Source organism: Streptomyces griseiscabiei (genome assembly GCF_020010925.1).
GTDB lineage: Bacteria > Actinomycetota > Actinomycetes > Streptomycetales > Streptomycetaceae > Streptomyces > Streptomyces griseiscabiei.
On the sequence record NZ_JAGJBZ010000001.1, the window covers coordinates 1 to 57671 of the forward strand.

Below are 57671 nucleotides of genomic sequence, written 5' to 3' on the forward strand. Positions count from 1 at the left end.
CTCGCAGAGCCGAAGCCACGAACCGGACAAGCTTCGAGCGCCAGACTTCGACAGAGTCCTTGACGCCGTCTCAGCGGCTTCCTACGCTCCCGTGGGAGCGTTCCCATGCCCGCCAGAGTGAACGATCACCTTCTTGCGTCGACACCGCCCCGTTCACTCGGCACCCCCACGCATCGGAGTTCACCTTGACCAATACACATAGGCACCCCGCTCTCACGGCGTACCTGTGGAGAGCGCCGAGCCGCTCAACAGGCCCGTTGCTCTGCGGCATGCACACCGCCGCCGGCGCGTTGGGCTTCTCCGCATTCGCCGGACTGCCACAAGCGGCCGACATCGCGACCTGGCGGCAGGCGGAACGACTCGACCACGGACTCACCCGTACCCACGACGGCAGGGAAGCCGTCTCGCCCACCACGGACAGCCGAGCCTTCGCATCTACGGCACACCGCACGAGACCGAAACGTACATCTCCATGCTCCGCCACGACACGCAGTACAGCACCGCGCTGACCTGTCGGAGCACCACGCACACCCATTGGCCTCGCCCTGCCGTCCATACCCCCTGAACACGCAGCGACCTGACAGTGGCGGGCGGACGAAGCGGCCTGCACCGCGCCGGCCCCGACTCGTCCGCCGACACCGGTGGCACGGATCCGGCACTGCGGCGACACCTGCCGGACGCGCCCGCGACCGGTCACCGGCCGCACCCACATCTCCGAACGGCACCGCGCTCATGCAGGAAGGGAACTCATGCGCAGAACCTCGCACCCACCACTGTTCCGGATCCTCCTGACCGCGCTCCTGCTCGCGCTCGGCACGGCCCTCGCGCCGTCGGCCACCGCCGCCCCTGCCGCGGCCCCCGTGCGCATCATGCCGCTGGGTGACTCGATCACCGGCTCGCCGGGGTGCTGGCGGGCCGTGCTCTGGAACCGTCTTCAGAACACCGGTTACAGGAACATCGATTTCGTCGGCACCCTCAAGCAGCAGGGCTGCCCGCAGGCGCTGGACGGCGACAACGAAGGCCACGGTGGCGAGCTCGTCACCAACGTGGCGAACCAGAAACTGCTGCCGGGCAGGCTTGCCGCCACGCATCCAGACATCGTTGTCATGCACTTCGGCACCAACGACGTGTGGAGCAGCATCTCCCCCGACACCATCCTCGCCGCGTACACGAAGCTGGTGCAGCAGATGCGGGCGTCGAATCCGGACATGAAGATCCTCGTCGCCCAGCTGATACCGATGAACCCCTCGGGTTGCGCCGATTGCGGCCGGCGCGTGGTCGCCCTCAACACGCGGATCCCCGGCTGGGCCCGGGCAACCAGCACGAGCCGTTCCCCGGTGACCGTCGTCGACCAGTGGACCGGTTTCAACACCTCCTCCGACACCTACGACGGCGTGCACCCGTCCGCTTCCGGCAACGAGAAGATCGCCGCGCGCTGGTATCCCGCCCTCACCGCCGCCCTCGACAAGAGCGTGCCAGGAAGCCCGGGCGGCGACCCCGCCTGTGCGGCGAGCTTCCGCGCCGTCTCCTCCTGGCAGGACAGCTACCAGGGCGAGGTGACGGTGACCAACGCCTCGGCATCCCGTGTCACCGGCTGGACCGCGACCGTCGTACCGGCCGGGGGTGCACACCTCACCCAGGTGTGGAACGGCAGCCTCGGCACCACCACCGCCGACGGCAGGACCAGCGTCGGCAATACGACCTGGAACGGCGCGCTCGCCCCGGGCGCCAGTACCACCTTCGGTTTCACCGCCGGCCCACTGACTGCGGCCGGTACCCCCTCGGCCGCCGTCAGTTGCACGGCACAAGCCGCTCTGTCCTGAACACCCCGACCCCGTCCCCGTCGCAAGGGAGTCCTCCATGAAATCCCCCACCCGCGCCTCGCCTCGCGTGGCCGTCGTCATAGCCGCCCTCCTAGGCCTGCTCGCCCCCCTCCTCGCTCTCGGCACTCCGGCGAGCGCCGCGCCCACCGGCTTCCGGGTCCAGAACGGCCGGCTGCTGGAGGCCAACGGCCGCGATTTCGTCATGCGGGGCGTCAACCACGCCCACACCTGGTACCCGAGCCAGATCAGCTCCATCGCCAACATCAAGGCCAAGCGCGCCAACACCGTCCGCGTCGTCCTCGCCAACGGCGACCGCTGGACCCGTAACAGCGCGGCCGACGTGACGAACATCGTCTCCCAGTGCAAGCGCAACCGGCTCATCTGCGTCCTGGAGGTCCACGACACCACGGGCTACGGCGACCAGAGCGGGGCGACCACCCTCGCCCGCGCCGCCGACTACTGGATCAGCGTCAAGAGCGCGCTGGTCGGCCAGGAGAGCTACGTCATCGTCAACATCGGCAACGAGCCGATCGGCAACAACAACGCCTCGCGGTGGACCGCCGACACCAAGGCGGCCATCCAGAAGCTGCGGGGCGCCGGGTTCAACCACACCCTCATGGTGGACGCGCCGAACTGGGGCCAGGACTGGTCCAACATCATGCGGGACAACGCCGCGTCGGTCTTCGCCGCCGACCAGGACCGCAACACCGTCTTCTCGGTCCACATGTACGGCGTCTACAACACCGCCGCGAAGGTCAACGACTACCTGAACCGCTTCGTCGCGGCAAAACTACCCCTCGTCGTAGGGGAGTTCGGCTCCAACCACAGCGACGGCAACCCCGACGAGGACGCCATCATGGCCGCGGCCCAGCGCCTCGGCATCGGCTACATCGGCTGGTCATGGAGCGGCAACGGCGGCGATGTGCAGTACCTCGACATGGTGACCGGCTTCGACCCCAACCGGCTCAGCAGCTGGGGTCAGCGCTTCTTCAACGGCGCGAACGGTATCGCCGCCACCTCCAAGGAGGCCACGGTCTACGCGGGCGCCGCGCGCGGCACCTCCCCCGCCTCCGCACGGACCGCGCACTGATCCGTGCCCTGTACGGCAATGGCCTGTCATGCGCGCGCCATCCATGACCCATTCGCCGACCCCACTCCCCCAGTCACGACCAGTCCATGGAGGAAGACAACGATGCATCCCAGTGTCTCCACCGCCCCTGTGCCCAAGGGCACCCGGGCCGGCAGGACCAGACTCCGAGGGACCGGCAGGACGGTCAGGTTGCGGGCAGCCGTGGTCGGGGCCGTGACCGGTCTGATTGCCGCACTGATCGCGATCCAGCCGGCCTCGGCCCGGCCGGCGGCCGCGCAGGACAGCCCCTACCAGCGCGGTCCGGACCCCACCGTGAGCAGCGTCGCGGCCCAGCGGGGCACCTTCGCCACCGCTGAGCTGACGGTGCCGCCCGGCAACGGCTTCAACGGCGGCAAGATCTACTACCCGACCGACACCAGCCAGGGCACCTGGGCCGCCGTGGCCGCCGTACCCGGTTACACCGCCAAGTGGGCGGCCGAGGGCGCCTGGATGGGGCCCTGGCTGGCCTCCTTCGGGTTCGTCGTCATCGGCATCGACACCAACAGCCCCAACGACTACGACACCGCCCGCGGGACCCAGTTGCTGGCGGCCCTGGACTACCTCACGCAGAAGAGCACGGTGCGCGACCGCGTCGACCCCAACCGGCTGGGCGTGATCGGACACTCCATGGGTGGCGGCGGCGCCATCAGCGCGGCCGAACGGCGTCCCTCGCTGAAGGCCGCGCTGCCGCTCGCGCCCTTCTCCCCGTCGCAGAACCTCTCCACGCTTCGGGTCCCGACGATGATCATGGGAGCCCGGGACGACGGCACGGTCACCCCGTCCTACCTCAACGGCCTCTACGGCGGCATGCCGACCGCCACACCGAGTGCCTACATCGAACTCACCAGCGGCAACCACGGCTTCCCCACCTGGGGCAACTCCAACGTGACCCGCCGTACGATCCCCTGGCTCAAGATCTTCCTCGACAACGACACCCGGTACACGCAGTTCCTGTGCCCGTCACTGCCGGACCGTACCGGCATCTCGCGCTCCCAGGTGAAGTGCGGGTCCGTACCCAGCGGCGGCGGCACGACCCCGCCGCCGGCGACCGGCGGCCAGGTCGTCGGTGCCGCCTCCGGCCGCTGCCTGGAGGTGCCCAACTCGTCCCAGACCAACGGCACCCAGCTCCAGCTGTGGGACTGCCAGGACCGGGCGAGCCAGAAGTGGGCACGCACGGACGCCGGGGAACTGCGCGTCTACGGCAACAAGTGCCTGGACGCCGAGGCCTCCGGCAGCTCCGCCGGCACCCGGGCCATCATCTGGGACTGCCACGGCGGACAGAACCAGCGCTGGAACGTCGGCGCCAACGGCACCATCAGCAGTGCCCAGTCCGGCCTGTGCCTCGACGCGAACAACGCCGGAACGGCCAACGGCACCCAGGCCATCCTGTGGACCTGCAACGGCGGCAACAACCAGCGATGGACCCTGCGATGACGAAGTCCTGAACCCGAGGCCCGAAAAACGTGGACCCGAAGTGCCGGCGAAGCCCGGCACTTCGGCCGTTGTGGCCCCACATCCCGGCGCCCCTCCCGGCGCCCCGGCAGGCAGCTGCCTCCTACCGCCGACGGCGGCGAACATCGTCAGGGCTCCGACGCCCCACAGGCGGTCAGCTCGATGGCTGGCGCCCGCGGTGGCGAACGAGACGTCGGCCGACCGGTTGGGCCGGCCGGCACCGCAGATGGTGCCGCCGCTGGCCAGGACGCCCGGCGGCCATGGCGTCTCCGGTGGCCTGGCCCGGTCGAGGACCCTCAGCAGGGGCACGTCCTCCCGGGTTCTCCCGCGCAGGCAGCCCTGGCGGCAGTCGGCCGATGGGGGCGAAGCCGAACCTCCCGTGACGCGAGGACACACTGAGCTGGACCGGGTCAGCCAGGCATGGTCTAGTGCCGGGGTGGCGCCGTCCGGCCATGCAGAACGGTGCCGCCGCCGAGGGACCGCTCCACAGGGAGCGATTCCCTCAGCGAGGGCACCGTTGGTGTGTACGACGTGACCGTCGAGGCCGACCGTCAGCCGGTCCGCACCAACTCGAAGTCGTCGGCGTACGCCCAGTTGCCGGGATTCGCGTCGGAGGCCAATCCGATCTGGATCGACCCGTTGGTCACGGTGATGCCGGAGATGCTGACCTTCGTCCAGTTGCCGATCGACTGGTTGATCGCGCGGTTCATCTCACCCGCGCCGAAGTTCTTGGCGAAGATGCTCGCCGACCTCTGCCCTCCACTGCTCCTCACCCAGGCCGCCACCGTGTACGTCCCGTTCGGCACGGTGATGTTCTGGTACATGGCGGCCTTGTAGGCGGAGGAGGACGACTGCGACAGCGCCCAGCGCCCGGTGTGTCCGCCAAGGCGGTTGCCGTTCGGATCGCTGCTGATGTTCGACGAGTTCGTCCAGCCAGCCAGCGTCTTCTGGGCTACCCGGTCGGCCTCCGCGCTGGGGTTAACGACGTAGTTGTTGCCACTCCCGACGGACCACGTGCCCGAGGCGGCGTCGACGTTCCACTGGTTCAGTGAGTGGAAGACCGGCGTCGTCCCGTCGAACGTCACCGGGACCCATTGGTTGTAGCCGATGCCGTTGCCCGCGAAGTCGCTCCAGCGATCGCCTCCGAACATGACGAACGATCCCGACGAACCGGTCACCTCGAACGCCAGGCCGGTCTGCGTCACATGCGAGAAGTCGGCCTCCGTGCCCTTCAGCACGAACTCCGAGGAATATCCGCTGTTGATCTTCGTCGACTTGATGCAGTACGTGTGGGACGCGTTCCAGCCGTGCAGATCGGAGGAACAGAAGTAGTACGTCCCGGCATGCTTGAACATCATGTTGCCCTCACGTCCGCCCGAGGAGCTGCTGTAGATCCGCGTGGCGTTGTCGACGTGCAGGTAGTCGGAGGAGCGCAGCGGGGCGACGTACAGGTTCGACCGGCCACTCTTGTTGCTGAAGATCAGGTAGGCCCGTCCGTCGTCATCGGTGAAGACCGACTGGTCGCCGGACATGCCGGTGCTGACGTTCCCGATGGTCGACTGCGTGCCCGCGCGGGTGAAATGGCCGGCCGGGGTGTTGCTCGTGCCGAACACGAGCCCGCTGTCGAGTTGCGAGACCAGGACGTATTTGCCGGTGTTGGCGTTGTGCGCGACTCCCACGCGGCCGACCCAGGAGGATCCACCGATGTCCGAGGAGGTCATCACGTTTCCCTCGAATTTCCAGTTCACCAGGTCGGTCGAGGAGTAGCAGGTGATCGCGTTGAACGAGGTGTTGCTGTTCTTTCCGCCGGCCGGGTTGTTGTAGTAGCTGACGGCTCCGTTGTATTTCACGCCGTACCAGTAGTACGTGTTGCCGACTTTCAGTACGCCTCCTCCCTGAGAATAGATCGGGTTCCCGGACGTGTCCTTCCAGAAGACGTCGTTCTGGAGAGCCGGGGCGGCGGCGCTCACCTGCTTCTGGGGCAGCGGAGAAGCGGTGCTCGTTTCCACGAAGTTGCCGAAGAAGGCGAGGGCGACCACGAGCGGGAACAGCAGTGCGGTGATCGTCCTCCGTAAGAGTTTTCGCTGCATTTCGGATCCTCCGCTTCGGTTATTCTCCACTCCGTTCGTTCAGCCTTCCTAGAGCGCGGGCGGCGCCGGCCCGGTACTCGAAGGCCCCGATGTCCGGCAGCCGGTTGTAGACCGCGGCCCCGGAGTAGTCGACGCCGCCGTTGTCGCTCACACTGATACCGGCGTCGACGGCCGGTGAGCCCGCGGCGACCCTCAGCGGCAGTGCCGCGTTCAGCGCCGGTCCCGAGGTGGCGTTGCCATAGGGGCCCGTGATGGTGCCGAGGAACCTCGGGTCGCCCCTGACCGCGCGGCGGTCGGAGGACGGGACGGGCAGGGTGGCGCCGCCGTAGAGGTTCGCGGTGTACTCGATGGTCGGGCTGGTGGTCAGGGAAGCGCCCGCCCTCGTGGAGTACAGGACGTTGTTCCACAGGTGGTAGGACGCCGACAGGTTGGCGCCGTAGCCGTAGATCAGGTAGTTGCTGCGGCTGTTGTGGATGGTGTTGTTGTAGACGTAGGCGGTGGTACCGCGGTTGGAGTGCAGGTAGATCTGGTACCGGCTGTTCCCCGAGATCACGTTGTACCGGACCCGCACGTCGCCGAAGTTGCGCCCGCACTGGCACAGCAGGATGCCGTCGCCGTTGTCGTGCACGAAGTTGCCCTGCACGACGATCTTCGTCGTGGCGTTGTCCGCGTCGATGCCGTTGGAGTCGGCGCCGCCGGCCTTCTTCTCGGTGCCGTAGACCTCGTTGTGCTGGATGGTGACGTCGTCGGCGTAGTTGGCCTCGATGCCGGAGGTGCCGGCCCGCTGGATCACATTGCGCTCGACCACACCGCCCCGGGTGTCGGTGATGTACACGCCGTTGGCGGCGTAGGCGGAGTCACCCTGGTAGATGTAGTTGTCGCGGATCACCACCTGGGTGTGCGGCGCGAACGCGGTGTCGGTGGCGCTGGTGCGTTCCCCCCACCCGGTGTGCACGGCGCCCGCGTTGGAGCCGGTGTACTGCTTGACGGTGATTCCGCCGAACGACGTGTTCCTGATGGTCGAGTTCGCCACCAGGACGTCGTGCAGGATGGTCGGCCGGCCGGGGCTCGCCGGATTGGCGGCCAGCCCGCGGAACACGATGCCGCCGGTGTTCTTGGAGCGGTCCCAGCCGGTCTTGAAGGTGATCCCCGGCTTGTTGTTGGCCGTGTCGCCGCTGATCCAGTTGTCCTCGCCAGTCACATCGCGCACATCCACCCCGTCGACGTGGAGGTGGTTGAGCTGACCGCCCGTGTCGCCGCTGATGCCGATGCCCCGCAGGTCACGCAGATTGGTGCCCGGCTGGCCACCGGCCAGCGGTCTGACGTTGGTCACCTGCAGGTTCTTTATGTCCCAGTACTGCTGGTTGTGCAGGCGCACCGCGTCGGCGACCTGTCCCGCGCCGTCGATCTGCGGCTTCGCGCCGGAGCCGTAGGCGTCGATCGTGATCGGCAGGCCGTCCGTACCCGAGCCCTTGGGCCACAACTGGCCGGTCCACTTCTGCCCGGCGTGCAGCAGGATCCGGTCGCCCGGACCGAACTTGGTCGCGTCGACCTTGGCGAGCGTGCGCCAGGCCGTGGCGGTCGTGGACCCGGCGGCGCTGTCATTGCCGTTCGCGGCGTCGACGTAGTACGTCGTCCCCGTGTCCGCCGCCGTCGCGGCGACCGGCGCGGCACCCAGCACGCCTCCCGCCAGCAGCAGTACGGCACTTGCCCCGAGCAGACGTTTCATGGCACACCACATCCCATAGGAGAGTTGATCGGAAGGCTTCTTCCGCTGTGCAGGAACAGGCAGGGTCTTTCCTTCGCATGCGCGAGGACGGCGTGTCGGCGGCGGTCCGGGAGCCGGTCCCACGCCGCGCCGACAGTCGTGAGGGACGCCAGGCAGGAGCCGCCGGACGTTCAACCACCCGTCGTACGACGGGTGGTCAACGACTCCTCGACGTCCCACCGGTGGTGCCGTCCGACCACGCACCGGGTGGTGGCGTGTAGGGGCACTTGCTGCGGTAGATCGAGATGCCCCTGGGGTCGGCCAGTTTCGGGCAGAGGAACTGGGTGTAGCGGGTGTTGTCGTCCAGGAAGATCTTCAGCCAGGGGATCACGACGCGCATCTCGTTGCTGTTGGGATGCGTGTAGTAGAGGTGATCGGCCCCGGCGATCTGCACGAAGTCGCTCGTGGTCAAGGCAGGCATGGTGGCGTACAGGCCGTTGAGGTAGGACGGTGTGACGGTGGGGTCCCCTCTGCCCGCCCATGACCATGGTGGGGACCTTGTCGGTGGACATGTTCTGTGAGGGCGAGAAGGGTGCCAGGGCCACCGCGGCCTTGAGCGAGGGCCTGTGCTCGGTGGCCCAGACCACGCCTCCGCCGCCCATGGAGTGACCGATCACGCCCAGCGGACCGGGATCGACACGGTCCCGTACGGGGCTCTTCTGGGTCAGGTAGTCCAGCGCCGCCAGCAACTGGGTGCCGCGGGCGGTGTCGAAGTCGTTGGGGCTGTTGGTGTCGATACCGATCACGGCGAAGCCGAACGAGGCCAGCCAGGGCCCCATCCAGGCTTCTTCCTTGGAGAACTTCGCCGTGTACCCGGGCACGATGGCCACCGCGCCCCACGTACCCAGGCTGGTGTCGGTGGGGTAGTAGATCGTCGCGTTCTTGAAGCCGTGGCCGGATCCCACGCTGAGCTGGGAGGTGGCGAACGGTCCGCGGCTTGCCGCGACGCTGGCCAGGGTCGGGGCGGGCCCGCGCTGGTAGGGACCGCCGGCGGCGGACGCGGACGCCGGTGGCAGCGTCAGCGCGGCCGCGACCAGCCCTGCCACCGCTGTCAGCGCCACCTTGACCATCGTCACCGGCCGCCGGACACGTAGGTCTCGCCGGTGGCTCTTTCCGGCGCTCTCCGGCGTCTGTGAAGGCATGACCGGTTGCCGCATCAGGCTTCTCCTTGCTTCTTGTACGGGGGCATCCAGGTGGGACATGGGAAGAGGAGCCGTCCGGCAGCGCGATCCCGGTGGGGGCGGGCGGGATGGCCGGGAGGCCTGTTTCAGGGTGTACAGAGGTCGGTTGGGTGCGGTCGGCACATCGTTCCCGGCGAGGAAGCTGGGACGCGGAGGCTGGGTTGCAGCCCGTGTCCTGCCGGCTGATGCCCTCGTGGCGCGGACGTCGTGATCAGCGGGACGATCCGTACTCTGACGCCGTCAGGAGTGCAGCAGATGCCCCATTGCTGGTTGCGGCGCAAAGCTGGACGACTTTCTCGCGTCAGCCGCCGAGCGGGTCGGCGGACAGCAAGGGTGCGCAGACATACTTCTGTTCGCGCGGACGCCACAGCCGGTCAGCGGACGTCGTTGTCGTTTGAGGCGCCTTACCTGTCGCGACGGGGTGTGTCGTAGGGCCGGCACACCTGGACGTCTCCCTCCCACCCAAGGACGGGGAGGTCGACGGACGAAGGCCTGCGGCAGAGCTGTCGCCCATGGGTGCTGTTCACCCCGACGACGTTGTCGTGCACGCAGGGACACCGGTGCGACAGAATCTGCCGGGTGCAGGTCGCCGCGACCATAGCGGAGTACTCGGCGGTGGTTTCGCCGATCTGAAACCCCTCCACTCCAGGCGCGGAACAAGCAGGTCGCCGGGGTATCCGGCGCACGGGTGCCCCTGGTCGGAGTTCCGAAGGCCGCGGTCGTTGCCGGCCACGGCAGGGCACTGTGGATGAACGCGTTTCTGCCGTCGCTGTCGCTGTCCGCGTAGGTAACGGCGACGGCGACGGCGACGGCTGAGTAATCGTCGCTCTGAGCGGCCAGTGCTCGAACGGCTGGTGCCACAGCGGCGGCGCTGCCGCTGATCATCTGACCGCACGACAAGGGCCGTGTTCGCCATCGGCGCGGCACGGTGCGGGGCTTCCCGCGTGAGTCGGTCACGGTGACCTCCGATGTGGGGATGAGTGAACGTGACGCAGGGCGGGAAAGCGAAAGTGATCGTTCACTCTGGAGGTGTGGGTACGCTCCCACATCGAGCGAGAGTAGGAATGCTCCGACCTATCGTCAAGGTTTTTGCCCAACCCAGCTGTTCGTTCATGTTCGATTGCGTCGGGTCGCGGTACCCCTCAGAACCGGCTCGCCCCCTCGTCCGAGCTCTCATATGCGTATCTGACCTGCATCCATGCCCCAAGTCCAGGCGGTCGAGCTGAGCCCGGTGCGCTCCTGCACCACGGGCGGTCCGAGACAGCCGAACAGCCAATTGACGAGTACCTGTTGACAGGTGGGCACCCGATAGGGAAGCTGCGTGATGCACCTCACGCTCACGGAGCAAGGGCTCTGACCTGCCGTCAGGTCTCCTGTGATCGTTCACAGTTCGTGGTCGACTTGGGGTCAGCGGTGTCCAGTTCGGTCGGCAGGGCGGCCAGACCGAAGTGTTTGGACCGCTGACGCCGCAGGGAAGCCGACAGCGCTGTGTCGCCACCTCAAATCCCTGGGGCCAGGACAGCTCTCCTCGCATGCGCGTCGTTCGCGAGCGCTGTCGCGCCCACCCTTGTCACATCGATGGAGGTTTGTCGCCACGACAGAGAGGTGGTTCGAGTCTGCGATGTGTCCGTGACAGCCGGCCCGCTGCGGCAGTGGGACTCTCATCGCGCGCTGAGGTGTGCGTTCACCGAGGTCGTCGGCCGCGCTCTCGGCCGGCGGTGAATCGGACGACCGGTCCCCGCTCACCGACGGAACGGCCTCGCGGCAGAACGGTGCCCGTCACCGCCTGCCGTCCCCCTGCTCCCCCGACCGTCCGCCCCACCCGCCTTACACCGAGAAAGCCTTCTCCCCGACCGCCCGTCGGCAGCCACGCCGCCTCTCGCGCAGTCGGCCGAATAGAAAGGACGTCCCGAGTATGTCCATGCCTTCCCCCCACGCTGCGGCCTCCTCCTGCATCAGTCGCCGGACCCTGCTCAGGGCCACCACCGCGACCGCCGGCGCGATCGCCACTGCCACCGCGTTCGCCGAACTGGAGACGCCCGCAGCGGCCGCGGCCGGTTTCGTCAAGGGCGTCGACATCAGCTGGGCGCCGCAGATGGAGGCGCGCGGCTACTCCTGGAAGAACGCGAGCGGGCAGACCCAGGACCTGCTGACGATCCTCAAGGGCTACGGCATCACCGGCGTGCGGTTGCGCACCTTCGTCAACCCGTCCAGCAGCCCGACCGACGGACACTGCGGCATCAACGAGGTCGCCGCCTTCGCCAAGCGGGTCAAGGCCGCCGGCATGTCGATCATGCTCGATTACATGTTCGGAGACACCTGGAACTCCGTCGGTGTGCAGAACCCGCCGGCCGCCTGGCGGAACATGAGCTACAGCCAGATGCGCACCGCGATGAGCACGTACGTGAACCAGACGATGACCGTCATGAGGAACAACGACGTCCTGCCCGCCTGGGTCCAGATCGGCAACGAGATCAACAGCGGGATCTGCCGCCCGGTCGGCACCGTCTCCAACGGCGCGCAGATGACGGGGCTGCTCAACGCGGCTTACACGGAGGTCAAAGCGGTGTCCCCGAACTCGACCGTGTGCATCCACCTGGCCCAGCCGCAGAAGTACGACGTGATGACGACGTTCTTCAGCCGCTTCGCCGCGAGCGGCGGCAAGTGGGACATGTCGGTGTTCTCGTCCTACGGCAGCGCCGACCTCGCCCCCGGGATCGTGGCGAACATGAAGAGGATCTCCGATGCCTACGGCAAACCGTTCCTGCAGAGCGAGTTCGGCGGCCGGGTGGACCGGGTCTCCGCCACCCAGGCCTCGATGGTCGCCTACATCAAGGCGCTCAAGGCCAACGGCGGACAGGGCATCTTCTACTGGGAGCCGGAGTGCATGTCCCCGTTCACCGGCTACAACATGGGCGCCTGGGACTCCTCCAGCAAGCGGCCCACCACGATCATGAACGGCTTCACCCAGGCCTGAGCGACCCCGTCGCTCCGCGGCCGGGGCGACTTCGGCACGCGGCGCGTCAGACCTCGCTCCGCCACGACCACGCCCACGAACTGCGACCAAGGACTGAGATGGTGTTGAACACGGCAGGACTCACCTCCGGTGGACATCGAGCCCGGCTGGGAACAGCGGGCCTGCTCGCCCTCGCGGCACTGGTCGGTACCGGTGCCGGACAGGCCGGTGCCGCCACACCGCGGGCGCTGCCCGCCAGCTGTTCCGGCACGTCGACCATCACGTGTCACTACGCGGTCGCGCCGGGCACCTACGACGTGACCGTCTCCATCGGCGGCGCCTCCGCCGGCCAGACCGCGATGTCGGTGGAGGCACGACGCGTGATGCTTCCGGCGACGAACACCGGGGCGGGGACCAGCACCTCCTACAGCTTCACGGTCGACGTACGCCAGCCCGAGGGCCAGCCGACCGGGCAGGGAGGCACCGGGAACCCCGGCCTGGACATCCGGTTCACGGGAACCCACCCCCTGGTCTCCGCGGTCTCGGTGCGACCGGCGACCCGCCCCCTGGTGGCCTATCTGGCCGGCGACTCGACCGTCTGCGACCAGCCGGTGGCCCCGTACACCGGATGGGGGCAGATGATCACGACCGCGGTGGGCCCTGGTGCGGTCATCGCCAACTACGCCGACTCCGGAGAGAGTTCCGGCAGCTTCCTGGCCAACCGCGCGCTCTTCCCGACGATGCTGTCCAAGGTCAAGACAGGCGACCTGGTCTTCATCCAGTTCGGACACAACGACAAGCAGACCACCGCCTCCGCCTACCGCAACAACCTCACCTCCATGATCACGCAGGTACGCGGCAAAGGCGGCGTGCCGGTCCTGGTGACCCCGCCCGTGCGCCGTCTGTTCAGCGGCGACAAGCTCACGGCGACGGCTCTGCACGTCAACGGCGTCGGCGCGAACCTGCCCGCCGAGATGCGCGCGGTGGGCACCTCGCAGCGGGTGCCGGTGATCGACCTGACCACCAAGAGCAAGGCGCTGGTGGAGTCCCTCGGTCCGTCCGCGTCCGCACAGTTGTACCTGCGCGCCGCCGCCGACGGCGTCACGGACAACACCCACTTCTCGCAGTACGGCGCGACCAGGATGGCCGGGCTGGTCCTCCAGGGCATTCAGGAGCAGCGGCTGCCCCTGACCGCCTACCTTCGCTGACGCGCGCACCGAGCCCGCTCCCGGAGAGGCCCTCATGAAGAGACTTCGCACCCTCCTCACGACCGCTCTCGTGATCACTTTGTCGGCGTTCGGCGTCCACGCCGCCTCGGCGGCCGAAAGCGTCGCGGCGCCCTGCACCGGCGCCTCGCGTGCCGCGGATCCGGCGGGGCGGGCCGCGGCCCAGCCGGTCACCATGTGGCTGGCCGGTGATTCCACCATGTCCAATCCCAGCGGGCGTTGCCCGGTCGGCTGGGGCAGCCAGTTCGACACGCTGTTCGACAGCGACGTCACCGTCAGGAACCAGGCGGTGGCGGGCCGCAGCATCCAGACCTGGCTGTACGAGTCGAACGTGAGCGGCACCAAGGGCACCGACGGCGAGTGCCGGCTCAGGTCCAACGCGTACTCGGCACGCTGGCAGGCGATGCTGAACGCCACCACCGGGATGAAGTCCGGCGACTACCTCTTCATCCAGTTCGGCATCAACGACACCGACCCTGCCTGCCCGAGGCACGTCGGCCGGCCCCGGTTCCAGCAGTTGCTGACCACGATGGCGCAGGCCGCCCTGGCCCGGGGAGCACACCCGGTCCTGCTCACCTCGGTCGCCGCCATCACCTGTTCCGGTGGGACGGCCACCAGGAACCGGGCCTTCGTCCCCCAGACACTCGCGGCCGGAGCAGCCACCGGGGCACCCGTCATCGACCTGGAAACGCTGAGCGTGACGCTCTACAACAGCCTGCGCTTCTGCCCGAACAACGGTGACTACGGGTCAGGCCCGTTGGGTGCCTTCTTCTGCAACGACCACACCCACTTCGAGACCTACGGCGCGCAGCAGATCGCCCGTCTCGTCGCCGACGACATACGGCGGAAGAGCCTCCCGCTCGCCGCGCACCTCACGTAGCCGTCTCCGCGGCAGCAACCCCCTTGGCTGTCTCCGTGGCCCCGCGACAGCGGTACCGGCCTTCGGAGCCGAACAGGGCCACCCCCCTCTCGTATGCACGGCCTGGTGAAGTGGAGTAATCAAGTGAAACGTTCCCAGCACGGGAGGCTCGCTCTCCCGCTCACCGTGGTCATGGCGGTCACCGCCATGATGGTCGTCGGGTCGGCGGCATCCGGCAACGCGGCGGCGGCCGCGCGGGTCTTCTACGTCTCCCCCACCGGCAGCGACAGCGCCGCCGGAACCGAGGCGGCGCCCTGGAAGACGTTCGCCCACGCCCAGTCCGTCGCGCAGCCAGGTGACACGGTCTACTTCCGCGGCGGCACGTACGCCTACTCCCGGGCGAACGCCGGGTGCAGGAGCCAGACCGACAGAGTCGACGCCATCACGCTGAACAAGAGCGGCAGTTCGGGCAACCTCATCAACTACGTGGCCTATCCGGGAGATAAGCCGGTCTTCGACTTCTCGCAGATGAAGGACGACTGCCGGATCAAGGGCTTCGACGTCACCGGCAACTGGATCCGTCTCAAGGGACTGACGGTCACCGGCGTACCGCAGAACAACAACCGCAACCACGAGTCCTGGGGAATCTGGATCTCCGGAAGCAACAACACCTTCGACCAGCTGGATCTGCACCACAACATGGGTCCGGGCCTGTTCATCCAGGACGGCGGCGGCAACCTCGTCCTCAACTCCGACTCCCACCACAACTACGACCCGCGCACCTCCAACGGGGCCGGCGAGAGCGCCGACGGATTCGGCGCCCACATCTCGGCGGGCAACCCCGGCAACGTCTTCCGGGGCGACCGCGCATGGTGGAACTCCGACGACGGCTTCGACCTCATCAACGCGTTCTCGTCCGTCACCATCGAGAACTCCTGGGCATGGCTCAACGGTTACCTGCCGGGCACCACCACCGCCATCGGCAACGGCAACGGCTTCAAAGCCGGAGGCTACGGCGGCAGGTACGTCTCCAACGGTGCCAAGCACACCGTTCGCAACTCGGTGGCGTTCAACAACCGGGCTTCAGGCTTCTACGCCAACCACCACACCGTCGCGGACGACTTCTTCAACAACACGAGCTTCAACAACCATCCGGACTACAACATGCTCGGCATCTCCCGGACCGGTGCCGCCATCGGCCTGGGGAACCTGCGCAACAACATCGCCTATGCCGGCAACCTGCTCTCGAACATGAGCGGGACCAACGCCGCGAACAACTCCTGGAACCTGAACGTCGCGTTGTCCGACGCGCAGTTCCAGAGCGTGTCGACGTCGGGCTGGGACGCGCCCCGCCAGTCCGACGGCAGCCTGCCCGTACTGCCTCATCTCCGTCTCGCGTCGAACAGCACCCTGATCAACAAGGGCGTCGATGTCGGCCTGCCCTACCGCGGATCGGCCCCGGACCTGGGCGCCTTCGAGCGCTGACCGTTGTCAACCGCGATCCGGTCCGCTCCTGGCGCTGACGGCGGGTCGGCCACTGCGCGACCCGGGAGCGTGTCCCGTGGGGTAGCCGACGCACGCCCTACCGGAACGTGTCGAGCAGGGTCGCTCCCCCCGCGAAGCGGGACACGACCTGGCACCTCGGCACATTCCTGTGCGTCGGTCGCCTGCTGCCGCCCGTCCCCGGTCTGCTGTGCCGCGGCTAGTGTCCTGCGCCAGTAGTTGATCGTTAGTAGTTCTGTGACTTCTGCTGCTGGTGCGTCAGTTCCTCGTCGGGGCCCGAAGCTGGAGCCGTTGCTGCTGTCTGCTGAGGAGCGGGCGGAGTTGGAGCGGTGGACGCGTCGGGCGACATCGGCCCAGGCTTTGGCCTTGCGGGCGCGGATCGTGTTGGCCTGTGCGGGGCCGGACGTACCGCCGATCGTCGCGGTCGCCCGGGATCTTCAGGTGACTGCGGACACCGTCCGCAAGTGGCGGCGGCGCTTCCTGGCCGAGCGGCTGGACGGGCTGGCCGACGAGCCGAGGCCCGGCCGGCCACCCACGATCAGCGTCGACCAGGTGGAGGCGGTGGTGGTCACCACGCTGGAACAGCTGCCGAAGAACACCACCCACTGGTCGCGGAAGTCGATGGCCGAGCACAGTGGCCTGTCGAAGTCGACCGTCGGCCGGATCTGGCGGCAGTTCCAGCTCAAGCCGCATCTGGCCGACACCTTCAAGCTGTCGACCGACCCGTTGTTCGTGGAGAAGGTCTACGACGTGGTCGGTCTGTACTTCAACCCGCCCGAGGGGGCGGTGGTGCTGTCGGTGGACGAGAAGTCGCAGATCCAGGCCCTGGACCGGTCCCAGCCGGTGCTGCCGATAATGCCGGGCATGCCCGAGCGGCGCACCCATGACTACGTCCGCAACGGCCTGACCACCTTGTTCGCTGCCTTCGACGTCGCCACGGGCGAGGTCATCACCGCCCTGCACCGCCGGCACCGGGCGGTGGAGTTCAAGAAGTTCCTGATCCGAATCGACAAGACGGTGCCTGCCCACCTGCAGGTCCATTTGATCGTGGACAACTACGGCACCCACAAGACACCCGCGATCAAGACCTGGCTCGCCAAACACCCCAGGTTTGAACTGCACTTCACCCCGACCGGCAGCTCGTGGATCAACCAGGTCGAGCGGTGGTTCGGCTACCTGGCCCACCAGATGATCCGCCGCGGCGCACACAAGACCATCCATGCCCTGGAAGCCGACATCCGGGCCTGGGTCAAAGACTGGAACGAAAACCCCAAGCCGTTCATCTGGACCAAGACCGCCGAAGAGATCCTCGACTCCCTCGCCCGCCTCTGCCGACGAATCTCTGGCGCAGGACACTAGCGCGGCCTCGGCCTTCTTGCGGTACGCGGCCAGCTTCTCGGCGGGAGCGACGATCTGGCGGCTGCGCGACTTGACGGAGACATCGTGCTCCCCGGCGGCCTTGCGTAGAGCGCCCACGGTGGCCCGTTCGCGCGCGATGTGGGCAAACGGGTCGAAGGAGTACCAGCGCATCGCGTTCTCGTGCGTCATCTTGTTGATCTCGTGGTCCGGCACGGAGTTCGCGGTCAGCACCTCCTGGAGTTCCTCCGGGGCGTTGGGCCACATCGAGTCGCTGTGCGGGTAGTCGGCCTCCCAGCAGATGTTGTCGATCCCGATCTCGTGGCGGAGCTTCACACCGATCGGGTCGCTGATGAAGCACGTGAGGAAGTGCTCACGGAAGACCTCGGACGGCTTCCTGCCGCCGAAGTCCTGGAGCGTCCAGGTGGCGTGCATCTCGTAGGTGCGGTCCAGGCGGTCCAGGAAGTAGGGGATCCAGCCGGTGCCGCCCTCCGACAGCCCGATCCTGATGCTCGGGTACTCCTTGAGGACGCGCGACCACATCAGGTCGGCCGCCGCCTGAACGAGGTTGATGGGCTGCAGGGTGATCATCACGTCCGGCGGGGCGTCGGGCGCGGTGATGGCGAGGCGGCCGGAGGAGCCTATGTGCAGGTTCATCACGGTGCCGCAGTCGGTCAGCGCCCGCCATACCGGGGCCCAGTAGTCGGAGTGGAAGCTGGGGTAGCCGAGCGGGACGGGGTTCTCCGGGAACGTCAGGGCGTGGCAGCCCTTCTCGGCGACCCGCCGGATCTCCTGTGCGCACAGTTCGGCGTCCCAGATCGCCGGGAGGGCCATGGGGATGAAGCGGCCGGGGTGGGCGGCGCACCACTCGTCGATGTGCCAGTCGTTGTAGGCCCGCACCAGGGCCATGGAGAAGTCGGAGTCCTCGGTGGCGAACAGGCGGGCGGAGAAGCCCGGGAAGGAGGGAAAGTCCAGCTGGGCGAGTTCGGCCTTCCGGTCCGCGCCGAGCACGTCGGGGGCCGCGGCCGGCTCGTACTCGACGAGATCGGCGCCGGAGACCTGGCGCAGGCGGTTCAGCTCCGCCTCGTGCGATCCGGTCGCGGTGGTGGCCGCCACCGCCTCGGCCTCTGCCGGCTCCGGTTCGCTGGAGTACCGCTCGTTGAGGGTGAGCGGCCACACCGGGCCCTCCGTGCGGGGCGTACTGCCACACGGTGCCGTGCGCGTCGCGTACCCGGTCGCCGGACTCCAGTGCCGGGTACGGCCGGTGGATCAGCTCCACGGTCATGGGGGCGGCGGCCCACGGCCGCAGGATCCACCGCTGGTCGGCGCCCTCGCGCATGGTCTCATCACTCTCGCTGACCCCGTACGGGAACACGGCGACGTTCATGTGGGAGTCGGCGGGCGGGCGGCCGGCGTCGCGGTCGTCGGCGAGCCACACGTCGCTGGTGTAGGCGACGTGCACGACCGTCGGGGGGAGGTCGACGGTGAGGATGTCGCCCTCGCGCACGCCCCGGGCGAGGGGGGTGTGGCGAAACGGTGCGGAGAACCGCGCGGGGCCGCTTGGCGGGAGGTCCACCGCGAAGTCGTTCGGCTCGTCGGCGCCCTGCTCCTGCCACGGCCACCGGATCAGCGCCACGGCGTTGTCGCCCCAGGTCTCGACCACCCGGGCCTGTCCGGCCGGGCAGGAGATGCGCAGGACGTCCCCGCGGCGGAGGGGGCACTCGGGGAACCCGGTCTCGTCACGGGGGACGGCGTCGCCGGGAGCCACAGGCGCCCGGCCGACGGCGGGGGTGTCGTGGCGTACGGCGTCGACGGCCTGGCGGTGGGTCCGGTCGGCACCTCGCGCGCCTCGCGCGGCTTCCTTGCGGGCGTGATTGCGGACCATGCTCGAACTCCCGGTCTCGGCGCGCGCCCGTGAGCTGTCGCGCCGGTCAGAGTGAGCATGCGGCGGCTTCAATCGCGGTGATGCGCTGCACCTGGGGCCGTGGGCACTCCGTGCCGGTCACGGGCCGGGTCGGAGCTGGGGCCGGGCCGCCGCGATCGGCGGCCATCACCGCCCACCGTACCCGGCGGGACCCTGTCCAAGTCGTCTCCGGGGTCACCCTCCGGGGCCCCGCTCTGCGCGCGGTCCGTGCCTTCCCTCAGCTCGTCGCGGGCAGGTTGCTGTGCGGGGCCCCGGAGAGTGCTCAGGTCACCGTCCTCGGCGGACGCACCCCTTGAGCAGGGCCAGAGCAGCCACCCCGGCGAGCATCGCCCCTGCGGCCGGCCCCTCGGGGATGAGCCCCGCAAGGTCTGCCGCCAGTACCAGAGTCAGGGTGGAGATGGCGGCCAAGCCGGGTGAAGGCCTACGGACCCGGAACAGGTCCGGCTCCTCGGGGGTGGAACGATCTGACACGATGGAGTCTCCGTAGTTGTCGGCTGATTGCTCGGACGAGATGCGGAGTGCAAGGGGTCGTCCCGGTCCAGGGGGCGGCCTCTTCCGCGTCTCCGTACATACAACCGCAGGTCATACGCCTCGGTTTCCACCCCTGACCTCCCAAGTCCGGTGTAAATAAGGCGCGTAGGCGACCGCCAGCCGTCGTTCTCGCTGGTCCAGTCCCTCACAGGCACCTGCGGTAATGGGTGGGCCGGGGGCCGCTTCGCAGGTCGCTGAAGATGCCTTCCTGGCGGCACGAGAGACCTCATTTCTGTGACTACCATCACAGAGCTGCTCCCCGTGCTTCTCCGGCCTTCGTACTCGGCACCGGCGGCTGATCCGCCGTCTCGTCAGTCGCCTCGTGCGTCCTCCCGCGCCCGGTCCATCGCCTGGGCGAACGCGGGGTCCCGGCGGCGGCGCTGGTAGACCGCCACGGTGGTGATCCCGGCCGCCCCTGCGGCGGCCTTGACCGTGGCGCGGGGCCGGCTCAGCTCGTCGAGGAACACCTCCTCCCAGAACAGCACCGCGCCGTCGAAGCATTCGAGCGGCAGCGCGAAAGACGTCGCCTGCACCAGCGCGATACGGTTGATCACCCCGCCGATCAGCCGCCCTTCGGCGCAACCGGCACGCCAGCACTCCCACAACGGGGTCGCCGGCAGCGCACCGACCGCCTCGCCGCCGGTCAGCAGCGTCGAGTAGAGCTTCTCCAGTTCTGCTCCGCGTGCCGCGGGCGCGGACTGCCAGGACCCGCCGAGTCCACAGGTGGCCACGTCGGCATGGAACCCGACCAGCCCCGTCCGCGCATAGAGCACCAGGTGCAGCAGTGAGATGCCGCTGTATCCGAGGATCGGCTTGGGGTCGGCCACGATCGCCTCGAAGTCGATCAGGTCGAGGTGACCGAGCGCCGTCTGCCCGCCGTCGTGCGCGATGACCGCGCGCACCTCAGGATCTCGCAGCAGAGCGTTGAACTCCCCGGCGATCTCCGTCGGCGCAGCCGCGCTCCACCAACGGTGCCGCCCCGCGTCGAGTAGCGGTGCCCGACGCACCCGGAACCCCATCTGCTCGAGCACGGCCACCGCCTCCTGAAGGTCGGGCTCGTAGACCGCGTCGAGCGGTCCGGAGAATGCCGCGACAACGACGAGATCTCCGGGCCTCAGGGCGCGAGGTCGAAGCAGTTGCGGCAGTGCAGAACCGGTCACCGGCGCAGTGTCACAACACGCGCAACAGCACGCTACGCATTTACCGATTGACCGGCCCAGCAGTCACCCGCACCGCCCGTGAGCGCCCGCACAGCCTCCGTCACGCGGCAACACCGCACTACAGCCCACCTGTCACGGCATGTCACAGATCACCGGACGTGACACAGCTCCTCAGAAGCCGAACGAGTTGTGCGGTTCGGGGTCGGTCCGGAACATTCGGGCAAGCTGTCCGATCGCGCTGTTGGTGTGCCCGGTGATGTGGCCCGCGTATGCCAGGTGGTACGCCGACATGCCACCGAAGTAGAGCGAGCTGAGCGCTGCGAGCCTGATCGTCAGGTCCGCCGTCTCGTCGGTCGGAACACACGTCACCACGGGGCCGTCCGCTTTCAGATGCCATGTCCTGTTGTTCGCCCGGCACATCTGGTCGTCGTCGATGGTGAGCCTCAGCTCGCCGGGCGTGACGTACGAGCGTTGTGTCAGGGCTCGGGGTACGTCGAGAAGGCGCGCCCAGAGGTTGTCCGTCTGGCGGGTGACGCGCATCGCCCGCGGGTTGGTGAGCATCCACCGCAGGGGTTCGTCGCGCGGACGACCTGGCGCCACGACGGTCTTGGTGAGGTCGAAGTCGATCAGCAGTCCCCACAGAGCGCGGTAGGCCACAGGGTTCGTCGCCTCCAGCGCTTCCACCACGAGTGTTCCCGCACGGTCTGCGGTCGGCGACCACGGCAGTCGGAAGTTGGCCATGCCGTCCACCTCGCCGTGCTGGTCGCGGTGGGCGAGAAAGCGCAGCGGTCCGTTTGTGCCGTCTGCTGCGTCGGACAGCCCGTCCCAGCGTCCGGGGAGAGGGCTGAGCTCCCCGACGCGCTGGGCACGCACGTCCGCATGCACCCGTGGCCAGGCCTTCTTCGCCTCTGCGGCGTCGACCAGCTCCAACGACCCGGGATCCGGCTCCGCCGGAAGGAGGGCCGCTTCGTGACGGGCCAGCTCCCACCGGGTGCGGTAGGTCGCGGGCGAGAACCCGAACCGTCCATAGATGCTTCCCTCGCTCGCGCTGAGCATCGCCAACGGCTCGCCTCGCTCCAGGGCCGCCTCGAACATGGCCTGCATCATCTTCCGCAGGTAACCGCGCCGGCGATGCGTCGCGATCACCCCGGTAGCAGTGACACCGGCCATCCTCCCCACTCCCCCTCCGGGGAACCGTCACCTCGAAGGAGATGGCCGCCGACGCGCCGACACACCTGCCGTCGACGAACGTCGCGATCGGGTGGAAGGACTCATCCTTGATGTCGGCCGCCGACCACTTTTCGAGCTGCTCCGCGCTCGCAGGCATGCGCTGCGGAGGCCACGGCTCGGGGCCACCGTGCCACGCGGCGTCCGCAGGCTCCCAGCTCGGTAACCCGTTCGCGAACGGCAATGCCCGGTAGTACCCAGCCATCTCGTCCCGCCGCGGCGGACGGACCTCAGTCACCATGCCAGACATTGCATCCACCGCCCTCGCAGACGAGCAACCGAATATCTGCTCAAGGCTTGTCCTTCAGCGGGACGGCCCTCAACGCGGCAGGTCAGTTCCGACTTGGATCTTCTGGGGTGGGGAAGGGCTGCTGACATCCGGCGCCCCATGTCACGCTCCCTGGCCGTCTGTATCGTGCACGGGCGACAATCGCCTGCATGATCGAGTCCTCAGGTGGCCCGTCCGCCTTCCGTGACCTGTCCGCCTTCGTTGCCTGCCCCCGCGTCAACTCCCTTGCCCTGTCCGTCGATGGCACTCGTCTCGTCGCCGCCGTGCAGTCGCTGTCCGGGGACGGGACGCGGTTCGTGTCCGGTCTCTGGGAGATCGATCCGGCCGGGGAGCGCGACGCGCTGCGGCTGACCCGGTCCGACAAGGGTGAGTCGGGGCCGGTGTTCGGTCCGGACGGGACGCTGTACTTCCTGTCTGAACGCGCTGCCGAGGACGGCGATGAGGGCGCCGCGCTGTGGGCACTGCCGCCGCGCGGGGAGGCCGTCGTCGTGGCCCGGCACCCAGGTGGGATCGCCGCGGTCACTGTCGCCCGTGATTCCGGCGCGCTGTGCCACACCGCGGGGTTGCTGCCGGGGGCCGCCGACGCCGAGGCGCACGGCAAGCTGCGCGCGGCGCGAAAGGACGCGAAGGTCACCGCGATCCTGTACGAGGCCGGGCCGACCCGTGCGTGGGACCACGACCTCGGCCCGGCGGAGCCGCACACCTTCGTCCGTGCCGGTGCTGACACGGAGCCGGTCGTCGCCGGTGGACAGGGGATCGGTCTGGAGGATCCGGGGGACGCGGCGTTGTCGCCGGACGGCACACGGGTGGCGTACCGCCGGTTCGTGCCCGGACGGGTCCCGGACGAGCATCGCACCGCCGTGGTGGTGGCCGACGCGGCGAGCGGTGAGGAGATTTACGTCGTCGGTGATCTGGAACACCTCTACGAGGCACCGCGGTTCACCCACGACGGCTCGGCCGTCGTGTGCTGCCGGATGCGCTACCCGACGTACGACACCCCCTGGGAAGCGACTCTCGTCCGGATCGACCTGGCCGATGGTGCGGTGCGGGACCTGCTGCCCGGATTCGACAACTGGCCCGGTGGCGTGGCCTGTTCACCGGCGGACGACACGCTCTTCTTCACATCCGACGAGCAGGGGCACGCGCCCGTCTTCCGGCGCGACCCGGACGGTGGCGTCACACGCCTGACCGGTTCGGGTGCCTACGGCTCACTGACCGTGGCCCCCGACGGGCGGACGCTCTACGCCCTGCGCCACTCGGTCGACGCGCCACCTACGCCCGTCCGGATCGACGCCTACATCGCCGACCAGACTCCCGCCCAGCTGCCCGCCCCTGACGGCGTCGGCCAACTGCCCGGCACGCTGACCGAGGTGCACGCGGAGGCGGACGACGGGTTCGTGCTGCGCGGCTGGCTCGTGCTGCCCGAGGGCGCCTCCGCCGAGCGGCCCGCTCCGCTGCTCGTCGCCGTCCACGGGGGCCCGCAGTTCAGCTGGAACGGCTGGACCTGGCGGTGGAACCCGTGGCCCTTCGCCGCACGCGGCTATGCGGTGCTGCTGCCGGATCCGGCCCTGTCGACCGGCTACGGGCAGATCAACCATCGGCGCGGCTGGGGACAGTGGGGCGGACGCCCCTACACGGATGTGATCGCGCTGACCGACGCGACCGAGGCCCGCAACGACATCGATGCCTCACGAACGGCACTCGCCGGCGGCTCGTACGGCGGATACATGGCGAACCGGGTCGCCACCAGCACCGACCGGTTCAAGGCGATCATCAGCCACGCGGGTCTGTGGGACCTGCGCATGTTCCAGGGCGACACCGATGCGCCCTGGTACTTCCAGCGGATCTTCGGCGACCCGCTGACCCGCCCCGAGCGCTACGAGGCCGACTCCCCGCACCTGGATGTCGCGAAGATCCGCACCCCGATGCTGGTCATCCACGGCGCCAAGGACTACCGCGTGCCCGTCGGGCAAGGCGCCACCCTCTTCCAGGAACTGCAGCGGCACGAAGTCCCCGCGAAATACCTCTACTTCCCGGACGAGAACCACTGGGTCCTGAAGCCGAACCACGCACGCCTGTGGTACGAGACATGCCTCAACTTCCTCGACCACCACGTCCTCGGCACCGAATGGCAGCAGCCCGGCCTGCTGTGACCAGGCAGAACCCGGAGGAAACAGTGAGGATGCGTCCATCCAGCCGTACACCTCACAGCCAGGGATCGGAAGCACCTGCTGAGCTTGCCGCTCAACCTCGGCGCTCGACGAGACGGGCGAGTGATTCTGACGGACATAGCGGCGGCGAATCGGTGCTCCTGCTATCAGCAGTACCGGCGAGGCGACAAGGACGGCCAGCGGGATCAGGGCTTTCACGGCCGTGAGCTTGACCCTCTCCTCATGGCGCATGCGCTCAGTGTGCTGGTCCTCTGTGTCGCTCGTCAGCCTGTTCTGCGAGGTTGGCGCCGACCTTGTGGTGGGTGGGACGAGAGGGTTTCGGTGCACCGGTCGGCGAACCGGTGCACCGAAACCCTCTGCGGACGGGGGCGGGTGTGAGCCTGTTCGGCGGAGCCGGTCTCTCCCAGGTCCACCGGTCGACCGCATCCGAGCCGCGAACCCGTGGCCTGGTCCCGGCCGAGAGTCTGCTTGAACAGGCGAAACGTGTGCTCGATGTCGAAGCACCGGGGGAAGGACCGCCAGCAGCGGTCGACATCTGCCTCAGCGGCGCCGGTGCCCGACCACCACAGCCGTACCGTCTTGTTGACCCCGCACAGCCGCCGGCGCTGTCCCGGCGCCCGGCCCGGCGTCCTTCTTCGCGAACCCGCGCCGGCCCGGCAGGACCGCGAGGACGATCAGTGTTCCGGCGGCCATGATGATCCCGCCGATGAGGCTGGTCTGGGCGACGCCGTGGGCGAAGGCCTGGTGGACGGCGTCCATCGCGGCCTGGGCCTGCTGGGGCCCGGCGGTGGGATCCTGCGCGACCCGCTCCGCGATGGCCAGTCCCCCGCCGACGGAGTCCTTGGCGATCTCCATCGCCGCCGCCGGGAGCCGGTCGCCGACCAGGCCGGTCAGCTCGTCCCGGTAGGCCGTGCCCAGCAGCGAGCCCAGCACCGCGATACCCAGCGCGCCGCCGAGCTCCAGCGCGGTGTCGTTGGCACCGCCGCCGACGCCCAGCTCGGACTCGGGGAAGGAGCCCATGATCGTGTCGGTCGCCGGGGAGATGGCCAGTCCGAGCGCGAGGCCCAGCATCATCAGCGGGGTCAGGAAGTCCCCATACGTCGAGCTCTTGTCGATCTGGGTGAGCAGGAACATGCCCGCCGTGCCGATGACCAGGCCGGTCACGACCATCGGCTTCACCCCCAGCTTCGGGGTGAGTATCCCGGTCAGCGCGGACCCGAGGAACACCGCACCGCCCAGCGGCAGCAGCCGTACCCCCGTGTCCAGGGCGCCGTAGCCGAGGACGAACTGGAGGAACTGCGTCGCGTAGTAGATCACGGCGAACATGCCGAAGAAGAAGAACATCACCGCGAGCATCGAGCCGGTGAAGGGGCGCAGCGCGAACTTCCGGACGTCCAGCATCGGGCGCGGGTGCCGCAGCTCCCAGGCGACGAAGGCGAGCAGACCGGCACCGGCGACCACGGCGGCGGTGACGGGGCCGACGCCCCAGCCGGAGTGCGGGCCCTCGATGGCGGCGTAGATCAGGGAGCCGACGGAGACGATCGACAGCAGACCGCCGACGTAGTCGATCCGGCCCATCCCCTCCGCCTTCGACGGCGGCACCAGGACGAGCGCGCCGGCCACGGCGAGGAGGGCGATCGGCACGTTGATCAGGAAGGTCGAGCCCCAGGCGTGGTCCTCGAGCAGCCAGCCGGAGACCAGCGGGCCGACGGCCACCGCGACCCCGGAGGTCGCGGCCCAGGCGGTGATGGCCTTGGCCCGCTCGCTCCGGGGGAAGGTCGCGACCACCAGGGAGAGCGTGGCGGGCATCACGACCGCGGCACCGATACCCATGATCGCGCGGGCCACGACGACCAGCGAGGTCTCGTCGACCATGCTCCCCATCACCGAACCGCCGGCGAAGATCAGCAGCCCCAGCACCAGCGCGCCGCGCCGGCTGTACTTGTCGCCGATCGCGCCCAGTACCAGCATCAGCGCCGCGTACGGGACGGTGTAGCCGTCGACGACCCACTGCAGATCGCTGCTGCTCAGCCCCAGGTCGGTGGTCATGTCGGGGGCCGCGACGATCAGCGACGTGTTCGCCATCACCGTGATCAGCAGGCTCAGGCACAGCACGAGCAGCGCCCACCAGCGCCGCGCGTAAGGCCCAGGCATTTTCTCCACGGGGGTGTTCGCAAGGAAGGACATCAGGAGCTCCTGAGGGGGACGGGGCGGACGAGCGGAAGCTCTTGATTGCCCATCGTGTGCGTCATGTTTTGCTCCGGAGCGCTCACTGGCTCGGGGAACCCGCCAGTTCGCGCAGGCGAGTGTTGTTCTGCAGCAACCACCGCATGGTCCGCGGCGGGCGCCCGAGCAGGGATTCCAGTTGGTCGGAGAGGACGTCGTACCGCCCGCCGGCGATCAGCCTGGTCTGGATCGTCAGGTGCGCCGCCACGTGCCGGGCCGTCGCCGGGTCGCCCAGAGTCTCCTGCAGGACGGTCTCGTCCAGGAAGGCGTCGTTCCATGCCTCCACTTCCTCGGGGATGTAGACGATCTGGCGTCCCAGCACGGCTGTGTAGTCCTCAGCGAACCCGTACATGTCCTTCAGCTCCGGGCCGGTGAGCGCGTAGGACTTCGAGATGTGCGGTGCGGGGTCGACCAGCATCTTCACGCACACCTGTGCCACGTCGTGAACGGAGATGGGTGCAAGGCGCTGATTACCGAAGGGCAGGCGCAGTTCACCGTTGCTCAGCGGGCCCAGTTGCATCCAGGTCAGATGGGGGTTCTCGGCGAACAGGGTCGCACGCACGTTGATGGTCGGGATGCCGGACCAGTCCAGCACCTTCTCGCAGACCCAGTGCGCCCGCTGCTGCGGTGACCAGTCAGTGACCAGTCCGCCGAGCCAGGATCGCCGCTCCTCATCCGGTGTGGTCATCTTCTCGAGGGTCATGTACGACTGCTCGTAGTTGGACAGGTGCACGAAGGCCTCGATGTCGCCCTGGGCGCGCGCCGCCGCGGCCATCAAGGTGAGGGCATCGGCGTAGTACGGCTGCGGGGTCATGCTGAAGTAGATGCGCTTGACACCCTTCAGCGCGGCGGCCACGTCCGCGAGTTTGAGCAGGTCGCCGACGAAGACCTCGGCCCCGGCCTCGCGCAACGACTGCGCGCGTTCGTCGTCCCGTCGCACGAACGCGCGCACCGAGTGGCCCTGTTCGAGCAGCACGTCGACCATCACCCTGCTCACGCCACCGACTTGGCCGCCGGCGCCGGTGATCAAAATGGGATTGCGTTCCGTCATTGCTGTGTCCTTCATCTGATTGGGTTGGTCGGCCGTTCAGGAAGCCGAGCATGTGGAGTCGTCAAGGCGGGCGAGGACGTCGAGGAGTGTGGCGTCGGCCTCCGCAGGACGGTCCTGCTTGCCGGGTATGGCTGAACCCGTCTGAGGACTGATCAGCTTCCAGGCGAGCGGGTGACGGGCTGAGATCTCAGGGCTTCGAGATCATCGGGTGGCCGCTTCGGGGCTTCCCTCGGTGATCTTCTGGAGGGCCGCGTCGGTGTCCGCGAGGGCCAGCATCCTGTTGATGTCGGCGCCGGCCAGTGCGCCGGCCGCTGCAGAGGCTCCGACCTGAGCGACCAGATCGGTGACGTTGCCGGCCACCCACACACCCGGCACCTCGGTGGCGCCGGCCATACCGGAGGCGAAACCGCGGCCCATGTTCGGCAGGTCCCGCACCGGCAGGCCCAGACCTTCCAGGCCCTGGGTGCGGGCCCGCATCGGCGCGGCGACCGCGAGGACGCGGCGGGCCACGACCTGCCCGTCGGCCAGGCGCACCCCGGCGAGGGCACCGTCCTCGTCGTCGACGACCTCGGTGACCGGGGTGTCGATGACGCGGATGCCGCGGGCGGCGAAGCGGGCGCGGCTGCCCTCGTCCAGGTCGGTGCCGTGGGTGAAGTAGGTCAGGTCCTCGGTCAGCTGACGGAACAGATACGCGTGGCCGATGGCGGCCGGACCGGTGGCGAGGACACCGATGGGCTGGTCGCGCACCTCCCAGCCGTGGCAGTACGGGCAGTGCACCACGCCGTGTCCCCAGTGCTCGGCGAGCCCGGGCACCTCGGGCAGGACATCCGTGAGGCCGGTGGCCACCAGGATGCGGCGGGCGGTGACGCGGCGGCCGTCGGCCAGAGTGACGGTGAACCGCAGGTCCCCGTCCACCGACGGGGCGGCAGGCTCGGCCGAGACCACCTCGCCGGACAGGACGCGTCCGCCGTACTGGCGCACCTGCTCCCGGCCCCGCCGGAGGATCTCGGAGGGCGGGGTGCCGTCCAGGGCGAGCAGACCGTGCACGGCCTGGGCGGGCGCGTTGCGCGGGGAGCCGCTGTCGATCACCACGACCGAGCGGCGGGAGCGGGCGAGGATCAGTGCACCGTTCAGCCCGGCGGCGCCCCCGCCGATCACCACCGCGTCGACGGCCCCCTCGGCCAGTGCGTCGCTCGTGTACGGAGGAGTCGGCACAGCCATGACCTCGCGCTCTTCCTTGTCAGTCATGGTTCGGTCAGCCCTTCGAGTTCTGGGTGGTTGGCGGGTGGTCAGCTGTTCAGGAAGCCGAGGATGTGGTCGGCGACCGTCTTGGGCTGTTCGAGGTGCAGGAAGTGCCCCGCGCCGGGTATGACGATGCGTTCGAAGCCGTTCGTGAACAGGTCGTCCATGCCTTCGCTCAACTCCACGGACATGCAGTTGTCGTCGGCTCCGTGGAGGTAGAGAGACGGGACGGTGAGGGCGCCGAAGGCCCGGGCTTGCAGGGATTGGGCCGCCTCGTCCGCAGGGGGCGTGAACAACTGGCGGTAGTAGCCCAGGACCTCGGTCAGGACTCCTGGAGCACCGAGGGTTTCCTTGAGCGCGGCACGCTCCGCGTCCGGCAGCTCGTAGCCGGGTGACCATTCCCGCCAGAGCCGGTCGATGAAGGCGAAGTCGTCGAGTTCGACGGCAGCCTCCGCCATGGCGCTCTGGAAGAAGAACATGTACCAGCTGCGTCGCTGCTGGTCGGCGTCGGTGACCAATGCGGTCATCAGTTGACGGGCAGGGGGACCCGCCATGGTGACCAGCTTGCGGACACGGCTCGCGTCGAGGCTCGTTGCCGCGTACGCCGCCGCGGCCCCGAAGTCGTGGCCGATGAGATCCGCCTGCTCGCGCCCGAGCGCTTCGATCAGGGTCAGGACGTCCTGGCCGGTCGAGGCAATGTTGTAGGAGCCGTCGAGGGCCGCGCCGCCGGGCCAGTATCCGCGCTGCGCGGGCGCGACCGCCCAGTACCCTTCCTGCGCGAGGCGGTCGAGGATCCCTGTCCAGCTGGCCGCATGGTCGGGAAACCCGTGGAGGCACACAACGAGTGGCCCCCTGCCGGCCTCAAGGATCGGAACCTCCAGTCCGCCTGCCTGAACCGTCCGACGGCGGACGCGGTCGGTCGTCCGGGACCCCCCGGCCGGGGAGTCCTCGCCAAAGGACGGTCGCTGGGTCACCTGTGTCATGAGTTCAACCTCCGAGCCGCTTTCGCGGCATAGCGGTCCGGCAAGCCCGGACCAAGCAGGAAGTACAGCTGTCTGAAGCCGGGGTCAGTGCCGGTGAGCGGTCACGACGTGGCTGTTCACCGAGTGGAGAGTCCGGCTCCGCTTTGCTTGGGACGTTCGTGATGTACGGATCCAGTCCGGCGATGAAACTCGTCGTCGCCAGGATCGCCAGGATCGCGAGGATCAGACCGGCCTTGCCGACCTGGAAGGCGTCGCAACACCGGGCGGCGCGGAGGAGTTCAAAGGCATGGGTTGCCCTCAATCGCGCCAGGCGTGCACGCAGCCCGTCCGGTGAGCTCAGGACTGTTGTGTACTGAACTGTCAAAAACCTAAGCGGTTCTGTACTGAGTTGTCAAGTTCGGCAGGTCGACCCTCGCTCGCCACAACGATGCCCGGAATGCCGAGTTTGGTCTTCTGAGTGATCACAGGCTTGCCCTGCAGCAGGGCAGCAGGGCAGCAGCCCGAACCGCTCCATGGTTTCGGGCCCGTAGATGCCGGCGAAGTCCTCGCCGGGGCAGACAGCAGAAGACCGCAGTGCGACGCTCTGATCGTGACTCGGCGTGACCAGGCAGGGGTCGGCTTGTTGCCGCATCTTTCTGAGTTGGAAGGTTGCATGTCATGCCGAAGAAGGTGGATCGCGAGCCGAGGGCCCGAGCCGTCCGGCTGGTGCTGGAGCACCGTGCCGAGTGCCCGACCAGATACCGCGGCAGTGCTGACGGTGCCCAAGCGCGTCGGGGCAGGCGTTCATTGTGGCGCTGGGCGCCCAGGCCGAGATGGACGGCGGTGAGGCGCCCGGGGGCGCGATCGAGGAGAACGAGGAGATCCGCCGACTGCGGCCGCGGAGGTCCGCCCCATCCCGCCGTCCGCGACAACGCCATGTCAGAGCCCGCTCCGCGCCGTACATCCCGGTGCTCTCGCCGCGAGGGTCGAGTGATCCGCTGCTCGGCCCATGCCGCGATCGCCTCGGGGGCCTCGATGTGCAGGAAGTGACCGACGTCGGGGATGACCTCCATCCCGCCCTGAGCATGCCGGGTCGCATCGTCACCCGGTAGTACTTGATGGGCGCGGGCATGCTCGCCCGCAGGTGCTCGTGCAGCTCCGCTTGGAGAGCTGGATCGAGCGAGAGGCCGGGCGACCACTGACGCCAGAGGCGGTCGATGAGGGCGAGATCGCGGCTGGTGGCCATCCGACCGCTTCCCGGCAGTTGAAAGAGCCCCATGCACCAGCTCCGGCGAAGCTGAGCAAGGCGCGACCGGCTCAGGAACGTGAATGGGTGGGGGATGGCGAGCGTGACCGCGCGTTCGATCCGCTCGGGCGCGGTGACGCAGGCATCGCATGTGATCAGGGCGCCCCATTCGTGGCCGCCCAACTCCACGGCTCGCCTGGGAGACCAGCGGTCGATCAGCGCGAGCACGTCGCCGGTGAGGGCCGCGAAGTCGAACGGCCCCGCGGTCGGGGACGGCGCGTACCCGCGAAGCCAGGGTGCGAGGACGAACGTCACCCCGACGAGCGGCTCGGCGTTCGCCGCGTTGCGGCTCATGCCGACCGCCGCGAAGCCGGCGCCCACCAGGGCGAGCGCCGTCGCCCGCCCGATCCCGGAGGAGGCGCCCGTGACGAGGGCCACTCGGGGAGCTGTCTGCACGGTGGTTCCTTCGGTCGCGGCCATGACTTCGGCGGGCGCTGTGCGGGGTCGCCTGTGCTCAGGTCGACACGGTCCGCACCGGTCCCGCACGTCCGGACCAAGCCTGTCCGGTGAGCTCAGGGCGGTTGTTTACTGAACAGTCCGAAACCTAGGGAGTTCTGTACTGAGTTGTCAAGAAGGGTGGGTCGGCTCTACCTTCTTTGTATGGCCAGACCACGAAGCTTCGACCGCGACCACGTCCTCCATGCCGCCGAGCGGCAGTTCCGCGCCTCGGGCTACAACGGCACGAGCGTCGACGACATCAGCGCCGCCACCGGCCTGGGCCGCGGCAGCCTCTACGCCGCGTTCGACGGCAAGCACGGCGTGCTGCTGCAGGCGATGGCCGGCTACTTCGCCCGGCTGGCGCAGGGGCCGCGGAACATGCTCGCCGGACCCGACGAGGGCGCCCTGGAACGACTGCACGCATACCTGCTCCGCGCCGTCCACGGGGTGCCACTCGCCGCCGACGTACCCCCCGCCGCCGACCGGGCGGGGGCGGCCTGCTTCGCCGCCAAGATGGCCCTGGAGGTCGGCGCCTCCGACCCCGAGGTGAAACGCTTGGCCAAGGAGTGCTTCTCCGTGGTCGCCACGGAGGTGGCCGAGTGTGTGCGAGCAGCGCAGCGCAACGGCGACCTCGACCCCGACGCGGATCCCGACGACCTCGCGTACCTTCTGCTGACCGTCATCCGCGGGACCGATGTCGTAGGCGCGTACGGCCACAGTCCCGCCCGCCTGACCTCGATCGCGGAGAGCGCGTTCGCCTTGCTGCCTCGCCCGCGCCACACCTGATGCATGCGCGGAGTCGCCGGACTTGAACCACACGGTCAGTCGCCGAAGGCCTCGCCGCCATTCGCATAGCCACCTTCGCCAGTCCTGCTCCGGGCGCTGGAGCCCAGCGGCAAGGTCGGCCGTGGCCGAGTTCGCCCGGCACGGCCGGGAGCGGCTGGGGCTGGCTGCGCATCCGTGACGACGTGATCGTCCTGCACTCGATGATGTGGCCCGACGAGGTCCGCGCGACCCATCCTCCCTCGCCCCCGACTCGGTCGACGTCTTGGGGGACGAGGGTCAAGGAGGCGATGCCTCGGTGCACGACATGCCCGCGAAGACGGCGAAGAAGACCGCCGCCTCGAAGGAGGCGTCGCGCAAGACCGCGACCGGGAAGACGGCCGGCAAGACGGCCCGCCAAGAAGACCGCGGGGAAGACGGCGTCGAGGAAGCCCCGTCGCAGTGCCTGAGTGCAGTCAGTCGAGGATGCCGAGGTGCTGGTCGGGGTGGCAGTGGGTGCAGGCGGGCAACCCGGCGGCGAGCAGCCGGCAGGGGCCTTCTCCCGGTCGACGGAACGGTGGCGCTGTCCGGCGGCGTGGCAGTCGCCGGTGTGGACTGCGGCGGGCGGGCGTCCTTGGCCGATGCCGAGTCGACGATCCAGTGCGGCCGGGGCGGTCGGGAGCGCCGTCCGTGCTCCTGCTCGGCTTCCCGCTGCCGGAGAGCGGCGATCTCGTTGTCGATGTGCTCCGGCCACATCACACGCCACACCCGCATTCTGTGGTCAACTTGCCAAACCGTACTGCGGGATGTGTGCGCGGCAGACTGCCGACCTGGGCCGGCATGAGCACAGCCGAGTAGCGTCACGTGTGAGTGTTGAGCCTGTCCGCAGGTATTCGTTCGATGCGGGTCCAGCCGCTCCAGCCCCGCTCCTTCAGAATCGCCAGCACCAGTTCGGCGCCCGGTGCGGACTCGAGCATGGTGGAGTCCATCAGGGCGACGAACTGATCGTCGAAGCCGTCGGCACCCACCTCGCCGGCCTCCACGGCGCGAATCATCAGGCGCTCCAGGATGTCGGCGACCTCGACGATCCGTGGATCGCCGGCCATCCAGTCGGGCTCCCCGGTGAAGAAGCTGTAGAGCCTCACCATGTCGGGGTCGTCCAACTCCTCGTGCTTCTTGGCAATCACGGAGTCGATCAGGTCCGGCACCTGTGCGGCGATCAGGATCCAGGCGTCCCGCTCCAGCTCGATGTACCGTTCCCCGACGCCGAGACCGCGCAGCCGGTCGAGGTAGCCCACGACGCTCTGCGGTAGCGCCAGGTGCTCTCCGGCGGCGAGCCTGGCGAGTCGGCTGCGGGTGTCCCGCAGCCGCCGGATCTCGGCACGCAGGGCCTTGTCGATCTCCTGGACGCCGTCGGCGAACTCCTCCGGGCCGGCGGCGAGGAGTTCCTGTACCCGGGCCAGCGGCACGCCGGCCTCTGCGAGGGTGCGGATCCGGATCAGTCGCACGACCGCGGCGGCGTCGTAGGTCCGGTATCCGGACCGGTCGCGCTGGGGCTCCGGCAGCAAGCCGATCCGGTGGTAGTGGCGTACCGCCCGCACCGTCACCCCGGCGTACGCCGCAAGCTGGCTGATGGTGAGCATGGGTCTCAGCCTGCCTCAGGCGATCTTCCGGCGATAGGTGGCCATCGCGAGGACGTACGCCACGACGAGGATGCCGACGCACCACGCGAGGGCGGTCCAGATGTCGTCACCGACCGGCCGCTGGGCGAACAGGTCGCGGATCGTGTTGACGATCGACGTCACCGGCTGGTGTTCGGCGAACCAGCGCACCGGGCCGGGCATCGTCTTCGTGGGCACGAACGCCGAGCTGACGAACGGCAGGAAGATGAGGGGGTAGGCGAACGCGCCGGCGCCCTCGACCGACGACGCAGAGAGCCCGGGGATCACGGCGAGCCAGGTCAGCGCCAGGGTGAACAGGAGCAGGATGCCGGTGACCGCGAGCCATGCCGACACTCCTGCCCCTGAGCGGAAGCCCATCAGCAGAGCGACACCCACGACGAGCACGAGCGCGATCAGGTTGGCGACCAAGGAGGTGACGACGTGGGCCCACAGCACGCCTGAGCGCGCGATCGGCATGGACTGGAATCGTTCGAAGATCCCACTCTTCACATCGGTGAACAGCCGGTACGCCGTGTACGAGATGCCTGAGGCGATGGTCATGAGCAGGATGCCGGGCAGCATGTAGTTCACGTACGGAACCGACCCGGTATCGATGGCGCCGCCGAACACGTAGACGAACATCAGCATCATGGCGACCGGCGTGATGGCGGTCGTGATGATGGTGTCCATGCTGCGTGTGACATGGCGCAGGGTCCGCCCCGTGAGCGCGGCGGTGTCGTTGAAGAAATACGTGGTCATCGTCGTCCCTCAGCCGTCGTGCCAGTGACGTCGCTCGTGTCGCCGCCGCCGATGACTGCGAGAAAGACTTCCTCAAGAGTCGGCTGCTTCTCGACGTACTCGACCTTGGCGGGCGGGAAGAGCTGCTTGAGCTCGGCAAGGGTGCCGTTCACGATGATCCGACCCTGGTGGAGGATCGCGATCCGGTCCGCCAGTTGCTCGGCCTCGTCCAGATACTGCGTGGTGAGCAGCACCGTCGTTCCGTGGCCGGCGAGTTCCTTGACCGCATCCCACACCTCGAGGCGCGCCTCGGGGTCAAGACCGGCCGTCGGTTCGTCCAGGAAAATCACCGGCGAATTCCCGATGAGGCTCATCGCTATGTCCAGCCGACGGCGCATCCCACCCGAATACGTGGACACTCGCCGCGCTCCCGCCTCGCTCAGCGAGAAACGCCTCAGCAGGTCATCCGCAGTCGTGCCGGGGTCTTTGATGTGGCGCAGCCTGGCCACCAGGGCGAGGTTCTCCCGACCGCTGAGGATCTCGTCGACGGCCGCGAACTGCCCGGTGAGGCTGATGGACTCCCGCACGTTCGCCGCTTGCGTGGTGACGTCGAAGCCATTGACGCTCGCCACTCCCGAGCCGGCCTTGAGGAGCGTGGCGAGGATCCTCACGGTCGTGGTCTTGCCCGCCCCGTTGGAACCGAGCAGGGCGAAGATGCTGCCCGGCGCCACCTCGAAGTCCACACCGCGCAGCACTTCGAGCTGCCCGTACGACTTCTTGAGGCCTTTCACGCGAATCGCCGGACCGGCGATCGATTGGGCTGTCATGGTCATCTGCCTCCTTCGCGGAGCTATTCCAGGCGATTGCGCGGAAGCTCCTCCCGAAGCATGGAGGGTTGACCCAGCGTCAAGGTCAAGCCGTCCCCGACCACGGCATCCGTACCGCTGCCGCACGCCCACGGCCCGTACGGCGTCACGCCCTCGCCCACGCGGCCACCACCGACCGCTCCAGCACACCTGTGCGCCCGGCGACCACTCGCGCTGAACGGCCCCTCCAACTACGCGCCGGGCGAAAGATCACACCGATCGGCCGGCTTCACCCCACAGTGGTGACCATGCTGAACCGAGTGGCCGTCCTGTCCGACATTCACGGAGTCCTGCCGGCGCTGGAGGCAGTTCTCACCGAACCAGACGTCAGCACCGCCGATCACATCGTGCTCACCGGCGACATCACCGCCGGCCCGCAACCGACCCAGGTTCTCGACCTGTTGACCAGCCTCGGCGACCGCGTCATCTGGATCAGCGGCAACGCCGACCGCGAACTCCTCGAATACCGCCATGGGCAACGCGACACGATCCCCGACCCGATCGCCCCCTGGGCAGCCGAACAGCTCCGCGAGGACCATCTCGACCTACTCGGCTCGCTTCCACGATCGCTCTCCCTGTCCGTGAACGGGTTGGGAAAGGTGCTGTTCTGCCACGCCACCCCTCGCGACGACGAGGAGGTCGTCCTCGTCGACTCCCGCCTCGACCGCTGGACGGAAGTCTTCGACGGACTCGATACCGACATCCGCACCGTGGTCTGCGGTCACACCCACATGCCGTTCGTCCGCCTCGCCCACGGCCGACTCGTGATCAACCCCGGCAGCATCGGCATGCCCTACGGCCGGACCGGAGCACACTGGGCCCTGCTGGGCCCGGGTGTCGAACTCCGCACCACGCACTTCGACCTCCGAGCCGCAGCCACCCAGCTCAGCAAGGACTCGTCCTACCCCGCCATCACCGAGTGGGCCGACTACTTCCTGCACGCTCGCGCGACCGACGCCGACGCCCTCGCCGCCTTCGCCCCACGGGACGGACGCGACCACGCACCCTGACACCCGCTCCCTCATCCATGACAACGGGCAACCGAACACCGACTGCACGATCAACGACACCACACGGCTAAGCTCACGCTCGCCGCGTGATCAACGAAGCGTGTCCACCATTACGGGGGAGGGGCCGCTCAGTGAGTCGAAAGGCTTCGGCCAGAACGTCGGCGTCGACCTCTGCCGGTGTCCTGTCGCCGTACTCGAGGATGTCGTACTCGTCGTCCAGGTTGGCGAGTCGTTCGGCCAAGGGGAGTTCGTGCCCGAAGCGCTGGTGGATCCGGAGAACCAGCTCGCGTGGCGTCAACTCGCCGGCCAGCATACGGGCGGCCAATGCTCGTGCGGCGGCTTCCTGTCCGGCGATACTGCCCGCTGGGTAGAAGGTGAGGCCCAGTTCGTCGAGTGCTGGGGGAAGGAGATCGGGGACATCGTAATCCGCCTCTGCGCGTGTGCACGCGGCCAGCATCCGCAGGGCGGGACTGTCGAGGCCGGCGACGAGCGCATTGCAGGCGCACGCGACGACATCGGTGGCCCTCCATGCTCCAGAGGACGGCATGGTCCTGTAGGGCGAGCGCTGCTGCTTCGGTCGACATCACTCGTCCATGATTCCCTATTCCCTTCATGGTGCGACGCAGTCGAGCCGGTTCAGCGAGGGTGCTGTTCAGCGTCCTGCTCTCGCATCGCGGTGCTGATCCGGTGGTTGCCAGCGCGGCTGGTCTTCGTGGCGGTCCGGTTGTAGCAGTTTCAGGGTGAGGTCGGTCGAGCGGACGGATGCGTCCGTTGACGGTCGGTCGCCGGTCGCCGGTCGCCGAGGTCAACGTCGTCGAGTATGAGGGTGGCGACTTGGGCGGTGTGGACCGCTGCGAGCGTGAGGATGAGCCGCGTCTCCAGGGTGGTGGCCGGACCAACTGGTGCAAAGCGTCTGGGACGAGGGCCGCCGTCTGCTGCCGAAGGTGGCCCGCCGCATCCCCAACCGCGGCGTCAAGGCCGTGTCCACCGCCCTGTTCAACCGGGAAGCGACGCTGTCTCACTGCGAGTTGACGGACCAGCTCCCCCGCCGCCCTTCCCCGGACCGGGCCGACGTTCGGACCCAGGAGTGGGCCCGGGTCCCGGCTGGAATAGGGCATCGTCTCCGACCCGGCCCGAGGACGCGTCGGAGCATTCTGCGGTTGGAGGGAACAGCGGGGCGCCGTACTGGACGTGGAGCTTGGCAGTAGCGCGTCCGGCTCCCCCGCGAGGCTCGGGGTAGGTGAACGCGACAGCGATGCCGAGTTCTCGCAGCCAGGACACCGCGCGAGGCCTTGGCGAACGACCGCGCCTGGGTCCATGGCTCACGTCACAGCAGGGGCCGCCCCTCACCGAGATGACCAGGGCAGGCGCCGGACGAGCAGGGCAGGCGTCATCGGACCCGCTGAAGCGGGCTGGTTCGCAGGACGAAGGCGCAGCGCGACACGGACGCGCGGCTGACCTAAATTGACAGGGTTTGGTCACGGGGCGAACCTGGAATCAGACGCCCTGAACAGCCTCTCAGAAGTCCGCATCGCAATCGGACTTGTGTTCGTCGACTCCGGCCGTGGCCGAGAGGAGACTCGCCTGCACGGGCACGTGCGAAGCGTCAGCGGGGACGAGCCGATCCCCATGATCGAGGTCAGCGTCCACCGCCCCGACCTCACGCTCATCGACCGCGCCCACACCGACGACGACGGTTCGTACGGCGTCGACGTACCCGCCGGTGAAACGGTCACCGTCCAGTTCGACACCCCTCACTCTCTCGACAACACGGAGAGTCGGCAACCGTCGACGGTCACCGAGGCGGTCGCCGACGACGCCGTCCCGCTCGACCGCCGTCCGGCCCCGTGTGCCAGTTCACGGATACGGAGCTCACCGACATCTGATGGGCCGAACCTGGGCCGGCTCGTGGCCATCCTGCCGCAACGCCTCCTCGTCCGACCCCCGAATCCTCGTCCGGCCCCGAACCATCTGTTACGCGAAGTCGCGCAACTGAAAGGACGGCGTCATGCCAGAGAGAAACGTCGACGGCGAGGACGTGAAAGCCGCCATCGAAAGGACCGACACGGGCGACGGACCCGGCACCTACAACCTCGACGACCTTCCGGAGAGCGACTTCGTCGGCTTCGCCGAGGACGACACGGAGCTCGACCCCCGTGCAGCCGCCACCATCCCCTACGACCGTCCCGTCGCGGACTTCATCGACGAACTCAGCGCCACGGGCCACGTCACCCACACGTCGTACAAGAAGACGTCGGTCACACTGCACCACAACGCCGGCAGGCTTTCGCACCAGGGTGTGCTCGACGTCTGGAAGGTACGTCCGGCTTCGGCCCACTTCGACGTGGACGCCGCCGGCGCCGTCGCCCAGTACGTCAAGGTGAACGAGTACGCCTGGGCCGTCGGCAACACGGCCGGCAACCAGGGCTCGATCAGCATCGAAATGGCGAACGCAACACTCGCGCCCAACTGGACGGTCGGCGAGGTCACTTGGAACAGCGCCGCGCGCCTCGCCGGCTGGCTCTTCGCCGAAGTGATCGGCGAACGCCCCAGCGGGAGCAACCTCTTCTACCACCACCACTGGTCCTCGACCGTCTGCGCCGGCCCGCACATGGACCAGATCTACGACAAGGTCCTCGCCGCGGCGCAGGTGGCGTACGACCACTTCAAGGACGCGCACCCCACCCTCCGGCCGGACACAGAGCCGGTACCGGTCGAACGCCGACGCTGACCACCCGGGACGGGCTCAAGGTCCGCGTCGCAAAGGGTTCCGACCCGGACAAGGAGTGGGGGCGCGGGCCGGGACCCGGGTCCGTCGGCGCGCCCCGTCCGGGTGGGGTAGGGCTGGTGCCGCGAGTTGGTCAGCCCCCGGCCGTACGCCAGTAAGAGGAGCTAACAGAAAGCGTTGATGGGGCCATGTCCCGTTCTGCGTTGTCTCGTTAAACGGGCCATGGGGAAGTCGAAGGGCCCGCCGTGGCTGGTGGCGGACGACTTGTGGGTGCGGGTCGAACCACTGCTGCCGGTGCGGTCCCGGCGGGCACGGAATCCGGGCCGGCTGCCGCTGGATGACCGCCTGTGCCTGCAAGGGATCTTGTTCGTGCTGCATACGGGTATCCAGTGGGAGTGGCTGCCGCAGGAACTCGGGTACGGCTCCGGGATGACGTGCTGGCGTCGGCTGCGGGACTGGAACAAGGCCGGAGTGTGGGGCCGGCTGCACCAGGTGCTGCTGACCGAACTGCACCAGGCCGGGAACCTGGACTGGTCCCGGGCGGTGATCGACGGCTCGCACCACCAAGCACGTCGGGGCGGCCCAAAACCGGGCCGAGCCCGGTCGACCGCGCCAGACCGGGCTCGAAACACCACGTGATCACCGACGCGAACGGCACCCCGCTGGCCATCACCCTCACCGGCGGCAACCGGCACGACGTCACCCAGCTGCTGCCCCTGCTCGACGCGATACCTCACATCCAGGGCCGCAAGGGCAGGCCCCGCCATCGGCCCCGGGAACTGTTCGCCGACCGCGGCTACGACTACGACAAGTACCGCCGCCTGCTGCGGAAACGCGGCATCAAGCCAGTCATCGCCCGCCGCGGCACACCGCACGGCTCCGGACTCGGCACCGTCCGCTGGGTGGTAGAGCGCACGAACGCCTGGATCCACGGCTTCCGCCGACTACGCATCCGCTGGGAACGACGCGACGACATCCACGAAGCCCTCCTCAAGCTGGCCTGCTGCATCATCACCTACCGCCGCGTCAAAGCTTTCTGTTAGCTCTTCTAAGCGGGTACGCCGGTACGCCGCCCCGCGACCTTGTACAGCGAGTGCGCCCTCCCTTACGCTGCCCACAGCAACAGTAACCGTTTACTACGGCTTTCCGCCCGCCCGTGTCTTCCGTCAGATGAGGAACTGTGAACAGCCCTGCGCGCCCGCTCATCAGCATGTGGTTCGGCAACTTCTTCGAGCCCTTCTACAGCGATCTCGAAGCCACGCGCCGCGGTGTCGCCGACATCGCCGCTCTCGGCTTCAACTCCATCAACCTGGACTCGAAGCCGTGGGAGGACTTCTTCGCGCGATACGGCGGCGCCGACGCGAGCCAGTATGTGGCGATGCAGGAGTTCATGATGGCCGAGGCCGCACGACTCGGCCTTGACCACACCTGCCTGGCGCTCTACCTGTGCGGCGACAACCTCTATCCCTCGATACGCAGCGTTCCGCCGGTGCGCGGCGAAGAAGCCGTCAGGGCCGACGGCACACCGATGGGCACGTACAAGTACTGGTCGCCGACCGCCCAGCGGACCATGGTCGAGCACGTACGCGGACTGCTGAAGCTGTACGGCGCCGGAATGCACCGGACCGACGACGGACGCATCGTGATGCAGACCATGTTCGATCCCATCGCGAAGCCGAGTTTCGACGCGGAGGGGCGGGCCAAGTACCTCACCTGGCTGGAAGCCCGCTACACCGGCGACATCACCCGCCTCAACGAGCGCTACGCCACCGATGCCACCTCGTTCCACGAACTGACCCCTGACGAGTACTGGCTGCGCCCGGCCGAACTGAGCTGGGTGGGGTGCGCGGTTCCCGGCGCCGACGACTTCGTGCGCCGCACACCGGACTTCCATCGCTGGGTCGACAACCAGACCCATCTCGCGGAGGTCGTCGTCGAGTACTTCGCCACGATGCGGCAGCACTGGGACGGGTTGGACACCCCCCTGTTCACGGAACCGGTACTGCACCAGTGGGGCTACTTCTTCAATCCGCCCGGGCAGCCGGACTGGCAGACCGGTCGACGCGCTCTGGACGTCTACCGATGCGCTGAGCATGTGGACGGCGTGCTCTTCATGGCCGCCCCGCTCAACGCCGAGAACCGGGCCGACGCCACAGTCGTCAGCGTCGAGGCCTCGATCGCCCGCGCGGCGAACGGCTTCACCCCGTTCACCGGCGGGCTCTACCTGGGACGCCACATCAACGCGGACATCTACCGGGTGGTCCCACCAGCCGAAGCCCTCGCGACCCATGTGGCTGCCGGGGCACGGGGCCTGCACGTCTACGGATACAGCGGTCTGGACGACGGAGGCGTGCTCTTCCGGGCGGATCCCATGTTCAAGGAGTCCCTCCGCGTGGGAACCACCTGGGCGGCCGAGGTCCTGCCTCTGATCACCGAACCGCGAGCACGTCAGGTCGCCCTGCTCTTCCCCGCGGAGATGAGCCTGTACGAACCGGTGCAGGTCGACGAGGGCGGCCGCCACCGGATGGACCTCCTGGGCTGGTACCAGCAGTTCACCGATCTGGGATGGCATGTCGATGTCGTCCATCCCGACCAGGTGATCGCCGGTGTTCTGGAGCACTACCAGCACCTGGTGGTGCCCACGAACTCTCTCTACGACCTCGGCGAGAACGGCGAGAACGGCGAACTCGAGAGCACCGTCCGAGCATGGGTGACCGCCGGAGGGCATCTCTGGCACGGCCCCTCGTGCGACCTCGCCCGCAGAGCCTTCGCCCTCCACGAGTCCGACGTCGACTTCGACTGCCTCGCCTGGGCGGACGAGGAGATCATCCCGCACGGATGGTCGACGGTGGCGTTCGAGACCGGTGTTCCCGTCGCGTCCTACCTTCAGACCGGAAGGACGGCGATCGCCGAGACGACGGTCGGTTCCGGCAGGGTCTACTCCTTCGGATTCCAGTACGGCTACGCGTACAGCCGGGAATCGATGCCGATCGTCCCTCCCCGGTACGGCAATCGCGAGATGCACCCGGTCGTGCTGTTGCGCCGGACGCCGGTGGAAGCCCTGGCAGGCGTCTCACCCACTGCCGTGCTCCCGCCGATCAGAGGCGTCGAGGCGGCCCGCTTCGGCGACAAGGTCGTGATCGTCAACCACCGATCCAGCCCGGTCGACCTGAGTGGCATCAACGCTGAGCACGTCATCGCCCAAGTCCCTGCCCCCGCGGGGCGGCTTGCGGCACACTCCGCCGTCTACCTGGAGTTGCGGCTCCCCGAAGCTTCGGCTGCACGGTGACGAGTGCGGGGCCGGTGTCCACGGGCCGCGCGAGGCGTCCCGCGGAAGGTCGCCGTGCTCTTGTCGCTTCGTCCTCGTTGGATGACCAGCGGGGACGGGGCGGCAGGGACCGGATCGGCCGGCGGCGTCACCGTTCGCCGACGGGCCCCTTCGCGCGCTGCGCGCGCTCGTGTTCATGCGCGGGTCGTGTGTTCGCTCCGCGTCTGTGCCGCTACCGGGCGGCCTTCCTCGCGCCGGTGAACGCGGCGTACGCGCCGATGGCGAGGAAGAGGAAGGTCATCGCGTCGGCCGTCTCGCTCCAAGCCTGGGTCAGCACGTCGAGTTGCTCGGTGAACAGCGAGGCCGCCGACACCCCGAGTTCGCCGGCAACGAACACCGCGATGCCGATGAGCTGGCCGAGGTAGACCGCGCCCAGCGACAACAGGGCACTGATCACGGGCAGGACCGGGTTGGCGCCACCGACCTTGCCCGCCGCGAAGCCGATGAGGAAGCCGACGCCGACGGCCGCGTAGCCGATCTCGTACTCGGTCGCGCCCACGATCCCGCCGTAGATGCCGGCGGTGACCAGGGCCGTGACCACGGCGACGACCAGGCCCAGAGCGAGGTTGTGACGAGCCGGCGCGGCCGGGGGTGCGAACGGGGCCGGCGGCGGCAGGGCGCCACCGGGCTGCTGGGCGTAGGGGTTGCCGTCGGCGGGCTGCTGGGCGAACGGGTTGCCCTCGGACGGCGATGGCGCTGACTGGCTCATGTCAAAATCCCCCATGGAACTGACGCGTCGAGTGGATCGACGAGTCGTGCGGCGTGTGCGCACAGGTGTGCGATAGGACGCCGAAGAGTAGCAGGCCCGGAAGCCTTCTTACCCAGGGATTACACCGGCGCTTTCGGTGCCGCACCCGGGCGTTACGGCAGCATGAGCAAGAAGAGCCGCACAGACGGCACTTCGGGCGGACCTGGCCCCACCCCAGTCACCCGATCACCTGAGCACCCGGAGACTTCGTGGATCCACGTCGGCTGGCCCGGGACAGTTCATCAGGTCTCTCGCCTGCCGTCGCGGTCGCGGCGGCAGGCGGCCGCACACGGGCGGGGATCGGTTCTTCCAGGCAGCCGCAGGCTTCGGGGACCGGCTTCCGACGTCACGCGCGGTCCCGGACAAGGAGGATGATCGCCAAAGGGTGTTCCGGATCGTGGTGGACGGTCTGCTCGGCCACGCGGAAGGTGGTGGCCGTCGCGCGTGATTCCCCGGCGTCGTAGTGGCTGGAGCGGAAGAGGAGCCAAGTCCGTTTCCGGCACAGCCCCGTTCGGCCCGCATCGCCGCCTCCTCGATGCGGGCCGTTGTGCCGGTCAGTTGGGGTCCGAGCAGCGCCCGGCAGCGCGGGAGCCTGCGCCCGTCCTCAGGCAGCCACCGGTTCCGCCGCGAGGAACGCTTCCACGGCCTTGCGCGTGCGGCGGTCGAACTCGGCGTACTGCGCCTCGCGCTCGGCGCCCGCAACCGCGTCCCCGACCAGCAGATTGCCCTCGGCGTCGACGCGCTGCGGGCGCTCCTCGGCGTCGGGGAGCAGGGCGACGGAGGCGTGGGAGAAGCCGCAGTAGTAGGCGATGCCCTCGTTCAGGTTGGTCTCCAGCACGGCCCGCATTCCCTCTGTGCTGGGGTCGTCGGAGGTGACTCCGGCCAGGCCCAGCCACAGCATGCGCTTGCCCGCCAGGCGGGGCTTGCTGCGGCCGTAGGCGAATCCGTAGTTCCACACGCGATCGATCCAGCCCTTGAGGAGGGCAGGCACGCTCTGCCAGTACACGGGGAACACGGCGACGACGACATCGGCGTCGAGAACACGCCGCATATGGGCCTGGACTTCGTCCGAGTACGGCTTCTCCCGGTTGCCCCAGTCCGGCTGGTCCGCCACGCTCATCCGCGGGTCGAACCCTTCGGCGTGCAGGTCGAGCAGGTCGACGCGGTATCCGGCGGTCTCGAGGCGCTCGGCGGTACGGCGGGCGGTGTGCGCGGTGAGGGAATCGGCCCGATGGTGTGCGATGACCACAAGGGCGGTCCTGGCGGCACTGCTGCGGTGCGACACGGTTTCTCCTGGCTGGTCTCGGTCGGTTCGGCCAGTCCAGTACACCCGTGATCAATTGGATGATCCATGGGAGAAAAGCTCTGCTGCATAGGAGTTCGTCTACGATGGCGTCCGTGGATCCTTTGAGTGCGTTACTCGGTGGCATCCGGGCCGAGGGCTCGGTCGTCAGCCACGCCGTGCTGGAAGCGCCCTGGACCATCCGCTTCGCCGACGGCGCCCCGCTCACGATGGTCAGCGTGTTGCGGGGCGGTGGCATCCTGCTGCTGCCCGACGGCACCGAACAAGCGGTCGGCGTCGGCGACACGGCCATCGTGCGCAGCGCCGACACATTTCACCTCGTGGACCAGCCGGCCACCCTCGACCGCCCACACATCGAGTACGAAATCGCGTGCTTCGCAGCGGACGCCGAATGCGCTGCCCAAGACCTCGGCGGCATCGGCTGGGGCGACGAACCGGACGGAGCGACCGCGCTGATCGTGGGCGCCTACCGCGCCTCGGGCCATCGCCATGAACGACTGCTCCGCGCGCTGCCACCCGTCCTCGTGGTCAACGAGGGCACAGAGGTCTGCGCCTGGCTGGAGGCGGCCGCCGCCGACGCCGCCCTGCGCTCGGCCGGCTCCCAGGCTCTGATGGACCGGCTGCTGGACTGGGCCCTCGTGTGCACGTTGCGTACCTGGTTCGAGCGGGCGGGCTCGGAAGCCCCCGACTGGTACCGCGGCCTGGCCGACCCGGTCCTCTCCCCCGCCCTCGAAGCCTTCCACGCACGGCCCTCCAGGAGATGGACGGTAGAGGCGCTCGCCACCGAATCCGGTGTCTCCCGAGCGCTGTTCGCCCGACGCTTCACCGAGGTGATGGGGCGCCCGCCGCTGACCTACCTCACCGAATGCCGTATGGACGAGGCCGAGGCACTCCTGTCCGACACGGACTCCTCCATCGCTCTGATCGCCAAGTCTGTGGGCTACGCCGATGCCTTCGGCTTCAGCGCCGCCTTCAAGCGCCGCCGGGGCGTGAGCCCCAGCGCCTTCCGCACCCGCAACAGCGCCTGACAGGGCGTTACGTCCCTTCCCCCGACAGTTCATGAACGCTCGGTCGTAGTAGTGGTGTTGACCGAACCGCTGGTCCCGACTTGGAAGCAGAACCGGGTGAGCCGGTCGGCGACCGGAGACCTGGGATCTGCGATCTCCGGGAGGTCGTGACCGCGATCTTCTGCCAGAACCGGACGGGCGGTCAGTGGCGCCACCCGCCCCACGACCTGCCGTCCCGGTCGGTGGTGGTCCACTGCTTTCGGCATCCGCCCCAAAGGCGCCGTGAAGTACGCGGACACGGCACACCCCGACCAGGTTCTGCCCCAAATCCGCTGACCAGGGGCGGAGTCCCTGAATAATTCACGATTTCCTGAATTCAGGATCGCGTGTACTGTCATGGTGTGCTGACTGTTGCCTCCGACATCGAGGTGCTGGCCCGGTTCGGCCGCGCCCTCGCCGACCCGATCCGCTGCCGCATCCTCCTCGCCCTGCGCGATGCGCCCGCCTATCCGGCCGACCTCGCCGACGCCCTTGGGATCTCCCGCACCCGGCTGTCGAACCACCTCGCGTGCCTGCGTGACTGCGGCCTCGTCGTCACCGTCCCAGACGGTCGCCGCACCCGCTACGAGCTCGCCGACGAACGCCTCGGCCGCGCGCTCGACGACCTGCGCACCGCCGTGGTCGCCGTCGAAACCGACCGCACCTGCCCGGACGCCGACGCGAAGGGGTGCTGCTGACCATGACCGCGGAGACTTCCCTGTCCCTCGGCCCCAGCCAGTCCCGGCGAGATGCGCTCACCCGCCGAATACGGCTGCTGGTCGCCGCGACCATCACCTACAACGTCATCGAGGCGATCGTCGCCCTCACCGCCGGGACGATCGCCTCCTCCACCGCCCTGATCGGCTTCGGACTCGACTCGGTCATCGAGGTGTCCTCCGCCGCCGCGGTCGCCTGGCAGTTCTCCGCCCGCGAGCACACTGTGCGTGAAGCCCGCGAGAAGACCACCCTGCGGATCATCGCGCTTTCCTTCTTCGCGCTCACCGCGTACGTCGCGGTCGATGCCGTCCGCGCGCTGGCCGGCACCGGCGAGGCCGACCGATCGATCCCCGGCATCGTCATCGCCGCACTGTCCCTGGCGATCATGCCGTTCCTGTCCGCCGCCCAGCGCAGGGTCGGCCGTGAACTCGGCTCCGCCAGCGCGGTCGCCGACTCCAAGCAGACGCTGCTGTGCACCTACCTGTCCGCCGCGCTACTCGTCGGACTGGTGCTCAACGCCACCCTCGGCTGGTCCTGGGCCGACCCGATCGCGGCCCTCGTCATCGCGGCCGTCGCGGCGAAGGAAGGCCGTGACGCCTGGCAGGGCAAGGGCTGTTGTGCTCCCACCGCCCACGCTACGGATCCCGGCGCGTCCGGTGCGGCCGTGCCGGACGCGTGCGGCTGCGAACCGGGCTGCACCTGCCGCGCGTGAACATCTCGTTGCGAGTCCGCGCCTGCTCGGCCCGGTGTGCCGATACTGACCCGGTGATCGCGACAGGGCGGGGACAGTGGTGGAGTGGACGATCTGGGCCGCGTTCGCGGCCGGCCTGCTGATCTCGACGGTGACCGCGCCGGTCGGTGTGTCCGGGGCTGTCTTCCTCCTGCCGGTCCAGCTCAGCGTCCTCGGCGTTCCGAGTCCCGCGGTCACGCCTACGAACCTCCTGTTCAATGTGGTGGCCGGGCCAGGCGCACTCTGGCGCTACCGCCGCGACGGCGCTCTGCGCGGCGGGCTGGCCCGGCGCCTCGTCGCGTGGACACTGCCCGGCGTCATCGCGGGCGCCGCCATCCGCGTCCTCGCCCTCCCCGGCCCCGACGTCTTCCGCGTCCTGGTCGCCGCCTTCTTGCTCCCGCTCGGCGCGTGGCTGTGCCTGCGCACCCTGCGCCCCGCCCGGCGGCGGCCGGAAGTGGCCGAACCGTCGGCGTCCGGACTCGCCGCCCTGGCCCTGGCTGTCGGAGTGATCGGTGGGATCTACGGCATCGGCGGCGGTTCCCTCCTCGGACCCGTCCTCGCCGCCCGCGGCATGCCCCTGACCCGCATCGCGCCGGCCACCCTCGCCGCCACCTTCACCACATCCGTCGCCGGCGCCGCCGCGTACGCGGTGCTGGCCCTCATGAGCCCCGGGCCCGTTGCGCCCGATTGGTGGCTGGGCCTGGCCTGCGGCCTGGGCGGGCTGATCGGAGGCTACCTCGGCGCCCGTCTCCAACCGCACCTGCCCGAGACCGCGCTCCGACTGCTGCTCGGCGCCCTCGCCACCGCGCTAGGCGCGTCGTACGCCGTCCAGACCCTCGCATGATCCTTGGGCAGCCGGCTCGGTGGCCTCGCGGGGCGTACATGATGACCGCCATACCGGCGAGGCAGACCAGGTCTCGAACAGCGCGGCGACGGCGACAGGGCGATGGAACGGGCGACGAGCACGGCGGGAACTCCCCGGAGCCGGGCAAACGGGCGGGAAGGGGATGACGCGGTCAGGCGGCCGAGCCGAACAGATCGGTCAGGAGCCCCGCGCCGTCGGCCGTCGGGGTGAAGCCGGAAGCCGAAGAACGGGCAGCACTGCTGCTCGGCCGCCGGCTCCGCCACCCCAGAGGCCCGGTCGACGGGCAAAGTCAGCCGCAGCCCGTCGGGGACCACGGCCCGCACGGCGCCGTCGACCGCCTCGCGCCACTGAGCAGGCCACCGGTGCCGCCCTGCACCCCCGCCTCGGCGGCCTGTCGGCTGGGCGCCGACACCACGTATTGCCCACGAGCGTTGTCGACAGTCGGGTGGCGGGAACAGTGCTCGGCCCGTTGCGCCGGGGCATGGCCGAGTGTTCGGGCGGAGATGAAGATCATGGCTTGCGAAGGTGTGTCGGTGTTTCAGGACGGCGGCTCACCCCCACCTCGTCACGCCGCTGATCCGCCCAGTGCCGCCTGCCTCTGCGCATCGCACATGCGCCGTAAGGTGGATTCATGGCGGAAGCGATCCACGGCATCTCCACGGGTGCGGTGGCGCGGCGCCTCGGGGTCTCGCCCACCACCGTGCGTTCGTGGGAGCAGCGCTACGGCATCGGTCCCGCGGCCCGGGACGGCGGGCGGCACCGGCGCTGGACGCCCGGGGACGTCGCCTTGCTGGAAGAGATGTGCCGTCTCACCTCGATCGGAGTCCCTCCGGCCGAGGCGGCCCGCGCGGCCCGGACCACCCACGGTGGCGGTGAGGCCGCGGTCACCGAGGCTCAGTCCGCCCCGCCGACGGACCAGACGGAACCGCGACCGCCGACGCCTCAGCCACCGCCCCCAGGACGTCGGCCGGGCCACGGCACCGGGTTGCCTCTCGGCGACGTACGGCAAGAGGGCCGTGGTCTGGCTCGCGCGGCCGTGCGGCTCGACGGTCCGGCGATGCAGGCCCTGCTGGAGCAGGCCATCACGGAGTACGGACTCGTAGCCGCGTGGGAGGAGGTGATGGCTCCCACGCTGCACGCCGTGGGTCGCAAGTGGGCCTCCTCGGACGACCGTTACATCGAGGTCGAGCACCTGCTGTCGTGGCATGTGTCGACCGCGCTGCGGCGCGTCGTCGTCGGCGCGCCGGCCCCGTCCGGCGCGCCGACCCCGGTGGTGCTGGCCTGTGTGCCGACAGAGTTCCACACCCTGCCGCTGGAGGCCCTTGCCGCCGGTCTGGCCGAACGGGGACTGCCGACCCGCATGTTCGGCGGCGCGGTTCCTGCCGAAGCACTGGACTCAGCCGTCCGCCGCACCGGCCCGGGCGTGGTCGTGCTGTGGGCGCAGGCGCGCCCGACCGCCTCGCACGCGCTCGCCAGGCACGTGGCCGATACGACGTTCGGGGTGCGAGGTGCCCGAGCGACACCACTCGTCGTGCTCGCGGGGCCCGGGTGGGCGGGACACAGCCTCGGCTCCGGATTCCTGCGGCCGAGCAGTCTGCGCGAGGCCCTCCACATGATCTGCCGGACGTACGGAGCACTGCCGGACCGGTCCGTCGGGTGACGGTTCCCCACCGAGTTCGGCCCGCCCCCGCCGACGCCCTCGCTCGGACCTCCGCACGGTAGTCGTCCGCAGCCCGGCCGGTCGGGGGGACCTCCACGGTTCATCGACGTCGGGCCGTCCCAGCGCTGCGAGCCCCGGAACCTACCGGCGCACACGGCTGCCGTCGGGGTCGTACTGTGGTGCCTGCCGGACCGGGGCGAGGACCCGGTCGGCCGTGTGCCGACGTTCGTCCCCGCCACCCGTCGCCGGTTGAGCTGACTCTTCACGACGTCTCCATCTGCGTCGACCGGCGGGCTCAGGAAGCGGTGGGCGCCCTCGCGCCAGTCGATGTACAGCCTCCCGGTCAGGTGGGAAGCGGCGATCAGACGGCCGCAGTTGTGTGCCCAGCCCTCGTGGACCGGCCGGCGCCCGCGCCCCGTCAGGGGTTACTGACCTTGCTGGCGTGATGTCGTCAAGGTGAGGCCGGTTTCAGTGAGACATCCGTCGACGAGGTTGCTGCGGTACTGGATCTGGCGGAGGCCCTGGCGAAGGGTGCGCATCAGATGGTCGGGGTCGGTGAAGGCGGTGTTGGCCTGGCTGCTGCGTCGCAGCAGTGACCAGATGCCCTCGACGGGGTTGAGGTCCGGTGCATAGGCGGGCAGGAAGTAGCAGGTGATCCAGTCGTGGGTGTCGATGAACTCCCGCAGCCGGCGGTCCTTGTGCACGTTCAAGTTGTCCCAGACGAGCACGATCGGCGCGCCGAGCTGTTGGTGGGCGGCGGTCAGCAGGTCGCGGTAGTCGGTCCAGGTGAAGCTGCGTCTGCCGCCCCGCTTGTGGTCGGCGTGCCGCTTGGGCCGGTAGATCAGCCGTGAGCGCTCGCCCTCCTTGTAGCAGGTCAGAGCGGCGATGGAGAAGCGGCGCTGGGAGCGTCCCCGCACCCGGATGACGGGTGTGTGTCCGCGCCTGGCCCAGGTGCGGGCAGTGGGCGGCGTCATCGAGAACCCGGCCTCGTCTTCGAAGCAGAGCCAGGCCCCGAGCGCCGCCATAGCGTTTCCACCTGCGGCCAGGTCTCCTTCACCCAGCCGGTGACGGCTTCCTCGTCACGCTCGGTCGCGCGGCGGGCCGGCACCTGGTGGCTGAAGCCGTGCCGGTGCAGCATCTGCGCGATGGCCGACAGCGTCATGCTCTTGTGGAACCGGCGTCCGATCAGCGTCTTGATCCGCGAGAGCGTCCAGGTCTGGTCCGGCCAGCCGTGTGCGACCGGCCCCTTGGCCAGCTCCTGCTCGAGCACCTCAAACAACGCCTCGCTCAGCTTGGGCCTGGACGCCGGCCCCGCCGACTCCAGCGCTGACGTCCCGCCGTGCTCCCATGCCTGGCGCCATCGTTGTACCGACCGCACGCTGACACGTAACTCCTTGGCGACCGCGGCATTGTCGCGTCCCAGAGCGAATAACTCGGCCGCCCGCATCCGGATGCGCTCACGAAAGACCCGCCGCTCCGCGGTCAGCCCGCCCCCTTGCGGATACCTCATACAACCGGCCTACCGCGACAACCACCGCTTGTCAGCCCCCGCGACATCACCCCAGCAAGGTCAGTAGTGGTCAAGGGCAGGCCGAGCGAGGTTCTGCCCCACGGCGGTGTGAGCTCGACCGGCACGTGGACGAAGAGTTCCAGGCACAGCCGGCGCCGTCGGAAGCACGGCCCGTCGCGGGCCGGCAGCGCGTACGGGCCGAGGGCGCGGCATGTGCGGCGTGCCCGGGTAGAGGGGGCCGCGTCCGCCTTCATCACGGTCCTGGCCGCCTCGCGAGGCGCGAACGGTCACGTTCGGCACCGCTGACGGGCCATCCGCACCGAGGTCCGCTCTCCGTCACCGGACCGGGCGGCGTCGGCCGCTTCTCCCAGCCGACGCCGTCGGGCGGAAGGGTCCACCAGCTCTGGGTACGACGGCCATGGGCCCCTTCACCCCGCAGAACGGATGCCCACGGACGCCACCTCCTGCACGGCCCTCCTGTCCGGCCGGGTGACCGAGGGCTCCGCCATCGCCCTCATCCTCGAACCGGCGGGCGAACCGCCACAGCCGACCACCGTGCCCCTCTCGGTGATCGCCCCGCCCCACCCGACCGTGCCCCCTTCCGCCCCGGCATCGCGTGCCCTCCGCCGCGCATCGCAATGCCGACGGCGTGGGCGCCCGCCGCCTCCCCGGGCAAGCGTCAAGGGGGGCAGGGCCGCCACGCCCCGGACCATCGGATCCCCGGCGACACGCAACACGGCCGGGCCGCCCCTCGTGTGGCCGACCGGCACGACCGGGATCTCGCCCACGGCAGCGCGAGGGCGGCCTCGGCGTCCCGTGCCGCGTCCCGGCGTCCCCCGTTGCGGCCTCGGTGACGGTTGCGGAGCTCCGCCAGGAGTACGTCCCGATCCACGAGGGCTCGCGCGACGCCACTGGAGACGGGCCGCATGCGAAGTGCGGCAAGGCTGATCGGAGGAGGCGGCTCCAGACCCTCGGAGCGGCCCCGTGCGGAAGGAGGACCGCGCATCGGGGTCGGCCGATGAGTTCACGACGTGAGGGGCCCGACCCCGCGCGCTCGGGCCCACCGTTCCTCACCCGTCACGCGAGTCGGTCCCGCTCGCCACCCGACGCGGTGGCAGGGGGAGGAAGCCGCTCGTCCGTGACCGGTAGGCCGGGTAACCGGGGCGCTCCGCCATATGGGCCTCCAGCATCCGTTTGCCGCTCCCCCAGATGAGCAGGCCGCTCATCACCAGCGGTGACACGACGGTGAGGACAGCGGTCGGCCAGCTCGTGCAGGCGGCCAGGTAGAGGCCCCACCAGACGAGGAAGTCGCCGAAGTAGTTGGGGTGCCGAGTCCAGCCCCAGAGTCCCCGGTCCATGACCCGGCCCTGGTTCGCGGGGTCTGCCTTGAACCGGGCGAGTTGGTGGTCGCCCACGGCCTCGAAGGCCAGTCCGGCTGCCCACAGGACCAGGCCGATGACCAGAACGGCGTCCACGCCCTCGGTCAGGTACTGCGCCGCCTGCACCGGGAGCGAGACGAACCAGACGAGAGCGCCCTGGAGGAGGTAGACCTTGCGCAGCGCGACGAGGGCGGGATTGCCGGGAACACGCGAGAGCATCCGTGCGTAGCGGGGATCCTCGCCGTGTCCCCGTCCCCGGCGGGCGATGTGGAGGGCGAGGCGCAGCCCCCACAGACAGGTCGCGAGGGTGACGGCAAGGCGACGTACCTCGTCACCGTGACCGGCGGAGAGCCCGTAGGTGACCACGGCGACGGCGCTGAACGCCAGGCCCCATGCGACGTCGACGATCCGGTGAACGCCCTTCACCAGCGCCAGAGCGAACGTGACCAGCATGACCGCCAGGGCCGCGCCCGCCGACACCGCCAGGTTGACCGCGAACGCGGACGCGTTCACCGGGACGCCCCGTGTTCCGGGGCTGTCGCGACGAGCCGGAGTTGGCGTACATCGAGGTAGTGCGAACGGAATCCGGCCTCGGAGTAGGCGAGGTACAGCTCCCACATGCGGCGGAAGACCCTGCCGAAGCCGAGAGCCTCGACCTCCGCCGACCGCTGGACGAACCGCTCGCGCCAGATGCGGAGCGTCTCGGCGTAGTGGTCGCCGAAACCGGTGTCGTCGGTGATCCTCAGGTCCGCCGCGGCAGCCTCCCGTCCGATGGCGTCCGGCGACGGGATGAGGCCCCCGGGGAAGACGTACTTGCTGATCCAGGTGTGGGTCCGTGCGGTGGCGAGCATCCGCTGGTGCGGCATCGTGATGGTCTGCAGGGCGACGATGCCGCCGGGTGCGAGGAGTCCGCGGAGGGCGCCGAAGTAGTCGGGCCAGAACTCGGCGCCGACGGCCTCCATCATCTCGACGCTGACCACGGCGTCGTACCGGCCCTCGACCTGCCGGTAGTCACGCACCTCGACGCTCACCCGCCCCTGCACCCCGGCGTCGGCGATGCGCCGGAGCGCCAGGTCGCGCTGCTCCCGAGAGAGCGTGACGGTCAGGACGTCGGCTCCCCGGAGCGCGGCACGGACGGCGAGTTCGCCCCAGCCTGTCCCGATCTCCAGCAGTCGGGTTCCCGGGCCGACGCCCGCGAGATCGAGCAGCCGGTCGATCTTGCGGTGTTGGGCGGAGGTGAGCGTCTCCGGTGTCGCGGGAAGGGTGTCGAACACGGCCGAGGAGTACGTGAGACTCGGGTCGAGGAAGAGTGCGAACAGGTCGTTCGACAGGTCGTAGTGACGGTGGATGTTGTCAGGAGCGCCATCGAGCGTGTTGCGGTCACGGGTGGGGCGTCGGTGCGCCCATACGCCCCGGAACCGGCGCAGCGAGGCGGGGACGAGATCGTCCACATGGGCCGCGAGCACGGTGAGCACGCCGACGAGGTCGTCGCTGTCCCATTCCCCTGCCATGTACGACTCGCCGAAGCCGATCAGGCCGTCGGCACCGATCCGCCGGTGGAACGCGGCCGGATCGCGCAAGGTCAGCGTCGGCGTCCCGTCCCCGCCCGTCGTCCCGTCCCCGCCCGTCGTCTCGCAGTCGCCGCCGTACTGCATCCGGATCGGCAGCCGGGCGAGAGCGCGTTCGACGACGTACCGGGCGACGGTCGTACGCACGGCGGAGGCGGGTGGGAGGCGTGCCACGTCGGGCCATCGCGCCGGATCGACGACGACGGGTCGGCCGGGGGCGCTCGATGCTCGCGCGTCCGAGGCGGTGGTGAGAGTCACAGCATGCCTTCCCTGGTGGGTGGAGCGGGTCGGGGTCGGACAGGAAGTCCCTTGAGGTACAGCCGGATGCCGTGCCAGCGGATGGCGGCGCTGACGGCCGCGGTGGACCAGGGGCAGCGGACCGCGGCGGCGAGCAGACCGCGCGTGTCGGCGGGACGGTGGCGGCCTCGGACAGTGGCGGTGAGGGGCCGGGACGCGTCCGGCAGACGCAGTTGGACAGTGAGGTCGAGATGCTCGCCGGGGAGAGGGAGCCGCATCCGGTAGGAGCCTTCGACGTCGAAGAACGGCGAGACGTAGAAGTCCTTGGCGACATCGACGCGGCCGTCCCCGTCGGGCCGCAGAAGGTAGCAGTGCCGACCGCCGTAGGTGTTGTGCACCTCGGCGACGACGCAGACGAGGCGGCCGGACCGGTCGTGGCACCAGTACAACGTGAGCGGGTTGAAGACGTGGCCGAGGACCCGGGCGTGGGCGAGCATCAGGACATGGCCGTCGGCGTTCCTTACGCCTTGGGACGCCAGGTACGCGTCGAGACCGCCACGGATCGTGCGGGCCCGCCCGCCGAAGTGGTCACGGGCGTCGAAACGGGCGAGCGGACGCAGGAGGCGGGACTGTTCGGGCAGGTCGTCGAGGTCGACGAGCCAGAGGTACGTGCGTCGGCGCAGGGAGTGACGCACCGGCCGGACCCGGGTGTGGGCGACCTCGCAGGTGTACAGCGCGGGCACCTGGACGCGCATCCGTACCGGTTCGGGTCCGGGTGCCGCGGAATCGGCGGGTGCGGCCTCGAAGCTCACCACGTCACCCCCAGAGCACGGGCCGCATCGGCTCCCGAACGGCAGCCGTCCTCGTGGAAGCCCCAGCCGTGGTAGGCGCCGGCGAAGGCGGTGACGGATGTGGCGAGACCGGGGAGGTCCCGCTGTGCCGCGACGGAGCGGGGTGTGTAGACGGGGTGCTCGTACACCATGCGGGCGAGCACGGTGCTCTCGTCGACGCGGTCCTCGGGATTGAGGGTCACGATGTGCGGCTCGGTCAGCGCAAGGCGCTGCAGCCGGTTCATGTCGTAGCTCACCCGCACGGAACCGGGGCGTGCCGTGCAGGACGGGAGCCAGTAGTTCCATGACGCGCGCGCGTGCGGTGATCGGGGAAGCACCCCGGTGTCCCGGTGCAGGACGGTGGGGTTGCGGGAATAGATGAACGCTCCCAGGACGCGGCGCTCGTCCGGCGTGGCGTCCACGAGCATCCGCAGGGCCTGGTCGGGATGGACGGCCACCACCACGGCGGCGTACCGCTCGGACTTCCCGTCCTCGGTGGTCACGCGTGCGTGATCGTGGCCACGCTCGATCGCCCGAACGGGCGTGGCGATCCGGACGGAGGCAAGGCCCTTGACCGCCTTCTCCACGTAGGCCGACGAACCTCCGGCGACGGTCTTCCACTGCGGCGATCCGGTGGTGGAGAGCAGCCCGTGGTGGTCGAGGAACCGGAAGAGGTAGGCGGCCGGGTACCGCAGGGAGGTGTCCGGCGCGCAGGACCAGACGGCGGAGACGAGCGGCAGTGCGAAGTGGCCGACGAAGTAGGGGGAGAAGCCGTTCCGGTCGTTCAGGAACGACCCAAAGGTCTGGGTGTCGTCTCCGGAGGCGAGCAGCCGACGGGCGGCTCGATGGAAGCGGGGCACGTCCGCGAGCATCCGTAGGTGCCGGCCACGCAGGACGTTGCCTCCGCCGAGCAGCCCGCGCGGGCCGCGCGCACCGGCGTATTCCAGACCGCATCCGTCGCATCGCACGGACATGCTCATCTCGGCGTCCTGGGTGACGACGCCGAGTTCGCGGAAGAGCCGCAGGAGGTGCGGGTAGGTGCGCTCGTTGTGGACGATGAAGCCGGTGTCCACGCGCACGGTGCCGCCCGCCCCGTTCGGAAGCTCATGTGTATGGGCGTGGCCGCCGGGCCGGGAGTCGGCCTCGTACAGGACCACGTCGTCACTGCGCGAAAGGATATGAGCGGCGGTCAGGCCCGCCACTCCGGACCCGACGACGGCGACGCTTCGCCGGTTCACTTCGTTCCGCCTCGTGTCATCGGCTGCACGGGACGCCCGCTGTTGCGACGCGGGGCCGTCGCCGCCGCGGTCGGGCGCCTTCTCCTCGGAGCGGTGCCGGAGTTCGTCCGGGTGCCGCAGGAGGGCCGGGCGACCGCGTCGTCGGCTTCGGGGCAGGCAATCCGGGGCGGCGCGAGGTCGCCGCGCAGCCGCTGGAGCCCGCGCCTGACATGGATCTTGACGGTTCCGAGCGGCATGCAGGCCTTCCCGACGATCTCGGTCTGCTCCAGGTCACCGAAGAACGCCAGGCTGAGGACGTCCCGGTGCACCCTTGACGGCCGGGCGGGCTCGCCCACGACGACGCGACCCACTCCGTGCCCGGTGCCGTCCACGGACACCACCTGCGGCGGCAGCACGGCACCGGCGGCGGTCAACTCGGTCGCGCGGCGACGCGCGGAAGGAGTGTCGGCGATCTTGCGTCGGGCGATGCCGACCAGCCGGGCGTGGACCGTCCCCCGGTCGGGGCGGTACCTCTGGTGACCGTGGCTAGGGCCCTGCTGATGGATCTCCGCGACGCCGCGGAGATGCATCAGCAGGGCCCTAGGGGCGAGACAGGCCCGCCGCGTCGCGCCCTCCGCCTCGCGGGAGTCCCCGATCGCCCGGCTCACCAGGGTGTGCACGAGCCGACCCCAGCGCTGGTGGGCCACTGCCAGGCGGTCCACGTCGCCGAGAGCGAGTCCGGCTCGGATCTCCTCGTCGGTCGGCTCGGAGCCCGGAGGCCGGACACTCCGGGCCATGGGCGCTGCGATCATGACGACTCCTGTTGCCCATCGTGCGGTCAAGGCTGACGGCTCCCGCTCCGGTGAAGCGGGACACCAGCGGGCCATTGCGTCCCGGC

General features: G+C 69.2%; 45 protein-coding genes and 4 pseudogenes. 20 read left to right on the plus strand and 29 right to left on the minus strand.

Features of this window, described 5'->3' with window-relative positions:
• Nucleotides 1-749 precede the first annotated feature (749 nt).
• From J8M51_RS00005 to J8M51_RS00015, 3 genes are all read left to right on the plus strand, one after another.
• Nucleotides 750-1823: a GDSL-type esterase/lipase family protein gene (locus J8M51_RS00005; protein ID WP_086755229.1), complete on the plus strand. Its 1074-nt coding sequence runs from the start codon at nt 750-752 to the stop codon at nt 1821-1823.
• A gap of 37 nt (nt 1824-1860) precedes the next feature.
• Nucleotides 1861-2913: a glycoside hydrolase family 5 protein gene (locus J8M51_RS00010; protein WP_086755230.1), complete on the plus strand. Its 1053-nt coding sequence runs from the start codon at nt 1861-1863 to the stop codon at nt 2911-2913.
• A 213-nt stretch (nt 2914-3126) separates the two neighbouring features.
• A complete protein-coding gene (locus J8M51_RS00015) occupies nt 3127-4386 on the plus strand; it encodes a poly(ethylene terephthalate) hydrolase family protein (RefSeq protein ID WP_256964414.1) in 1260 nt (419 codons plus the stop codon).
• Between the two features lie 569 nt (nt 4387-4955).
• Here the strand turns inward: J8M51_RS00015 and J8M51_RS00020 are convergent.
• From J8M51_RS00020 to J8M51_RS46420, 4 genes and pseudogenes are all read right to left on the minus strand, one after another.
• Nucleotides 4956-6494, minus strand: a complete 1539-nt coding sequence (locus J8M51_RS00020) for a family 43 glycosylhydrolase (RefSeq protein WP_086755232.1) — start codon at nt 6492-6494, stop codon at nt 4956-4958.
• A 19-nt stretch (nt 6495-6513) separates the two neighbouring features.
• Nucleotides 6514-8223 (minus strand): right-handed parallel beta-helix repeat-containing protein, encoded by a 1710-nt coding sequence (locus J8M51_RS00025; protein ID WP_256964415.1) that lies wholly within the window; start codon nt 8221-8223, stop codon nt 6514-6516.
• 196 nt (nt 8224-8419) lie between these two features.
• On the minus strand, nt 8420-8674 hold the full coding sequence (locus J8M51_RS00030; protein ID WP_256964416.1) for a poly(ethylene terephthalate) hydrolase family protein: 255 nt from the start codon (nt 8672-8674) through the stop codon (nt 8420-8422).
• 115 nt (nt 8675-8789) lie between these two features.
• Nucleotides 8790-9464 (minus strand): annotated as a pseudogene (locus tag J8M51_RS46420) (dienelactone hydrolase family protein); the annotation flags it as partial.
• Between the two features lie 1894 nt (nt 9465-11358).
• Between J8M51_RS46420 and J8M51_RS00040 the strand changes: the two are divergent.
• The 5 genes from J8M51_RS00040 to J8M51_RS00060 all read left to right on the plus strand — a co-directional run bounded on the left by J8M51_RS00040 (nt 11359) and on the right by J8M51_RS00060 (nt 17346).
• Nucleotides 11359-12420 carry an arabinogalactan endo-1,4-beta-galactosidase gene (locus J8M51_RS00040; RefSeq protein ID WP_256964075.1) on the plus strand — a complete coding sequence of 354 codons (1062 nt, stop codon included), beginning with the start codon at nt 11359-11361 and terminating at the stop codon, nt 12418-12420.
• A 104-nt stretch (nt 12421-12524) separates the two neighbouring features.
• Complete coding sequence (locus J8M51_RS00045; RefSeq protein WP_256964076.1) at nt 12525-13607, plus strand: rhamnogalacturonan acetylesterase; 1083 nt, start codon at nt 12525-12527, stop codon at nt 13605-13607.
• A gap of 34 nt (nt 13608-13641) precedes the next feature.
• Nucleotides 13642-14505, plus strand: a complete 864-nt coding sequence (locus J8M51_RS00050) for an SGNH/GDSL hydrolase family protein (RefSeq protein ID WP_086753319.1) — start codon at nt 13642-13644, stop codon at nt 14503-14505.
• 123 nt (nt 14506-14628) lie between these two features.
• Complete coding sequence (locus tag J8M51_RS00055; RefSeq protein ID WP_256964077.1) at nt 14629-15969, plus strand: right-handed parallel beta-helix repeat-containing protein; 1341 nt, start codon at nt 14629-14631, stop codon at nt 15967-15969.
• Nucleotides 15970-16224: 255 nt separating this feature from the next.
• Nucleotides 16225-17346: an IS630 family transposase gene (locus J8M51_RS00060; RefSeq protein WP_398856251.1), complete on the plus strand. Its 1122-nt coding sequence runs from the start codon at nt 16225-16227 to the stop codon at nt 17344-17346.
• A gap of 165 nt (nt 17347-17511) precedes the next feature.
• Here the strand turns inward: J8M51_RS00060 and J8M51_RS00065 are convergent.
• The 4 genes and pseudogenes from J8M51_RS00065 to J8M51_RS00080 all read right to left on the minus strand — a co-directional run.
• Nucleotides 17512-18522: pseudogene (locus J8M51_RS00065) on the minus strand (amidohydrolase family protein); the annotation flags it as partial.
• A 1012-nt stretch (nt 18523-19534) separates the two neighbouring features.
• Nucleotides 19535-19738 carry a hypothetical protein gene (locus J8M51_RS00070; RefSeq protein ID WP_143673095.1) on the minus strand — a complete coding sequence of 68 codons (204 nt, stop codon included), beginning with the start codon at nt 19736-19738 and terminating at the stop codon, nt 19535-19537.
• A gap of 371 nt (nt 19739-20109) precedes the next feature.
• Nucleotides 20110-20958: an LD-carboxypeptidase gene (locus J8M51_RS00075; protein ID WP_086753323.1), complete on the minus strand. Its 849-nt coding sequence runs from the start codon at nt 20956-20958 to the stop codon at nt 20110-20112.
• Nucleotides 20959-21129: 171 nt separating this feature from the next.
• Nucleotides 21130-22128: a GNAT family N-acetyltransferase gene (locus J8M51_RS00080; protein WP_256964078.1), complete on the minus strand. Its 999-nt coding sequence runs from the start codon at nt 22126-22128 to the stop codon at nt 21130-21132.
• A gap of 495 nt (nt 22129-22623) precedes the next feature.
• Here J8M51_RS00080 and J8M51_RS00085 point away from each other — a divergent pair, with 495 nt between their 5' ends.
• Nucleotides 22624-24627 carry a S9 family peptidase gene (locus J8M51_RS00085; protein ID WP_086753325.1) on the plus strand — a complete coding sequence of 668 codons (2004 nt, stop codon included), beginning with the start codon at nt 22624-22626 and terminating at the stop codon, nt 24625-24627.
• A 322-nt stretch (nt 24628-24949) separates the two neighbouring features.
• On the opposite strand, the pseudogene J8M51_RS00090 reads toward J8M51_RS00085, so the two are convergent.
• From J8M51_RS00090 to J8M51_RS00115, 6 genes and pseudogenes are all read right to left on the minus strand, one after another.
• A pseudogene (locus J8M51_RS00090) lies at nt 24950-25226 on the minus strand (NF041680 family putative transposase); the annotation flags it as partial.
• Nucleotides 25186-26832: an MFS transporter gene (locus tag J8M51_RS00095; RefSeq protein ID WP_267298878.1), complete on the minus strand. Its 1647-nt coding sequence runs from the start codon at nt 26830-26832 to the stop codon at nt 25186-25188. The gene J8M51_RS00095 and the pseudogene J8M51_RS00090, both read right to left, overlap by 41 nt.
• Before the next feature lie 82 nt (nt 26833-26914).
• Nucleotides 26915-27922 carry an NmrA family NAD(P)-binding protein gene (locus tag J8M51_RS00100; RefSeq protein WP_179202924.1) on the minus strand — a complete coding sequence of 336 codons (1008 nt, stop codon included), beginning with the start codon at nt 27920-27922 and terminating at the stop codon, nt 26915-26917.
• Nucleotides 27923-28123: 201 nt separating this feature from the next.
• Nucleotides 28124-29143: an NAD(P)/FAD-dependent oxidoreductase gene (locus J8M51_RS00105; RefSeq protein ID WP_086753329.1), complete on the minus strand. Its 1020-nt coding sequence runs from the start codon at nt 29141-29143 to the stop codon at nt 28124-28126.
• A 68-nt stretch (nt 29144-29211) separates the two neighbouring features.
• A complete protein-coding gene (locus J8M51_RS00110) occupies nt 29212-30003 on the minus strand; it encodes an alpha/beta fold hydrolase (RefSeq protein ID WP_256964079.1) in 792 nt (263 codons plus the stop codon).
• Nucleotides 30004-30802: 799 nt separating this feature from the next.
• Nucleotides 30803-31828, minus strand: a complete 1026-nt coding sequence (locus J8M51_RS00115) for an alpha/beta hydrolase (protein ID WP_398856253.1) — start codon at nt 31826-31828, stop codon at nt 30803-30805.
• Nucleotides 31829-32032: 204 nt separating this feature from the next.
• Here J8M51_RS00115 and J8M51_RS00120 point away from each other — a divergent pair, with 204 nt between their 5' ends.
• Nucleotides 32033-32656 (plus strand): TetR/AcrR family transcriptional regulator, encoded by a 624-nt coding sequence (locus tag J8M51_RS00120; RefSeq protein WP_179202925.1) that lies wholly within the window; start codon nt 32033-32035, stop codon nt 32654-32656.
• Here J8M51_RS00120 and J8M51_RS46215 read toward each other — a convergent pair.
• The 4 genes from J8M51_RS46215 to J8M51_RS00135 form a co-directional block, all read right to left on the minus strand.
• Complete coding sequence (locus tag J8M51_RS46215) at nt 32550-33398, minus strand: DUF6233 domain-containing protein (RefSeq protein WP_398855256.1); 849 nt, start codon at nt 33396-33398, stop codon at nt 32550-32552. The genes J8M51_RS00120 and J8M51_RS46215 overlap by 107 nt on opposite strands.
• Before the next feature lie 94 nt (nt 33399-33492).
• On the minus strand, nt 33493-34275 hold the full coding sequence (locus J8M51_RS00125; RefSeq protein WP_086753335.1) for a MerR family transcriptional regulator: 783 nt from the start codon (nt 34273-34275) through the stop codon (nt 33493-33495).
• Between the two features lie 15 nt (nt 34276-34290).
• Entirely contained in the window at nt 34291-35052 is a 762-nt protein-coding gene (locus J8M51_RS00130) for an ABC transporter permease (protein WP_086753337.1), read from the minus strand.
• Nucleotides 35049-35858, minus strand: coding sequence for an ABC transporter ATP-binding protein (locus tag J8M51_RS00135; RefSeq protein ID WP_086753345.1), 810 nt, complete (start codon nt 35856-35858; stop codon nt 35049-35051). Before J8M51_RS00135 ends, J8M51_RS00130 begins: the two co-directional genes overlap by 4 nt.
• Before the next feature lie 287 nt (nt 35859-36145).
• Here J8M51_RS00135 and J8M51_RS00140 point away from each other — a divergent pair, with 287 nt between their 5' ends.
• Nucleotides 36146-36907 (plus strand): metallophosphoesterase family protein, encoded by a 762-nt coding sequence (locus tag J8M51_RS00140; RefSeq protein ID WP_086756489.1) that lies wholly within the window; start codon nt 36146-36148, stop codon nt 36905-36907.
• A 73-nt stretch (nt 36908-36980) separates the two neighbouring features.
• On the opposite strand, the gene J8M51_RS00145 is transcribed toward J8M51_RS00140, so the two are convergent.
• A complete protein-coding gene (locus tag J8M51_RS00145; protein ID WP_086756471.1) occupies nt 36981-37454 on the minus strand; it encodes a hypothetical protein in 474 nt (157 codons plus the stop codon).
• 971 nt (nt 37455-38425) lie between these two features.
• Nucleotides 38426-38692, minus strand: coding sequence for a hypothetical protein (locus J8M51_RS00150; protein WP_179203137.1), 267 nt, complete (start codon nt 38690-38692; stop codon nt 38426-38428).
• 223 nt (nt 38693-38915) lie between these two features.
• Between J8M51_RS00150 and J8M51_RS00155 the strand changes: the two genes are divergently transcribed.
• From J8M51_RS00155 to J8M51_RS00165, 3 genes are all read left to right on the plus strand, one after another.
• Entirely contained in the window at nt 38916-39638 is a 723-nt protein-coding gene (locus J8M51_RS00155; protein ID WP_086756472.1) for a peptidoglycan recognition protein family protein, read from the plus strand.
• A gap of 219 nt (nt 39639-39857) precedes the next feature.
• Nucleotides 39858-40678 (plus strand): IS5 family transposase gene (locus J8M51_RS00160; RefSeq protein ID WP_256964884.1). Its coding sequence is split into 2 segments (ribosomal slippage): nt 39858-40218 and nt 40218-40678, totalling 822 coding nucleotides; the frame shifts between segments, so codons are not numbered across the junction.
• Between the two features lie 137 nt (nt 40679-40815).
• The gene (locus J8M51_RS00165) at nt 40816-42924 is read left to right on the plus strand and encodes a hypothetical protein (protein WP_143673213.1); all 2109 of its coding nucleotides are present in this window, start codon (nt 40816-40818) and stop codon (nt 42922-42924) included.
• 211 nt (nt 42925-43135) lie between these two features.
• On the opposite strand, the gene J8M51_RS00170 is transcribed toward J8M51_RS00165, so the two are convergent.
• Together J8M51_RS00170 and J8M51_RS00175 are read right to left on the minus strand one after the other, a co-directional pair.
• Nucleotides 43136-43672, minus strand: coding sequence for a hypothetical protein (locus tag J8M51_RS00170; protein WP_086756476.1), 537 nt, complete (start codon nt 43670-43672; stop codon nt 43136-43138).
• A gap of 643 nt (nt 43673-44315) precedes the next feature.
• Complete coding sequence (locus J8M51_RS00175) at nt 44316-44996, minus strand: NAD(P)H oxidoreductase (protein ID WP_086756478.1); 681 nt, start codon at nt 44994-44996, stop codon at nt 44316-44318.
• A 113-nt stretch (nt 44997-45109) separates the two neighbouring features.
• Between J8M51_RS00175 and J8M51_RS00180 the strand changes: the two genes are divergently transcribed.
• The 6 genes from J8M51_RS00180 to J8M51_RS00205 all read left to right on the plus strand — a co-directional run bounded on the left by J8M51_RS00180 (nt 45110) and on the right by J8M51_RS00205 (nt 50032).
• On the plus strand, nt 45110-46042 hold the full coding sequence (locus J8M51_RS00180; RefSeq protein WP_434976799.1) for a cupin domain-containing protein: 933 nt from the start codon (nt 45110-45112) through the stop codon (nt 46040-46042).
• A gap of 80 nt (nt 46043-46122) precedes the next feature.
• Nucleotides 46123-46380, plus strand: a complete 258-nt coding sequence (locus J8M51_RS00185) for a transposase (RefSeq protein ID WP_086756482.1) — start codon at nt 46123-46125, stop codon at nt 46378-46380.
• Between the two features lie 42 nt (nt 46381-46422).
• Nucleotides 46423-46758, plus strand: coding sequence for an ArsR/SmtB family transcription factor (locus J8M51_RS00190; protein ID WP_086756484.1), 336 nt, complete (start codon nt 46423-46425; stop codon nt 46756-46758).
• Nucleotides 46759-46760: 2 nt separating this feature from the next.
• Nucleotides 46761-47489 carry a cation transporter gene (locus J8M51_RS00195; protein ID WP_086756491.1) on the plus strand — a complete coding sequence of 243 codons (729 nt, stop codon included), beginning with the start codon at nt 46761-46763 and terminating at the stop codon, nt 47487-47489.
• Nucleotides 47490-47568: 79 nt separating this feature from the next.
• The gene (locus J8M51_RS00200) at nt 47569-48351 is read left to right on the plus strand and encodes a sulfite exporter TauE/SafE family protein (RefSeq protein ID WP_086756485.1); all 783 of its coding nucleotides are present in this window, start codon (nt 47569-47571) and stop codon (nt 48349-48351) included.
• 652 nt (nt 48352-49003) lie between these two features.
• On the plus strand, nt 49004-50032 hold the full coding sequence (locus tag J8M51_RS00205; RefSeq protein ID WP_086756487.1) for a MerR family transcriptional regulator: 1029 nt from the start codon (nt 49004-49006) through the stop codon (nt 50030-50032).
• A gap of 239 nt (nt 50033-50271) precedes the next feature.
• Here J8M51_RS00205 and J8M51_RS46070 read toward each other — a convergent pair.
• The 7 genes and pseudogenes from J8M51_RS46070 to J8M51_RS00245 form a co-directional block, all read right to left on the minus strand.
• Nucleotides 50272-50454: pseudogene (locus J8M51_RS46070) on the minus strand (FAD-binding domain-containing protein); the annotation flags it as partial.
• 3 nt (nt 50455-50457) lie between these two features.
• Nucleotides 50458-51542 (minus strand): IS630 family transposase gene (locus J8M51_RS46425; protein ID WP_434976782.1). Its coding sequence is split into 2 segments (ribosomal slippage): nt 50458-51017 and nt 51017-51542, totalling 1086 coding nucleotides; the frame shifts between segments, so codons are not numbered across the junction.
• Between the two features lie 1070 nt (nt 51543-52612).
• A complete protein-coding gene (locus J8M51_RS00225; RefSeq protein ID WP_267299276.1) occupies nt 52613-53374 on the minus strand; it encodes a DUF1295 domain-containing protein in 762 nt (253 codons plus the stop codon).
• 56 nt (nt 53375-53430) lie between these two features.
• Nucleotides 53431-54747 carry an SAM-dependent methyltransferase gene (locus tag J8M51_RS00230; RefSeq protein WP_267298880.1) on the minus strand — a complete coding sequence of 439 codons (1317 nt, stop codon included), beginning with the start codon at nt 54745-54747 and terminating at the stop codon, nt 53431-53433.
• Nucleotides 54744-55481: a DUF1365 domain-containing protein gene (locus J8M51_RS00235; protein WP_267299277.1), complete on the minus strand. Its 738-nt coding sequence runs from the start codon at nt 55479-55481 to the stop codon at nt 54744-54746. The genes J8M51_RS00230 and J8M51_RS00235 overlap by 4 nt, the downstream gene beginning before the upstream one ends.
• A gap of 53 nt (nt 55482-55534) precedes the next feature.
• A complete protein-coding gene (locus J8M51_RS00240; RefSeq protein ID WP_086755318.1) occupies nt 55535-56794 on the minus strand; it encodes an NAD(P)/FAD-dependent oxidoreductase in 1260 nt (419 codons plus the stop codon).
• A complete protein-coding gene (locus J8M51_RS00245; RefSeq protein WP_086755317.1) occupies nt 56791-57585 on the minus strand; it encodes a hypothetical protein in 795 nt (264 codons plus the stop codon). The genes J8M51_RS00240 and J8M51_RS00245 overlap by 4 nt, the downstream gene beginning before the upstream one ends.
• Nucleotides 57586-57671 lie beyond the last annotated feature (86 nt).

What these genes read in the sequence shown, in the direction of transcription:
- J8M51_RS00195 (WP_086756491.1), top strand. Translation starts at nt 46,761, where the DNA reads ATGACCGCGGAGACTTCCCTGTCCCTCGGCCCCAGCCAGTCCCGGCGA.
- J8M51_RS00125 (WP_086753335.1), bottom strand. Translation starts at nt 34,275, where the DNA reads ATGCTCACCATCAGCCAGCTTGCGGCGTACGCCGGGGTGACGGTGCGG.
- J8M51_RS00005 (WP_086755229.1), top strand. Translation starts at nt 750, where the DNA reads ATGCGCAGAACCTCGCACCCACCACTGTTCCGGATCCTCCTGACCGCG.
- J8M51_RS00170 (WP_086756476.1), bottom strand. Translation starts at nt 43,672, where the DNA reads ATGAGCCAGTCAGCGCCATCGCCGTCCGAGGGCAACCCGTTCGCCCAG.
- J8M51_RS00050 (WP_086753319.1), top strand. Translation starts at nt 13,642, where the DNA reads ATGAAGAGACTTCGCACCCTCCTCACGACCGCTCTCGTGATCACTTTG.
- J8M51_RS00205 (WP_086756487.1), top strand. Translation starts at nt 49,004, where the DNA reads ATGGCGGAAGCGATCCACGGCATCTCCACGGGTGCGGTGGCGCGGCGC.
- J8M51_RS00095 (WP_267298878.1), bottom strand. Translation starts at nt 26,832, where the DNA reads ATGTCCTTCCTTGCGAACACCCCCGTGGAGAAAATGCCTGGGCCTTAC.
- J8M51_RS00010 (WP_086755230.1), top strand. Translation starts at nt 1,861, where the DNA reads ATGAAATCCCCCACCCGCGCCTCGCCTCGCGTGGCCGTCGTCATAGCC.
- J8M51_RS00135 (WP_086753345.1), bottom strand. Translation starts at nt 35,858, where the DNA reads ATGACAGCCCAATCGATCGCCGGTCCGGCGATTCGCGTGAAAGGCCTC.
- J8M51_RS00040 (WP_256964075.1), top strand. Translation starts at nt 11,359, where the DNA reads ATGTCCATGCCTTCCCCCCACGCTGCGGCCTCCTCCTGCATCAGTCGC.
- J8M51_RS00145 (WP_086756471.1), bottom strand. Translation starts at nt 37,454, where the DNA reads ATGCCGTCCTCTGGAGCATGGAGGGCCACCGATGTCGTCGCGTGCGCC.
- J8M51_RS00235 (WP_267299277.1), bottom strand. Translation starts at nt 55,481, where the DNA reads ATGCGCGTCCAGGTGCCCGCGCTGTACACCTGCGAGGTCGCCCACACC.
- J8M51_RS00025 (WP_256964415.1), bottom strand. Translation starts at nt 8,223, where the DNA reads ATGAAACGTCTGCTCGGGGCAAGTGCCGTACTGCTGCTGGCGGGAGGC.
- J8M51_RS00155 (WP_086756472.1), top strand. Translation starts at nt 38,916, where the DNA reads ATGCCAGAGAGAAACGTCGACGGCGAGGACGTGAAAGCCGCCATCGAA.
- J8M51_RS00085 (WP_086753325.1), top strand. Translation starts at nt 22,624, where the DNA reads ATGATCGAGTCCTCAGGTGGCCCGTCCGCCTTCCGTGACCTGTCCGCC.
- J8M51_RS00080 (WP_256964078.1), bottom strand. Translation starts at nt 22,128, where the DNA reads ATGGCCGGTGTCACTGCTACCGGGGTGATCGCGACGCATCGCCGGCGC.
- J8M51_RS00130 (WP_086753337.1), bottom strand. Translation starts at nt 35,052, where the DNA reads ATGACCACGTATTTCTTCAACGACACCGCCGCGCTCACGGGGCGGACC.
- J8M51_RS00225 (WP_267299276.1), bottom strand. Translation starts at nt 53,374, where the DNA reads ATGCTGGTCACGTTCGCTCTGGCGCTGGTGAAGGGCGTTCACCGGATC.
- J8M51_RS00245 (WP_086755317.1), bottom strand. Translation starts at nt 57,585, where the DNA reads ATGATCGCAGCGCCCATGGCCCGGAGTGTCCGGCCTCCGGGCTCCGAG.
- J8M51_RS00020 (WP_086755232.1), bottom strand. Translation starts at nt 6,494, where the DNA reads ATGCAGCGAAAACTCTTACGGAGGACGATCACCGCACTGCTGTTCCCG.
- J8M51_RS00100 (WP_179202924.1), bottom strand. Translation starts at nt 27,922, where the DNA reads ATGACGGAACGCAATCCCATTTTGATCACCGGCGCCGGCGGCCAAGTC.
- J8M51_RS00105 (WP_086753329.1), bottom strand. Translation starts at nt 29,143, where the DNA reads ATGGCTGTGCCGACTCCTCCGTACACGAGCGACGCACTGGCCGAGGGG.
- J8M51_RS00140 (WP_086756489.1), top strand. Translation starts at nt 36,146, where the DNA reads ATGCTGAACCGAGTGGCCGTCCTGTCCGACATTCACGGAGTCCTGCCG.
- J8M51_RS00120 (WP_179202925.1), top strand. Translation starts at nt 32,033, where the DNA reads ATGGCCAGACCACGAAGCTTCGACCGCGACCACGTCCTCCATGCCGCC.